We start from the raw sequence: 48,958 nt of genomic DNA, 5'->3' as shown, positions 1-48,958 counted from the left end.
GTAATACATAACTGAAGACTTACCGTAATGCATAACTGAAAAACGATATAATTGAAAAAACGGTAGAAGGAACTAGTAATGTAAGGAAGATTAGTTCGAAATGTAGCAAGATCATTTCGGGAAAAATCCTGGTTTCCCTGAATTCCTGAAAATTAATTCAGGTTCAGATCTATATTTTCAGGGGGTTTATTGAGTGGATATACAAGAATGGGAACAGCGCCACAAGGATGCTTTTTACAATTCCAAAAAGGCCCTTCCTTATCTGGAAGGTATGTTTGTAGCTTACAACAGTAATATAGACGCCATCAAACACCTTACAGATAAAGAACTATCCAGGCTTATAGGGCTTTTTAATGAGGCTGAGATTCAGGAAAGAATTGAGACATATCCAAGAGAAATTAAAGATCCTCTGGATTTCATGGCTCGCCTGATGATTTCCATGCGAGAGGGAAAAGCCGCTGAAATTCCTACCCATACCTCAGATATTCATGAATGGCTGAAAGAGCACCTGGGGTTTGACTATGCACGTATGGGCGGCCAGGCAGGAATAATTTCTAATCTTCTTGCTCGCCTCGGGATAAAAAAAGTGGTGGCGTATATTCCCTGGCTTTCCGAAGAACAGGCAGAGTATTTTGTGGATTCTGACAATCTTCTACATCCTAAGGTAGAAGGCGGAAAGGTCGTGCTTAAGCCCCCGCGAGAAGCCTTTAAATCCGGAACCGAGTCCAAAGTTAACTGGATTTTTGAGTATTCCAAAGGCCTGGAAATAAACTGCGGTGGAAGCAACTTCCAGGTGCCAAGAGATAACCGCCTTATAATCTCCTCCCGCCCGAAATGGATACGCTTGGATATGGACAGGGAAATCTATGAGCATCTAGACTCAATTTTTCCGATTGATGGAGCAATGCTTTCAGGTTACCAGATGATAAAAGAGCAGTACGAGGATGGGTCTACTTATAAGGACTATGTTTCTCACTCAGTGAAAGCTATTGAGAAACTCAAGGCTTTAAATCCTGAACTCCGCATCCATGTAGAGCTAACATCAATTCAGAACCGGGTAATAAGAAAAGCTATCCTGACAGAAATTGTTGCCAAACGTGTTCATTCCCTTGGTCTTGATACTGTGGAAGTGGCAAATGCTCTCAACGTCCTGGGGCATGAAGAACTCTCTTATTCCGTGATAAGAAAAGAAGAAACCGGGATAACTTCACTTTACCAGGGAGCTGTCCAGCTTTTAAAGGATCTGTCTCTTGAAAGAGTCCACGTTCATTCTCTTGGTTTTTACATATGTATCCTTGCCAAAGGCCATCCTCTTACGCTTAAAGAACACAGGGATGCCCTGCTCTTTTCTTCAGCCCTGGCCGGGGCCAAAGCCCTTAAAGGAAAAATTGAGAACCTTGAGGACGCAGAAGCAGGGCTGGAAGTTCCAGTTTCAAGTAAAGGCCTTGAAGACCTTGAGAACTTCAAGCTTTACTGTGTAGGGAAGAAACTCTGTACTTCTGAAGAGTTCGAGTACGGATATCTCTACGGGCCTGATCATGATGCGGTTTTAATCCCTTCCAAGGTGGTAGATAAGCCCAAAGCAACTGTCGGGATAGGCGATGCGATCTCGGCAGGAGCTTTTGCAGCCATGCTTGCAAGAATGAAGCAGAGGCAGGCGGGGAAATAAATTTTATTTCAATTAATCCGAAGCCTCCCATCGCCTCCTATTCCATGGATACAGGAACTGATTAGATGAACATACTTTGCGGATTTAATGTCAATATAGATTCGGTATACCGGATGAGCGGGGCCGAAGTTTCTGAACTACTGGATTCTTTCGGAGAGGCTGAAATCCTTGATAAAATCGAGAACCCACCCGGAGAAATCTTTTTGGAATCTGATTTTGTGGCAGGACTTGCTTATTGTATGAAAAACGGGTGCGGAGCCGAGTGGCTTGTTTTTGAGCAGTCAGTTTTTGAGTTCCTTAAAAACCGCTATTTTGGAAAATCCCTCGTAAGAATGGGCGGAAATGCCGGAATAATGGCAAATGCTCTTTCCCAGCTAGGCGCTTCCAGAGTAATTCCGAACGTTGCAGTACCTTCAAAAACTCAGCTCTCTCTTTTCTCAAAAAAAGCGATATATTTTCCGGAAGCCTCCTCACAGATAACGGAAAACGCAAGGGAAGAGCTTGATGAAAATAAAGGTGCTTTTTCCAGCAGCCAGGAACCTATACATTTCGTATTTGATTTTTCCGAGGGGGAAACATTTTCCCTGTACGGGACAGAGGTAAGGGTTCCGAGGGAAAATCGCTTTATAGCGACCTGTGACAATTTAAATCTTAGGCTCTTTGTCAATCCTGCGTTTGAGAAGTATGCCCTCCAATATGCCTGCGAGATCGATGGCGTACTTATATCGGGTTTTCATCTCCTGCTTGAGAACTATCCCAACGGCCTCACTTATAATACGATTCTTGATAATATTCTCTCCCAGATAAAAAGCTGGAAAACCAGAAACAATAAGCTTCAGATTCATCTGGAATTCGGGCATTTTGCAAGTAAAGAAATTGCGAATTCAGTCTTTGTGGAGTTTGCAAAATTTTCCGATAGCCTTGGGATGAACGAAGACGAGCTTGCAATGTTTTATAATCTACACGGAGTTCCGAGGGAAGGACTTCTGCATATGAAGGCTGATGCTATATCCAATGCAGCTTTCAGGCTGGCATCAAGGCGCGGGCTCAAGAAGCTCCTGATTCACACCAGGGAATTTGTACTGGCTGTCTTTAGAACTGATTTTAAATTTGATCCTAAACCGAATCCTGAACCAGAAACTGGATCTCAACCCAAAACTGAACTAGAAACTGAATCCGAAGTGCAGAGGACAGTTGGAGAAAAGCTTGAAGCCCTGGAGTTCGGAGTCCGGTGTGCAGGCGTGTATGCAGCTTCAGGCAGGCTTGAAGGGCGGGAATTCGTGAAAGAAGAGTCTTCGAAACTTCAGGAAAGCCCATTTGGAAGGAAACAAGTTGAAGTTTTCCTTAAAGCTTTTAATGGGAAAACTTTCGGGCATGGGGCTTATACTTTCATGGAAGGCTATATCATCTGCATGCTGCCCACACTGCTTTCCGGATCTCCTGTAACCACAGTCGGGCTGGGAGATACGTTAACTGCAGGGACTTTCCTAAGGGGGCTTGAGCTGGATGTACAGGCTTAAACCGGAACTTTTTGACCTTAATTATACGCTTGACTGCGGGCAGGTTTTTCGCTGGGAGCGGGAAGGAGACTGGTGGACAGGCGTTGTTGGGAACCAGGTTATACGGCTTTTGCAGGATAATGAACAACTAATTGTCGATTCAAAACTTCCGCCTAGTTTTCTTTCTCATTATTTCCGTTTTGACGACAACCTGCCTTCAATCTATGAAAGCATAAACCGGGACTTATTGATCGACAGGTCAATCCGAAAATACCGCGGCCTGCGGCTGATCCGACAGGATCCCTGGGAGTGTCTTATTTCTTATATGCTCGCAACAGCCTCAAGCATTCCTACAATCCAGAAACGAATTTACCTGCTCAGTCAATTTTTTGGGCAGGAACTCGAACCGGGCTATTTCAGTTTTCCTGATCCTGAAACTCTTGCAAACGCGGATCCAGCCGCGCTTGACAAATGCAAGCTGGGTTTCAGGACCCAGAATATAAAAGCCGCAGCCGAGGAAGTTGCTTCTGGCGAGCTGGATCTTGACGTACTTTTCCGCCTGGAATACAGGTATGCGCGGGAACGCCTTATGAGGCTTCGCGGCATAGGGGAAAAGGTTGCCGACTGCGTGCTACTTTTCGCTTTCGAGAAAATGGAAGCTTTTCCCGTAGATACCCACATCAGGCAGATCATCCAGCATTACCACATAGATGATAGTTACTTTGAAACCTGCAAAAACATGAGTTGTATGGGAGACTGGGGACGGGAATATTTCGGGCATTACTGCGGGTATGCCCAGGAGTATTTGTATTATCAGAAAAGGGTTGAAGGGTTTGTAAGTCTTTATTAAATCTCGCGGAAAAATTCTTCCTCAAGCGTGAAGAGGACAAAATTTCATCTAATTATTTACTCTTTTTAAAACGCAAAACTAAATTCTTTAATTCATCAATCCTGTCAGCCACAAATCTTGGAACATCTGTTTCCAACTCATAAGAGACAAGTAACGGAATTATTGGAATGGCAATTTTCAGTTTTTGAGTTGTACTCAAAGGAGAGTACAATTCGTAAAGCACTTCATCAATCTTCCCTTTCATTTCAGGTATATTGTTTTTAATTTCTTCTAAATTTTTTTGAATAGTATCAAGATATTCATGTGGATTCTGTAGTTCATCTACTGACGCTATTAATCTGTCAACTGAAAGCTGTAGATATTTAAACTCGTTTGAAAGTGAAGTTGTTTTTTCTTTGATCTCTTTGATATCTTGCACTACGTGATTTGGCATTGAGCTAAACATTGGTATTAGTCCAATAAGTCTTGAAACTATTTTGTATTGCTTTACAAGGTCGGTTTCATCTCGTATTCCTTCTATTTCCTCAAAAATATGTTCATAACCTTCTAGGTGTGGCATTCTCAGCCTGAAGATCTGGATTAGATCTTCAATATTTTGTGTCATTTCTCCTTGACTACTAATTTCCCATTTTTGAACTTCTTTATTAACAGCACATGCAATTTCTTCTGTATCAGTATTTTTAGATTCCTTGCACGCGATCTTTGCTTTCTTTTGAATTTCTTCGAGAAGCTCTTTTAGGTTTCTATCAAGGATAGGCAGTCCTTTTCTCATTGCTATTATTGCAAGAGGTGCTGTTTCTTCTGTTTCCATCATAAGTTCTGCTGCACGATCACAGTATTTCCTATAAAGATTAAGTTCACCTTTTTTTGTTTCTAAGTCCAGAATCTCGAGATTCTGGATTTCTTTTATCGCATTTGCAAGATTCTCAACAGTTTCAAAGAGCAATTCTTTGCTTTTTGAACTTCCAACAGCATATTTTGCTTCTGCAAGATATCTATTTACTTCTTTTGCCCCTTGTCCTTTGAAAATTATTGAATAGAATGAGCGGTAAAAAGGAAGGCAAAATCGAGATGGATTAAAATATATAGATTCCTGTGATGCTTTCTCAAAAAATACAATTGCTTTTTCTAATTCCTCTTTATAATCTTCTTCTTTTTCTGCTTGAGAAGCTTTGAATATGGAAACTTTTCCAAGAGAGTGACTTGCATAGACTCTCAACCAACTGTCTTCATCATTGGTTAATTTAATTAAATCATTCCATGCCTGTTGTTTATCTGGCATATAAGAAAATGCAGAACCAAGAGTCGAGACAGCCTTATACCTCACAGAACGGTATTCAACATTGGTTAATTTAATTAAGTCGTTCCACACCTGCTGTTTATCCGGCATGTGGGAAAATGCAGAACCAAGAGCCAAGGCGGCCTTAGATCTCACGTAACTGTTTTCATCATTGGCCAATTTATGTAAGTCATTCCACACTTGTTGTTTATCCGGCATATGGGTAAATGCAGAACTAAGAGATGAAACAGCCTCGTACCTCACAGAACGGTATTCATCATTTGTCAGTCTAAGTAAGTTGTTCCATGCCTGTTGCTTATCGGGCACTTGAGAAAACGCAGAACCAAGAGCTGAAATGGCCTTATACCTAACAGAAAAATCTTCATCATTAGCCAGTCTATTTAAGTCATTCCACACCTGTTGTTTATCGGGCAATGATGAAAAGTTATCTCTTAATTGATTCAATGCCTTGATACGTTTTATTGGATTCTTGCTAAGACATTGCTTATGAATTTCCTCTTGATCTATCAACTGCCCAACACCATAAGTTCCAATAAAACTTAATATTTAAAATGGTTTCTTTTTAATTTTGGAACTAACGATTAATATCCGCTAAAAAAGAATTCTTGTGGAAAAATTCTGCTTTGTGTAATCAACAGCTAATTGAGCATAATTTAGTTCTCATAACATTCTTTACATCCATTTTCTCAAAAAAACCCTGAAATTAGGATCTTTTAACCTGCAAATCCCAGCATTCTCTATAATCTCAAAGCCCTCGTTCACGCTCTGATGCACCTGTTTTCCAAGAGAGCAGCTCATGAGACGGTCTTCGAGAAGCCCTTTTGCCGTCGGGTATTTGCGCCGGATTTCAAAGACGTATTTTCCGTTTTCGATATAGCCACCGAAAACGTCAGCGGCCCCCTGATATTTTTCCTTGAACTTCTCGGCGTGTACTTTTACCCAGACCGGAGGGCCGACATGCTTTTTTACGTTTGGGAGGGTGCCTGAGATAAGTTCCAGCATAACTGCGGTTTCGGTTTTGCCTGACCAGACGCCGGTTTTTATCACTGTAAAATCATATTCTTTCAGAAGGGCAGCTACTGCCTGCTCCATTTTATAAAGTTGCGGGTAGAGTACGTCCTCTACCACATCGGGGGTTTTGAAGACGATTGCAAGCTGGGTGCTTTTTCGGCTTTCAAGCCTTTCCAGGATTTCACTGTCTTCTAGGGGCAGGAGAGAGGCTGGGAAGAAGAATCTAAGCTCTGGACTTTTCAGAAATTCCCGGCAGTGATCTATGAACATGCAGAATTTGTCAAGTGAAAGGGCTGCTGCCACGTTCCGCTTGGGGTCGGTAGGATCGACCACTACGAGAGGTTCTTCGTGCTCGATTTCCGAGTGATGCATTATATCAATTTTCTCGCCTGGCTTCCAGGAACAGGCAGCGCAGATGGTATTTTCAAAAGAACCGTAGTGAATCACCAGAAGTTCGGTCAGGTAGCCTGAAAAGCCCTGGGTTTTCAGTTCCGAGCCATAGACACCGCCCCCCCTCATAAACTGCTTCAAAAGCAGAACTTCATCTTCGTGCCCTTTTATGCGGGGTTTGACAAAATCGTTATGAAAAGGTGTCCTGTCAACTGCAGACTTGATCTGGGAAGCCGAGGCGACCCTAAAGCAGGGGACAAGATCAACATCAAAGCCTTTGTATATAATATTCAGGTAAGGGTGTTCGGCATGGCGATCTTCGGCATGCTCGGCGTGTTTTGCCACTTCTCTTGCAATTGCCATGCCCAGGGTTTCAAGTTCCTTCCTGGGGGTTTCCTCAGGAAAGCTTATAAAAACATCAATATCGTGAGTGCCTGAAAGCCAGGTGCCTCTGGCAGCGGAACCTACCATTTTTACGAGCACGTCAGGAATGCCGAGCTTTTCTGCTGCTGCTTTAACCTGTGAGGTTAGTTCTTCCTGGATTGCAAGGAGTTTTTCTCTTTCATTCTCAGTGGGTTTTATTCTCTTAAGCACTGTAAGCTTTAATTCTTCGGGAATACCTGTATACGTTTCCATGAAGGTGACGGCTCCATATTTTTGCTCGGCAGAGTGAATTTTTATGAATCTTATTATCTTTTCTGCTTATAAGTGTCAGAAATCGTCTCTTCAAACTTATAATTTGTGGATATCACATTAACTCTCAAGGAAAAGGGAGTTTTCGGATTTGTTTTCAAAACTTTATATTAAACCTGAACATAAGCCGCTTCTGAATGAATATGGTTCTAAATAAAAACTGGCTGCGATATAGATATTTCTAAATTACTGGACTTTCATCTGACAGAGTATGCTATGCATTTATTCTGGCATTAAAAAGATGGTTGAAAACAGCTTTACGTTTCAAAGTCTGAAATTCCTTCCTTTCCAATATTTAATTTTCTTAATCCGTAGTTTCTTAAAAATATTTTATCTTATACCCAAAAATTTTTTATTTGATGCATGAGATAATAGAAAACATATATAGTTGAATACCTTTGATATAACTCATGTAAGCGGGGGTATCCTGTTCAGGGTGTATTCCGGATGTTCAGGAAACTGTTTTTCCTATTTTTCCTTTCGGATTCCTGAAAGTTATGCTCCCGGTTAATAAAGTACAGAGGAGGCTTAATTTGGGGATTAAAAGCGATATAAAGATTTTATGTTTATTTCTGGCACTCGGGTTGCTGTGCATAAATGCGGCTGCACAGGCTTCAGATTCGACAGGTAATCGCATCTGGGATGAAAATGCAAATGAGAGCCTTACCTACACATGGACGCCTCAGACCTATTCGGGCTTTTATTATGATCTAGATACCGGAGAGGGTTCTGAGAATCTAACAGTCCAGCTCACTAAGGGCAGCCGGACAATTGGAGAGAAAAACCTGCAGTACGAAACAGTTCCCATACAGACCGATTTTGAGTATGGAAATTGGGGCTCTTATGAGGTCATAGGGTTTATGGCCGAGCGCTACTTTTCAGGGTACACCACAAACTCAAGCTTTGCAAAAGATGAGATTAGTGTTATCTCTGACGGGCAACTTTCAAAAGTCCTGATAGATACCGATGATAGGAAGTCCCTGTATACAGGTTCTTCTCTAGTTCTTGAAGAAGGGTATTCTCTGAATATGGTTGAGGTTGATATTAACGGAAATACTGTCAGGGTACAGCTTGAAAAGGACGGCAAGATAATCGACGAAGCTTTCCTGTCCTCCGATAGCAGCTATGTATATACAGCCGATCTCGGGGATACCAAAGATGTGCCTATAATTGCAGTCCATTTCGCTCAGATCTTCAGCGGCAGAGAAACTAATGCGGTTTTCGTGGAAGGAATTTTCCAGATCTCGGACCAATACTTACAGATCCAGAATGGAGATGAGTTCGGGGAAATGGAAGTCAGTTCCACTTCAAGTTCAGGCATAAAAATGAGAAACAGCGACTCGATCTCGCTTAGCAAGGGCGACACTATTGATGTCATGGGTAAACTGAGTTTTGTTGTGGCTGATGCCGACGATCTTCGTTTTGCCCCGATAGTTGAAACCTCCGAGCCCGGAACTTATGATTTAAGGGGAACCGTACACGATGATAAGTTTGATACTACGGTCTGGACGCCTTTTAACTTTGAAGGTTTCTACTATAATATTGACGAAAATGTCTCCACTGAAAGCCTTGTCATTGAAAAGCTCGATGGCAGGACAATTGGGGATGAAGACCTGGTCTATTCCACAAAGCCTGCAAATGTTGAATTTGAACATGAGGGCTGGGGAAGTTATGAGGTTGTCGGCTTCATGGCAGAGAAGTACTTTGCAGGATATCCTGAAAACACTCTTGGAAAGTCAAAGAGTGTAAGTGTACTTTCGGACAATGTCCTTTCAAAAGTTCTTATTGACGATAATGACAAAAAATCTCTGTTTACCGGCTCTTCTTTGGCTCTGGATAATGGCTATTCCCTTAAGGCAGCCGAGGTCGATGTTAATGGAAAAAGCGTACTCCTCGAGCTTTATAGGGATGGACAGCTCCTTGACTCGGGAATAGTTCCCCAGAATGGGGACTACGTTTACGAAGCCGATATAGGTGGGGCTGAAGATGTCCCGATGATCGCAGTCCATGTAAGTACGGTCTTCCGTTCCACCGAAACAGATGCCGTATTTGTAGAGGGAATCTTCCAGATCTCGGATGATTACCTGGAAATTTCGGAAGGAGATTCTTTCAGGGAAATGAAAATAAGTTCGATTTCCGACTCAGGCATCACAATGAAAAACAAGGACTCAATCTCCCTTTCAAAGGGTGATGTCATTGACCTGATGGGCAATGTCAAGTTCAGAGTTGCCGATTCTTCAGTCCTGCGCTTTTATCCCTTTGTCGAAGTCAAGACAGAGGCAGGAGAGCAGCTGGATATCGAAATGCCTGATGCGCTTGTAGTCGGAAAGCCAACCGAAATCCTGGTAACGGCGAGAAATGTTTCAGTCGGCGGGGTTGAACTCTCTATTGGAAACGAAAGCATAGGCACTACCGGAGACGGCGGGAATCTCACTTTTACTCCAAGTAGGGAAGGTAGATTCACTGTAACTGCGAGCCGGGAAGGTTATGTTCCAGGAACTAAGGATATAGACGTTCTCGCACAGGGAGTCTTGAAACTTTTGGTTTCAGTTTCACCTGAAACTGTCCGGGAAGGAGACCAGATTAGCATAAAGGTCACGGACTCTGTAGAAAACAAGCCTGTTGCCGGAGCAGATGTCTTTTTCGGCGGACAAAAAATTGACGCACAGACAGACGCAAACGGTATCACATCTTACTGGGTTACTGCGCCGGGTACGTATGTGGTAAATGCTACAAAGGCCGGTTATGAAGAAGGAGAAACCCAGATTGAGGTGACTGAGAAAGTCGCACAGTTCACATTTTCAAACCTCACGATACAGCCTACTTCAGTTGAAGCTGGAAATGCGGTAAATATCAGGGTAGATGCCATGAACAATGGAAGCGTTACAGGAGAATCCACAGTGGAATTGCTGGTTAATAACAAATCAGTTGATTCCGAGAACATAACTCTCAGTCCGGGTGAGAGCAAAGCACTCGAATTCTCGCACACTGAAAACGAGCCAGGGACATATACCGTTGAAGTAGGAGGCCTGAGCGAAAGTTATGAGGTGACAAAAAAAGCTCCTTTCTTCAGCGGGATGGCTACACTTGGAATACTCGCCACAGCCTTTGTTATCCTGCGGAAGAGAAGAAACTAATTAACGCGTCTGGCTTGTATTAAAGCTGTATGGGTTTTATTCTAAAAGTGAATATGGCTTTAATATAGTTTTAATGCCTGCGCTTCGGCAGAAGCTGGGAATAAGATTCAGGATTTCCGGCCTTCTGCTTTTTATTTTCACTTCTTTTCTCTATTTTTGTTCTATTTTTGTTCTATTTGGACTTCCTTTTGCTTTGATGAGAAACTCTTAGTTGGAAGCAGAAACGCTACAGAATAATGGTTGATTTTACAATGCTTTATTAAGACCCTATTCGGGAACATAAAAATGCTAAATTAAAAGAAAGAAGGATTAAGAAAATCCCTCATTCTTGAGAATTTATCTGTTCTTCCTGATAATGTAGGCGACTAACAGCAGTCCGAAGATTGCTGTGGCAATCTCAAAGCCAGGAGTTTTTTTCTCTGTTGCAGTGGTGTTTGCAGCAGCCGGAGTTTTTGTAACTGAGGTCTCCGTAGGAGTGCTCGCGTTTACACTTGGAGTTTCAGTAATGTTCGCAACCGGAGCTGGAGTAACACTTGTGTTATTGGTGCTTGTTGCGTTACTCGGAATGGTTGTTTCGTTACCGATTATCTGCTGAACGTATGGATAGTATCTGAGCTCATCGGAGTCGGCGACCTTGAAGTACATTCCCTGTCCTATTTCCTGATCAGAGTCTCTAGTCAGACTGAATGTATTTTTGTTATCGATGGTAATGGTAGGGCCGTTGATGGCTACATCATCAAGTTTGCCGAATTTATCACTAGTATTGATCTTCATGGCGTTTGCATAGTCAATGAGCCAGAGACCTTTAATCTGTGCAATGCTGTCGACTGTGCCCTGGAAGACCTGGTTGACATGGACCTTCAAGACAGGAACATTGTCTTCGCCCTGCACGTTGTCAACTTCGCAAGTCCAAGTATGATTTCCAGTATCAGTTGAGACGATCTGGTCATCCACATACTGTCCGTCCTTATCGAATTCAAGCCAGACCTTCTTACCATCAACATCTACCTGCTTAGCCTGGAGACTGTACCCACTGCCGAGGTCAAGGGTTTCGCCGGTTCTCATAGTGTACTTGTCGTCACTGTCAAGAACGAGCTTGGCAATCTTACTGGCGTCGTTGGGTTTCAGCGGGACATACTTCTGCGCAAAGAAGCCGAGAACTGGGTACGTTCCATTGAAAGCATCACTGGCTTCATAATCAACACTCTTTATAGTGGTGCTGTAGTTGAGGCCATTTTCAGGAATAGTTCTTCCGCTAATGCCAGAAACGCTCAAAGTTTCGGTTCCAACGTTCTTATTCAGATCGTAGAAGAAGCCAGCAAAGTTGTCTGAAGTCCAGGTGTAAGGCTGTGTGCCGGAAACAACGGTTCCTCTTATATCATAGGTTCCAGGAGTTGCTTGCTGCTTAAAGGCATAGAACCTGAGCGCATCGGAGTCAGCAACCCTGAAGTACAGCCCCTGTCCTATTTCCTTATCGGAGTCTCTAGTCAGACTGAATGTATTTTTGTTTTTGATGGTAATGGTGGGCCCATTGATGGCTACATCATCGAGTTTGCCGAATTTATCGCTAGTATTGATCTTTATGGCGTTTGCATAGTCAATGAGCCAGAGAGCATCAATCTGTGCAATGCTGTCGACTGTGCCCTGGAAGACCTGGTTGACATGGACCTTCAAGACAGGAACATTGTCTTCACCCTGCACGTTGTCAACTTCGCAGGTCCAGGTATGATTTCCAGTGTCAGTTGAGACGATCTGGTCATCCACATACTGTCCGTCCTTATCGAATTCAAGCCAGACCTTCTTACCATCAACATCTACCTGCTTAGCCTGGAGACTGTACCCACTGCCGAGGTCAAGGGTTTCGCCGGTTCTGAGGGTATATTTGGTATCACTGTCAAGAACGAGCTTGGCAAGCTTGCTGGCGTCGTTGGGTTTCAGCGGAATATACTTGTCTGCAAAGAAGCCAATCACGCTGTAATTGCCCCAGCCGACATCTTTATTCTTATATTCGCTCTGTCCGATTGTTGTTGTATATATTAAACCGTCCTCTCCTATAGTCCTGCCAGAAGTACCAACAACGTTCTTAATGGAAAGAGACTCGGTTGTCACATTGTCATCAATGTCGTAATAGAATGCTGCAAATTTGTTAGCATCCATTGTAATAGTTGTACCGTTACCATATGCAGTATTTGTAAGGATGTCGGTTAAACTTGTGCCATTGTACACAGGGCCGCGGATCTCAACTGTACTCACTACTGAGGTTGTATTATTCTCAGCCATTGCGGCGGATGCAAATACAGTCAGAAGCATGAGAGCTGCCAGTGCACTTGCTGCAAATCTCTTCATTTTATTGTTTCCCCCATATTTGTTAGATCTATCATTTGTAAGAAGAATTATCAGAATCAATAATGAAGGGATTTCACTATTCTTCATCAACCAAATTTTAGATTACGTCAATTGACGAAGATGGATTCACTTCTCCCCATCCCGAAAATTGGTTCACAGATTTTTATAAAATAGTGTCTTATATATCTTTTTTGGTCGTTAATTTATGTAATCTAAGGGAGCGTGGTGAATTTTCGATAATTATCGACGTAATCTGTAGATTATACCGTCAACTATACAGAACCTTAATTATTCGAATATTGCACTAATATTCGACAATTGTACTAATTTTCGAATAATGTACCAGAATAATTATTATATTTAGTGAGGAATAAAAAATGAAGGTTATTGCGGTGATAAATCGGGATCAACACCGCAAAATATCTTAGGCCTTCGTCATATGAGGATGTGGCGGGTTTTTCCAAGTTTCTTCCATGTTTCCCGCCACAATAAATAATTTAAACTTTTGTTCATTAAGCATAACAATTTTCGTCCATTTTTATCCGGTTGAATTTTAATGAAGTAGGACTTAGGGAACGAGACTAACCCATAACTTTGATCATTTAGCAGTACCTGATTGATGTTTTCCTTACGTTACCTACAACATCGCTTGTGGTTCGGTTTAAATGCCATACTGAAGGTCTCTTAAAGAAGTGTTAAGTTTACCGGAAAAGAATAGAAAAGCTATATTTCGATCACATTGAAATAATATCAACCAAGTGATGGATGACTAAACTACTTAGAGTTCTTGAATTCCCACGTCTCTATAAAACTATCAACCAGAGTATCGAGAAAACTTTCTTTATAGCATATAAGGAGTTCAACAACTGCGGTAGGATCAATGATTGTAAAGTTACTTATCCTTCCGGTTTTTTTTCTTTCAATTACTCCAGCTTCAACAAGTTTGTTCAGATTCCAGGAAATGGTTGAGGGTGAGAGACCAACAGCTAGAGAGAGATCTTTATTATTAAGGTCAGGATTATTGAGTAGTTGGATGAGAATGTGCCTGCAGCTGGATCTTCTTAACAAAGACAGTATTTTTCTCTCTTTTTCGTTTAAGTTCTTATCTATTACAAAATAGCGAAGGTAATCATCGTCATTTGAAGCTACTATCAGTTTTTTCTTTTCCAAATAATGAAGGTGATACTGCAAGCTGCCTACTACCAATTTCAGCCTTCGCTCGAGTTCTCTAAAGTGGACTCCAGGAGATTTGTTTATTTGTTCGTAAATTTTCCTTCTAGTCTCAAGATCTAGTTCCATTACTATCTTACCTTTTTGTGATCATAAAAAGGAAAAATAAAGCAGGCGCCGCGAATTTAGTAAACTTCCCCAAACCTCGGGTATTCACCCGCTTGAGGAAAAAATACTTGTTGCATCCAAGATCGATATGAAAATAATCTGCATTCAGTGTAGTAGAAAAATAAGTTAGGAATAAAGGTAACTGAACAATTACGATTTATTACAAAACAACGGCTGGTTCGTTATAAAATAATGGTTAATTTGGTGTCTGAAACGACAGCTTCAAATACTGAATTACGATTGTTGAATAGAATGTTTGAAGCTTTGAGCTCCTTTATTGCCGATTACGGTTACCTGAATCTCTTTGTCCTGAGCTTTCTGGCTTCCACAATTTTGCCATTAGGATCGGAAGCGCTGGTGGTAGCTCTCATTTATCAGGGATTTAATCCTTTTGCTGTTGTTCTAGTAGCGACTTCAGGTAATTATCTCGGATCATGCACAACGTACTATCTCGGGCTAAAAGGGCGTCCGGTACTTGAGAAATACCTTTCTCCTTCTCCTGAGAAGCTTGAGAAAAGTGAAAGGCTCTTTAAAAAATATGGCATCTACACCCTTCTTTTCACCTGGGTGCCAGGTATTGGAGACGCGATTACTATGGTTGCCGGGCTTATGCAGCTTCCTTTCCGATACTTCTCTATCCTTGTCTTCCTTGGAAAATTCGGGCGTTATTTTGCAATCGCTTATTTGACAGTCTTTTTTAGCAAGTGATTTGCGATTTCGAGATATATTTATTAATTCTTTCTTGAGTCTAATTTATTTAAATAATCTTTTTCCTGAACCTTATTCATTTAAGTAAACTTCTTCGTAAATTTTAATTTCATCCATCTTCTTATTTCCAGGTATATCTTCCAAAAATCCTTCTTTATACGGAGCAAATAGATATATTTATGTAATACGAAATACAATATTTAATTGTTAAAGCAAATTTAATTGATTTTATTGCTTTGATTTATTTTTATTGCCTGTCTTCCAGGTCTTTAAAAACGGGCTCAATGTCTAACTATAACCTCCATTTTTTATTTTTTGATCTTTTCTTTTTCTTTTCTTTTTTCTCATTTTGTACTCAATTTAACTTTACATTTCACAAAACACGATTACTTCAATAAATTTCCTTACTTTTGTCTTTCGGCATTGTACTGGATTTATATATTGTACTGAGTTTATCACGTGACCCACAATTTGCTTCTTTTAATCAGTGTTCTGATAATCAATGGGGTTTTCATTGTGATAATACTCTGAAACTCTGATGACTGCAGAGTAAAATGGATTATGGGGTATATTATGAACCAAAAAATTATTCTGAATCAAAAAAGGTAAGTGATAAGATTTCCATTGGTTTAAGTTTATTTTTTCCTTACTGCGGGATATCTGGAGGTTTGCTCGAGAGTATCTCCCTCGAGCGATATTTGGCAAGGTATTATACGGTTTTTGCGTGATTTTTTGGAGGTTTGCCTATTTGTATGTTTTAGAGATCTGCTCCAGTGTATCTGTTCTCGATTGATATTTGATAGATTCGAAAACCGGATTATAATTATTAAATTTTATTTTTAATTGTTATATTTTATTCTTCATCTATTGCACTGACATAACTGGGAAACAGGAGCATGTAATTTTCCTGATAAGATTTTCCATCCTCATTGATATCAAGACTCCATATAATCTCAGGTTTTCTTGTTATTGATCTTGTTTGAATCATCTAATTCCTCCGAATTCTATCTCATTCAAGAGTTTGCTCTTTTTCTATATAGGTGCACGTTTCCCGGGATTGAACATTCCCGGGATGAACACTAGCTTATTGCATGTCTGTTTGCTCTTGGATAGGGGATTGAGTTCCTACCCAATTTAACTAAACTCGAAAACTAAGTAAGGATATGGATTTGGGTAACGGATCTTAGCTTCAGGGGTAATGTAAATTTAGAAGTAGGGAGTATCATTTAGAGGTAAGAGGTAAAACTTATTAAAGAAAAGCGTGCTGTTTTGGCAGAAATGGATAGGATATAAAGCTTCCTGTTCTGGAGAGGAAAAAGCCAAGTTTTGTGAAAACTGACGTATAAATATAACTTAAGTTCTGAACTTAAGTTCTGTCCTCAATTTGCACTTCAATTTTTCCTCTTTTCCTGCAGTTGTTTTTCACATTTACTCATATGCTAGGATAGATTCATCCTTTTTTATTTTCATTTTCAGGACTATTTTTCTAAATTCCTCATAATTTTATATTATGTTATAAGGCTTTGTAATAATAAAATTTTAAAACTTATTAAATATTCTAATTTCATCCTGTCACTGAAAACTGGGTATTTATGAATTATTCCGTCCGTACAAAAAATCAACATCACAGTCGGGTATCACTCCTGGAAACAGTTTCAACACTGATTTTTAGTAATAAATCTCCAGTTTTTTGTTTCTTACAGGAAAACTGAATATAAACCGCCTGAGAGAAAAAGTCCCTTCCTATGGCATTTCTCCAAAAAAACGTATGAATCCCTGCATAAATAATTATTTTCTAAAGATAACTACTTATTTATAAAAGCGCCGCCAAGTTTGCTTGATGAGCTTATCCCGTAAATCAAAATTTGCTCTTTGAATTTAGTCTCTGGGTGACTGATCGAGCTTCTTATCGTGAAAGATCATCCTTATCAATCCCGAAAATCTTTGATTATCAGGAGCGAGATGGGGTTTGGGATCGGCTCGAAATAGAATACTATAAGGTGTCAGTATGTCCGAAAAGCATTCTAATTCTCATCCTCAGGAAAAGGAGGGCAGTTCCGAACAGCTCCATGAGAATATTCGAAAAAACAGACTTTTCACTTTCCTCTCTCGTTTTCACGCCCATTCTCATGATCACTCCTATACTCATTCCCACGGGCACAGCCACACTCATGGGACTGTGGACCCTTCCATACTTGCTACTAACAAAGGGCTCTGGGCAGTAAAATGGTCGTTTATCGGGCTGATGATCACAGCAGTTCTGCAAATTTTCATTGTTTCTATCTCGGGAAGTGTTGCCCTTCTTGCCGATACCATCCATAACTTCGGGGATGCATCAACTGCAATTCCTCTTGCAATAGCTTTTTCCCTGGCCAGAAGAAAACCAAGCAAACGTTTTTCCTACGGATACGGCAGGGTAGAGGACCTTGCAGGTATAATCATTGTTCTCCTTATCCTTTTCAGTGCCGCGGTTGCGGGTTATGAGTCTGTTAACCGCTTCTTGAATCCTCAGCCTGTTGAACATTTGCAGGCTGTAGTTGCTGCCGCAATTATAGGCTGTATTGGAAACGAGGTTGTGGCCCAGTTCAGGATGAAAGTCGGAAAGGAAATAGGGAGTGCAGCCCTTATTGCAGACGGATACCATGCCCGAGTGGACGGCTTTACCAGCCTTGCAGTCCTCATAGGAGCCATCGGAATCTGGTTGGGATATCCGATCATTGACCCTGTCATTGGAATGTTAATCACGATAAGCATCCTCAAAATCGTCTTTGATTCAAGCAAGCTAGTATTTACCCGTCTTCTTGACGGCGTTGAGCCCGAAGTCATCGATAAAGTAAAAAATATTACTGAAAGTGTAGAAGGAGTCTGTGAAGTCACGGACCTTAGAGTCCGCTGGATAGGACATCGGCTCCATGCGGAGATTAATGCTTCCGTTGCTCCTTCTCTTTCGGTTGGGGAGGGGCATGAAATCGCCAATGCAATAAGAGAAAAACTTCTTGAAAACTTTTCTTACCTTTCCGGCACCACTATCCATGTGGATCCTCTTACAGCTTCAGGGGAATGCTGTCACTGTGAGCCTGAGAATCGGGAAGTACTGCATGGAAAACAAAAACATGTTTTAAAGGCTTATTCCCAATGAGATCTTAAAAAAATTGTAGTTTTAGTTGGCTTTTTACTGTAAGAATCTTATCTTTCTAAAAACTTGTCTTAATTTCTTCTTCAGGTTCCGGTGAAATTGCCGGAACCTTCAGGCTATTTTCAAGTAAAAAATGCAATAATTTCCTCAAAATATTTTATTTTGCCCTTTATCTCAATTGATTGGGTAGTGTAGCGAAAGTTCTGAAAAATCATAAATCTCGAAAAGTTACTATACCAAATTGTGAGATCGTATCCAGAAATTCAACTTTGAATTTGTAGAAAATTGGTCTACTGTCGGTAAGTCTGATTACTAACTTATAGAAAAAAAGTAGTCAATCATTAACACTCAAAGAAAATCGATTCGTATATATTTATCTATTAAATTTTTATAAAGATTGCTATTGATGCTGTTTTATCTACTCTGAATAATTATTTTTATTTTTGAAGAATAAATCCCCCACTCTTTTTAGATTTAAACTTCAATTTTTCAATTTAAGGGTTTATTTTTTTCAGAGAATAACCCCGGTCTTGTATTTGTTGTCACTTTTATGAAATTTGTCTTCGTTACAGTATTGCTACCTGCCACATTGGTCACTGTAAGTGTAACCTTATAGTTTCCTTCCTGTAAATACTGATGTTTTGGACTCTGTTCTGATGAAGATGCTCCGTCTCCAAAACTCCATTTCCATGAAGTAGGTATTCCTGTGCTTTTGTCAGCAAAGGCAACCATTAATGGTGCTTTTCCTGAGGTAGGTTTCGCAGAAAATGAAGCAACTGGTTTTGTTACTGCTTTTATATAGTTTGTTTTTGTTACCGTGTTACTGTCTTTACCATTTGCTGCTGTAAGTTTAACAGTATAACTCCCTACTTTGGAATACTTATGCGTTGGATTCTGCTGGGTTGAAGATGTCCCGTCTCCAAAACTCCATTTCCATGAAGTCGGCGATCCTGTGCTCTTGTCAGTAAACTTGACTGTCAATGGGGCTTTTCCTGAAGTTGGAGATGCAGAAAATTCAGCAACCGGGGAGGTTGAAGTGGTAAAACTAAAGTCATCAATGACATAGTAATTGGCAGCACCATTAATGACTATACTTGAGATTCCTGACTTATTGCTTATGTTAAGATTATACATTATTGGGCCGTGGTTATAACCATCAGTGTCTGGGATGCCGGTTTTAGTCTCGATTAATGTACCATTTGCGTCATATGCATCAAGGTATAAGTTGTCTTTTGACCAGTAATAAACTTCAACGTCAGAAACCGGATTGGTAAAATTGGCCTGAATTCTACCATCAGTAAAACTACCTGCAACATTTATTCCTGATCGTGGTGGATATCCTTCAACGTTTAAACTCTGACCAGCTGTTAAAATTTGCGGATCCCCTGAAAAAATCACACCTAGGTCTATGTACTGATCGGAAATAACCGTCCACTCTGATAAATTTTCAAAATCAATTGTAGCAATGTCAGAGAAGAATATTGGATCCGATGAAAACTTCACACCTTGATCTTCGTGCTGATTACTAGCAAGTTCACTAGATAATAATGCCGCAGAATCACTTGCAGTATCTGTAGATGCCATAACCGGAAGAACTGATACTAACAAGAGAATGAGAACTGTTAGTAAAACCAATATTGGCGAATTTTTATTCATATTATACCCCTAAATATTATATGTTGTAATTTTTATTCTTATGAAGTTTTTGTGATAAACATAAATTTGCTTTATTTGTAATTCAGTTAAGTAATTTGTTAACCTAAAATGGCTATTCAAATCAACAGAAGACATCGATTTCCAAAGTTTGGGTTTACATAAATCACTACAAAAATAACACATTATTTACATTTTGTATATTGGAAAATCGATGTATTCTGTTTTCACCGAATACAGAAGAAAGCACGTTTTATTCTTATCCCCGTTTTTGCAGTACATTATGACACATATAAATATATAACATTTTGTAAATATATATTCTATACCTAAATATGTTTAATATGTTATATGGTCGTTCATAAATATTTATATAAAAGGTTCTTTTGCAAAAACTTCTGAATAAGCATGTAAATCGGGTTCTGTTGCAAAAATAATATTTTCTCAGTTTGATATTATTATAATTCTTATCTTTATGTGTCGTTTTCGCTTGAATGAATATGTTTAACTTTCCGGATTGTGGTAGTTTTTAATGATTTTGTGAAAAAGCCAGATTTTTTGCACCACGACCGGAAATACCATATTTAATTTGTTAATCAACATCATACTTAATTTGTCAATAAACATAATGGAATTGTTTAAATAATTACTATAAGAATTTGTAGCTGCTATAATTCGTTGTTGTATTACTTTGTTGGTTTGTCTACTCATTTCACAACATATCTTTAAGGGATCTAAAAAAATGAAAATGTTTTCCGCTATTATTCTATTTATGTTACTGTCACCTGAAATGGCTGGAGCAGCAAACCAAAATGATATCAACCAAGAGCTTCAGCAGGGAGGTAGAATTCACCTTCCTGCTGGAACTTATATTTTGACAGACTTAATAATTCTTCAATCTAACACCATTCTAGAAGGTGAACCTGGAACTGTAATCACAATTCCAGATCACGCTGGGTGGCCTGCATGGAAACCATTAATCTCAGGAAATCGTGTTCAAAATGTCACAATTCGAAATTTAGAGATTAATGCAAACAGCAACGGCAATTCAGAAACTCCACATGGTGCAGGGTTTTATAACTGCATCTATATGATCGATTGCGATAATGTGCAGGTTTATAACTGCACTTTTCACAATAGTTTGGGAGATGGCCTGAGAACCAAAAGATGTGAAAACATTAAATTTTATAATAATCTTGTTTACAGACTCGGGCATGAAGGCTTCTATGGTATTGATAGTCAATATATTGAATGCTTCAGTAATCGAATAACTACAAGAACAAACAGTGGCCTCAGGATCTGGAACTCTGCAAATGTCAGATTCCATGACAATGTTATAGATGCGCAATTGGATGCCGGTGGTGGCGATCCTGGCATCCAGATAGAAGATTCAAAAGGCACTGTAAGTAACGTGGAGATCTATAATAATGTCCTTAATAGAACATGGGGAAAAGGTGTTTGGTTAGTTGCCTATGATGCAGGAGTCTCAAACACTCAGGGGGTTCTGATTCATCACAATTTATTCTATGAAATCGGACAGAGTTATAATATTCCATCTACAGGAGGGATAGTCAACGATGGATTCCAGGACACTCAGATTTATAACAATATTTTTGATGGGGTGAAAAATAATGCTTTTAGAAATCAAGCCGGAGGACAAGGTACAATAATAAAAGATAATGTTTTTACAAATACAGCTCAACATACTGCAATTTCTCAGACGGGAACAGGGTATGCGATTGCTGATCTTGTAGGAGCAAACCTTTCTGTAGTTAACAACTGTTTTTACAATAATGAAAAGGGGGATGTATATCAAACAAGTTTTTCTAATTCCGATTTTAGAGATCCTAAAACTAATCAGATTTCTTCAGGTTGGATCTGGACAGGCTCAACATGGACATGTAATTATGTAAAACCAATGGGATTAGGCTCTGTTCCACTTACTACAACCATTAGGTTACAACTAATGGCAATAATATACAGCATATTGTATTGTACAACATTTGTACACCATTTTTAAATTTTTTTAAACTTAACGCAATATAAAGTATGTGATATTACTAATTTTTGCAGCACTAAAGTCCTTTAAAATTACTTCTTATACGATTTCTTATAATAAAGTCCTTTAAAATGCGATTTCTTATAAAAACGTGCTCGGTATAGACTCCGCGATATTTTCTGAAACGCAATATTTTTCCTGTAAAACTATTGAATTATCTGGCTGCCTGGAAACTTGCCGTTTTCAAGTTAGATAATCGTTATCTTGTTTCATATCTTATTACAGTTTATCACATTAGAAACATAATTTATTTATTACATTAGCTAAATATATCAAATGAGGTCAATCAATGATAGGCTCAAGTGAAATTATAATGATCTTTGGAGTACTCATACTTTGGATTCCTATAATTGTACTAGCTTTTCTGTCAATTAAATATCTCATTAACCGAAGCAAGACACACGTGTGTGAAGGAAAGTCTGCACTGGATACAGCAAAAGAAAGATATGCTAAAGGTGAAATTACAAAAGAGGAATTTGAAGAGATAAAAAATACTCTGATTTCAAAGTAGTAACCTTAAAAGTCTTTTATCTTTTGCGTTTGACTGGGGAGCGATTGTTAGATGAAGTTACTTTACGTATGATCTTACTGCAATTGAGAATATCTCCTGGGAAGGGTTGTATCCTTTTTCTTTATATTCAAATTTTTTGTCATATTCTTCTGCATCATTTTCATTAATTTCTAATACTGGACTATATTTATACTTCCAGTTATGCCCTTTAACAACTCCTTCTTTTAATTCTAAAGCAAGCATGCTGTAAGGGTATTCACCATTCATATCGCTAATATTGAAATCTTTGCTGCTTTTAAAACCGTGCTTGCAATAGTTACAGGGGTCACCGAATATAACAATTACATTTATTCCATCGTTTTTAGCAATATCAATTGTGTGGCGAATTAATGCAGTGCCTACGCCTTTCCGCTGATATTTTGGTAATACACTTATGGGACCAAAACTCGCAATTTCTATCTTAATTCCATCTTCCGAATACAACCAGGCTTTGGTGTACATAATGTTACCAATTATTTCACCATTATATTCTGCAACAAAATCAAGTTTCTTAATAAAATCAGGATGATTTCTCATAATATGTACTAAATAATGTTCATTACAGCCAGGTACATAGAGATTCCAAAATGCTTCTCTCGTTAAGTTTTCTACTTGATTAAAGTCCTCTATTTTTTCATTGCGAATTGTAATATCCATGATTAATTCCTTTTTATTGTTTTATTCGGCATAAATATCTGATTTATATTAATTACACAATTCAATGATATTAAATATTAGTATATTGGACTGTATAACGTTTAAATACAGCAGTTTTTGCCTAAGATTACTGCATTTTTCCTTTTGTCTCAATAAATAGCCTTCAATTATAACTCTATTCGAGAAAAAATACATGATTTTATGAAAACAACTGTATACTAAGTAATATAACTCCTGTGCAGCTACACATGATGACCAGATCACATAGCTTAATGAAGTTACATAGAAACAGGCTGTTTATATCAGAGCTTATTCAAGAAAACGGAAAGTTAAATACAAAGATTTTGCCTGAGACAACTGAGAAAAAACCACAATGGAAATTTTGGAAAACATAGGATAACTAATGGATTAGTTTAAGCAATCCACATTTTCATTTTTTACATAAGTCCCACATATATTTACATACGGACATGTCGGTTGATCTTCTTTTTCGAACCATTCTCTAGATAGACATCTTCCACTGTTAAAATCTATTGCTTCATATGGTGACACAAGTCTCAGATAAGCACGACCGTTAAAAATTCCACATACTTGTGTGGTTTCTTCATCTTTCAAGGTTTGGTTTAATGCATAATAAACAGACCCAAGAAACAGATTTACTTTTACTTCGTAATCAGAAAGCGTTTTAAATATATCCTCAGCTACAAGTATATTCCCTTCTTTATCTGCAAGACTACGATGGAAATAAGATATTTTTGGTTCAAGCTCTCCTTTTTTTCTTCTTTCAAGGTCACTGCAATATCCAATACTCGAATGATTTATTGCATCTCTGATGTTTTTCAATTTTGGGAACCAATCATTGTGTCCATCTGCTAATGCTTTTCTTATTTCAATTGGCACTCTTTCATCCATATGGACTAACTTTTTAACTTGGTTCCCACTAAGTTTTCCGACAGCGGCATATTTAAACAGTCTTGAAGTTGAGTCCGAGGGTACACATCGATAATTCCCATATACAGCTGCAATAACAGTCCGAGTACAATCCACCGAAGAATAAAGTTCACAAAACATACTATCAACAATAGCTGCTAATTCTTTATAACAAATAGCAGTGGAGTATCCTTTTTTAATCAACTCTTCATAATCTTTATCCAAGCCATGGACTAATCTTTTAGAAAGATTCATTAAAGTAATATACCGATCAAAATGCTCATATGTACCAGAAATAGCTGACTCCACGTCTTGGCTAAATGAATATGTTGAGCTATGAAAAAGCTTAAACTTCCAAATTTGTCCCCACAAATGAGGAACAAAACTAATGGGCGGTTTTAAACCAATTAAGTCATCTTTTTTATTCTCTTCTACCATAAACTTACATATAACATTTTTTTATTTATGTATATTGATTTTTATCAGCGGACAGATAAAGTAGATGAAGGAAACTTACATAGTCAAAATAAAATGAAAAATGAAAACCGTTTAATTTTTTCAATTTTGTTGCTTGTATGCTTTTCTAGACTCAGTTATTCTGCAACATATAAGATACAACACTTATGGCCGATTACCACCCAGTTAAATGTCTAAAACGAGAAAATAAGCACAAAAGCGAAGCGTTTCTATACTGGGAAAATATGGGTGAGCTTCTTATAACCAAATACAGGGGCTTAGAATCAGCCGTCTTTTACTCTCAAGTTAAGCCAGGATATACTCATGGATGTTTTGAAATCTTAGACGGTTTTTTCCTTTTTTACATGTATGTTCTTTTATGTTCGGTTTACACTTTTTTTAGCAGTTCTCTTGCTACACATTTTCCTGCATACAGCAATATAATTAAGCATGTCATAAAGAATCGGTGGTCTGGTCCTGGGAATGATATAAGTGGAAATGATATCGTGAGAACAATAAGTCCTAATGCAAACCACATAATTACTTTAGTTATCCAGTTTGATGAATCATTAGAATAAGCGCGTGTTATTTTATAGCGTGTCCACGTTCCTAGAAGAATAGATACCATAAAGGAAAATGCGGCTAGAAATAATATTGCTTTTATTAATGAACCGTTGTCAAATAATGTATCATTTTCATATTCATTAAAATTGATTGTTTCGATCGCATATACTAAGAGCCATAGTAGTAATGCAGAGAACCCGATAATTTGGATTATTCTATCTTTTGTAGAATATATAGATGGTTCGATTTTATTATAAGTCCGAAGACTTTCAGTACCCAATCAATCACCTTTCTCAAAACTTAACGATTAACCTTAGGCACGTCTTCCTAAATTTATCTTTCTATTTTTAAACAAATTTTTACTGAAGCTCTTCTGAACTCGATAATTCCATAGATAAGAGGAATATGTAATTTTTCACCAATTACCACCCAGTTAAATGTCTAAAACGAGAAAATAAGCACAAAAGCGAAGCGTTTCTGAACTGGATGGAATTATGGGGGAGCTTCTTATTATTAAATACAGGGCTTAGAATCAGCCGTCTTTTACTCTCAAGTTAAGCCAGGATTTACTCACAGCTTTTTTGAGATCTTTTCCATTACGTATTTTCCTAAATACGTCAATGCAATTAAGTATATACCAAAGAACCGGTCGGATTCTGGAAAAAATATAAGTGGAATTGGCATCGTAAGAAAAAATATTCCTAATGCAATCCATTTAACTGAATTAATTATCCATTTTGACTGGTCATTAGAATAAGAATTTATTTTATAGTATGCCCATATTCCTAGAAGAATAGATACCATAAAGGAAAACGTGGCTAAATATAATATTAATTTTATTGAATCGTCTTCGTATTGGTTAAAATTGATTGTTTTGATCTCGTATACTACGAGCCATATTAGTAATGCAGAGAACCCGATAATTTGGATTATTCTATCTTTTGTAGAAAATGATGATGGTTCAATTTTATTATAAGTCCGAAGACTTTTAGTACCCAATTAATCACCTTTCTCAAAAATTAACGATTAACCTTAGGCACGCCTTCCTAAATTTATCTTTCTATTTTCAAACAATTTTTTACTGAAGCTTTTCTGAACTCGATCATTTTTTACTCATGGATGTTTTGAAATCTTGGATGGCTTTTTCCTTTTTTACATGTATGTTATTTCGTGTTCAATTACCATTTTTTTAACATTTCTTCTCTTACGTATTTTCCTGCATACGTCAATGCAATTAAGTATGTCGTAAAGAATCTGTTGGATTCTGGGACTAATATGTATAAAATTGACAGCATGAAAACTAAAAGTCCGAATGTAAACCACTTAACTAATTTAATTGCCCAATTTGATGGATCATTGGAATAAACACGTTTTATTTTATAGCATGTCCACGTTCCTAGAAGAATAGACACCGTAAAGGTAAATGCGGCTAGAAATAATAATGCTTTTATTAATGAACCGTCGTTAAGTAAATAACCGTCTTCGTATTGGTTAAAATTGATTGCTTGGGCCGTGTATACTACTAGCCATAGTAGTAGTGCAGAGAACCCGATAATTTGGATTATTCTATCTTTTGTAGAAAATGAAGATGGTTCGATTTTATTATAAGTCCGAAGACTTTCAGTACCCAATTAATCACCTTTCTCAACACTTAACGATTAACCTTAGACATGTCTTCCTAAATTTATCTTTTTATTTATGCGTGCTAACTTTCTCTGTGGTGGTTTGCTCATTTTGACAAAAAACCTGCTTTGTTTGCTAAAATCTGCTTAAATTTGCTATCTAAGGACATCCAAAAAACCACTTTTCAGCTTAGGTAATTACAAGAGTTAATTAAAATCGACTATTATTCGTTTAACCATTGGAAATGTAATTTTAAATTACAGTAGTTGATGTACTTTATTTTGTACTTCATGTGCGTTAGTCTGCACCCAACAGAGCTTGACAGGATAAATCGAAAGAAGTAGAGCCATTTTCCAAGTCTATGTATCTATTAATTCAACTTATCTTGTTCTTCTCTAAATTTCTATCACCTTTGAAACATTCTTACATTAAAATTAATTTTGTAAGCTCTCACGCGCCTGCTTCTTCGTCACCGTAACCTTTATGTAAGGAATAACGCAATTTAACTTGTCTTAAACTCAGTAACGTTTACTTGAGTAGCTTGCTAGTTTGCTTGCGTGGTTCATTAGTTTACTTGAGTAGCTCATCATTTTGCCTGAGTAACTCCTTCATCTTTACCTGATATCCCGATGGTGATCCCATGCATATAATGGAAGGCTTTTTACCCACACCCTGGTGGCAGATCTGGTTTGCAGTATCCATTCCAGTGATACTGTTCGGAATTCATAAGTTGAATAGACTGGTAAATGAAAAACGTGAGATTTTACCTCTACTGGCTGTTGCAGGTGCGTTTATTTTCGTGCTGTCCTCCCTGAAATTACCTTCTATAAACGGGAGCTGCTCGCACCCCACAGGAACCGGGATTGCAGCAATCATGTTCGGGCCGGCAATCTCTGCAGTGCTTGGGATAATTGTTCTTATCTACCAGGCGCTTTTCCTTGCGCATGGGGGACTTATGCCTCTTGGAGCAAATGTTTTCTCAATGGGAATAGCAGGGCCTGTGGTTGCATATCTGATATACAGGGCGGGAATGAAAGCGAATCTTAACTTCTACGCCGTGGTTTTCCTTGCTACAGCCTTTGGGGATTGGGCAACCTATGTAACTACCTCTGTACAACTTGCTCTTGCATACCCTGCTGGAGATGTGCTTACCCTTGCAGGTTTTATGAGTTCATTCGGCAAATTTGCTGCAATCTTTGCAGTGACTCAGGTGCCCCTTGCAATCATGGAAGGTGCTGTCAGTGCCCTGCTCTTTAAATACGTCGTAAACGTCAAGAGCGATATTCTTGTGGAAATGAAAGTCATTGAAGACAAAGTTGTGAAAAAGTTGAAGGGGATTTCCGCATGAGCAGGAAACTGGAATTTATTGTACTTGCAATTCTCCTGATCTTTGCAGCTCAGTTCATCTACATGTCTTCAACTACTGACGCTGAGTACGGAGGAGCTGACGGAGAAGCTGAAAAAGTGATAAATGATATTACTGGCGGGACCTACGAACCAGCTGCAAAACCTTTCTGGGAACCACCAAGCGGAGAAATTGAAAGCTTGCTTTTCGGCCTTCAAGCAGCCATTGGGGCAGGAGTTCTCGGATACTTCTTTGGCTATTACAGGGCCAAGAAAAACTATGAAAACAAGCTTGGGTACAAAGAAAATGGTAAATCCGAGGGTGACAGGCACTCTTTATAATTTCTTCTTCCGCCATGTTTGTTTCCTCCTTTAAAGGGAGGAAAGTTTTTATCTTTTGCCTTTTATTTTTAACATTCATTTTTAGTCTTATCCACCATCCTTGGGGTTCCCTATGACCAACATTCTTGATGATTATGCCCTTATGAGCCCTCTCAGGCAACAAAATAACTGGTTGAAACTGGCAATAGTTCTTTTCGGGCTGCTTGTCGGAATCTCTTCCACATCCCCAGTCCCTTCTCTTTTCATAGCTCTCTGTATGAGCTTTACAACAATTGCTCTCGGGAAGGCTCCCTTAAAATTATACCTGAAACTTTTGCTCGCACCGGTAGGTTTTGCAGTCGTAGGTATCCTTATAATTGCCTTCTTCTCAGGTTCGGGGCAGGAATTGCTCTCCTTTAAATTTCTAGGGTATCCTCTATCAGTAAGGAAAGACGGGCTTGAGCTTGCCCTGCTAGTACTTGCAAGATCAATAAGCGGGATGTGCTGCCTTTACTTCCTGGCGCTGACAACACCAATGATCGAACTTTTTGCATTGCTTAAAGCTTCCAGGCTTCCTGAATCTTTTATAGAACTCTCCATGTTGATTTATCGATATATCTTCGTCTTTCTTGACATGGCTCTCTCCATCAGGTATGCTCAGACTGTAAGGCTAGGGTATTCAAGTTTCAGTCGGTCTCTCCATTCTCTGGGCATGCTTGGAAGTACGCTTTTTATCCGTTCCTGGGAACAGGGAGACAAGCTCTTCCTTGCTATGAATTCAAGATGTTATGATGGAAAAATGACGCTTTTCGAAGTGCACAGGCCTGTAGGAACTCCTGAATTACTTCTTACTTCAGCCTATTTTTTCCTGACTCTTGCACTTCTTTATCTAACAAAAAACGCATCTATTGTCTGAGGTAGAAGATTATGATTATCCTTGAGGCCAGGGGCCTTAAATATGCTTACCCTGACGGAACAGTGGCTGTTCAGGATCTGAATCTTGAAATTAAAAAAGGAAAAAAGATTTCTTTTGTAGGGCAGAACGGCTCAGGTAAATCTACACTTTTCCTGCTTCTAAACGGAACACTTAAACCAGCCGAGGGCGAAGTTCTTTTCCACGGCGTTCCATTCAAGTATGATTCAAAGTCGCTAAGGGATATCAGGAAATCCATAGGAATAGTTTTTCAGAATTCCGATGACCAGATTTTTGCTCCCACTGTATACCAGGATGTAGCCTTCGGGCCGGCAAATCTGGGCTACTCAAAAGAAAAGGTTGATGCCTGCGTTCAGCAGGCGCTTGAGTATGTGGGTCTCTCTCGTTTAAAAGATAAGCCGCCTCATCACCTAAGTGGAGGGCAGAAGAAACGCGTTGCAATTGCCGGGATTATGGCAATGGAACCAGAAGTGATCATCCTTGACGAACCTCTCTCTAATCTTGATCCTGTAGGCGCGGATGAAATTATAGAATTACTTAACGAATTTAATCACTTCGGAAGCACTATTATTATTTCAACGCATGATGTGGACCTGGCATATCGCTGGTCAGATTATGTATTCCTCCTATCAAACAGCAAAATCATAGGGCAGGGCACACCGTCAGATGTTTTCAAAGAGCCCGAACTCCTCAAAAAGGCCGGGCTCCGCCAGCCCACTACCCTTGAGATCTATCACGAAATCGAAAGGAGAGGGCTTGCATATGGTAGGAACTCCCCTAAAACCATACCTGAACTTGTCAATACCTTAAAACCTCTGGACCTTATGTGGGTTGATGTTCCTCCAAGAGTCCGGGAAGGAGACAGCCTGAACATTGGAGTTATGTATGGAGAATATGCGACCCAATCCCCTTATGAGGCTATTAACGCTACAGTTCTGCACATCCATCCTAATGGTAGGGCTATTGTTGAGTTAAAGCGCAAAGGGATCAAAGCCGGCGGAGTCCTGATTTACGATACTGATAATTATTCCCTACCAGAAATAAAACAAATTCTTAAGGAAGGAGAAATCGCCTTTGTTGGAGCAATGGGCAAGAAAAGTAAAACCCTAGCCGAGAAGGATGGAATCAGGCTGGATGTTTCCTCAGGGGTAATAGACAAATCTATCTTGATGGCGCTCTGTGGAAAACGCTGTCTTATCCTTACGGCTGGCGGTATGGTTGATCATGCCTCCAAAAGAATAAAGGAATATGTGGAAACAAGCGGGATAGAATTTACTGTTGGAGTGGTTAACAGAGAAGAAGGCTGTGCGTGGCTTGAGGAGACCGAGGGCAGCACTGAAATGCTAAAGATGTAATTTCTCCTCCTTCTTCTCTTCTCTTCTCTTCTCTCCTCTTTCTGGATTTTCTAGGTTTCACTAATTTCACTAATTTCACTATAACCGCTTGAATATATTGTAATTGATGGATAATCTAAAAATTCATTTTAAAGTTCATTTCTTTTTACACCGGATAGCCAGGTTAAGGAATAGATTCATAATATCTTAGCTCCAACACTATTTACAAGAGCAAATAATCGGATCATTCCAAAGCCTGGAGTTTTCCAGTCAGAAAAAAATGATCTGTCCCTTGTGAATGCTCTATTTGAACGGGGAGGTTTGATAGTATGCATAAAATGAATAAACTATCTATAGATAATTTGTACATTCCATCCAAGCTGCTAATTATAATAGGCGCTCTTAACTGGGGTCTTGTAGGGCTCCTTAACTTTGACCTTGTAGCGGCTATATTTGGAAAGAAATCTTTTGTCTCGCGGCTAATCTACACTCTTGTGGGCCTGGCTGGAGTCTGCATGATAATGAAATACAAGGCACAATGTTTAGTTAAGGGGCAGCCAAAGGGCGAGCGCAAATATAGCGGTAAGCAATACAGTTGGAGCGGGATTCAATAATATGGAAATTGCCTCTTCAATCGGATTTGCTTAGAATGTGTCTTTAAATGTTATCTAAATAATATGTGCTTGCAGCACCAAGTACATATTAATCTCTTTTACCTTAATCTCTTTTACCTGTAAGTTTTTTAAATTAAGTTCAGCAAAATAAAGCTCTGGCTCCCATGTCAAAGCATATTCGGAGTCTAATCCTAACTGGGTCTAAAACTAGCTTGTAATATCAGAGCTATCTGCTGGGTAGGTTTTCTTTCTATAAAATATTGTTAGAGAAATGTTTTAAGAAAAAGCAATTCATTATAATAATATTATTGCATTATAATTAGTCTTCAAGTGGGGTATCACGGCTATTAGTTCCAACGATCTTTAAATTTTTTCAATTATATTTATTGAAAGGGCGCATAGCTGTGATCATTTTCCAAGGTTGAAAAGGAAACTTTAGAAAAGGGGGATAACATGAGCACTCAGAGCCAGGTGGAAAGCAGGTCTCGCAAAATAAAAGGTAAAGCCAGAAAGACTACAGGAAAGGCTTGGTATGCAGTAAGAAGTATCGTGAAGATCCAGGAGGATGGACCATGAAGGGTATCGCAAGTCTTCCAGAACATCATGTAAGGGGTATTGCGAAAACACCATCAGCTCGCTCAAAAGGTCTCGGAGATATTGGAGAAGCTCTTGAGGAGGCTGTAGGCGGTCTCGCTAGTAATTTACAGGGAGCCGTAAGCAATCTAACAGAAGAGACTACTGGGACTGGAGGTGGCCTAGGAGGAGTCATCACCAATACCCTTGTAGGCGAGCTTACCAAAAATACAGGGGGTCTTATAGATAAGCTCACAAAAAGTGCCGAAGGCTTTGTAGATGAGCTCACCAAGACCCTTACAGATAAGCTCATCAAAGCCCTTACGGATGAACTCACCAAAATTACAGGAGGCCTTACAGATGAGTTCACCAAAACTGTAGGAAGTTTTATAGATGAGCTTACCGACATAATTTTGGAGATCGCTTATGGAATCTCCAAGATATTGGAAAACTTACTGAAAAGGCTAGGTGTGGTCTCATAAACAATCTGTTGGCGTGCCAGAAATCGTACCGAGAAGTCTAAAGCTATTTTACTCAAATGGGAAAAATCTCTATTTTAAGAGAACTGTAAAAACTTTATTTTTTTATAGCTGTGTATAGTAACTAGAAAAAGAAAAGGGAGGTAAGCCTTTGGAAATTGATTTTTCTCAAAGCTGTGTTATGAGGGTAAGTATGTCCTGAACGGATTGCGTAACTGAATTCTTGTTATATCTCATAGTAAATTTGGCTCTGTAGAAAACCTATCTAAATCATCTACAATAGGCTGAAAACAAGGAAGTAAAAACAGGTTAAGCTATTCAGTTCTAATTAATGAAAATTCTTTATTTCAGAGGACTTCTACAGAACCGTAAATTTCCCTTAACATGAGTGCGTCTTCTTCTAGGATAGGGCTTTCAAGTATCACTCTTCCTCTGATTTTAAATTCTTTTAAGGCTTTCATAAGTTCGGGGTAATTGAGATCTGATTCTTTCAGGTTAAGATGCCGCTTTTCCCCATTCATGCCGTATTCTACTCCTGCGATATGCATGTGCATATTCAAAAGACCTTCCTTTCCAAGGCTTTCCTCGACCATGGAGAGAATTTCTGTAAACTCAGAATAAGAATTTTCCTTCCCTTCTCTTGCATGCAGATGGCAAAAATCAAGGCAAGGCAGGACTCTTTCGATTTCCGCGCTTAGCGAAAGCACTTCTTCAAGCGTTCCAAACTGCGTACGTTTGCCCATAGTTTCAGGGCGCAGGATTGCAGGGATTCCTTCGTTTCGGAGTTGTCCAGCAAGCTCTGAAAGAGCTTTTGACACGTTCTCAAAAGTATGTTTTTTGCTGCTTTTCTGATAAAATCCTGCATGAAGTACGACTGATTCGGCTCCGCAGAGGCTGCCTATTCTTGCGGCCTGGTAAATTCTTTCTATGCTCGCTTTTAATTTATCTTCTTCATAAGAATTTAGGTTGATATAATACGGGGCATGGACACTTAGGGCTACTTCTTCTTTCTTTGCAGTTTCCAGGACGTTTTTCGCCCCTTTTTCACTCATGCGCACTCCCTGGACAAACTCAAGCTCCATACAGTCAAGACCAAGTTCTCTTATCCGTTTGATTCCTGAAACACTGCTTGTTCCTTTTGTACTTCTCGGGATTCCTCCGGTTCCGAAAAGCAGGTGTTTTGAGGGCATTTTTAAGTATCCTTTCAGAAAATTCCCACGAAATCCTTTAGCTGCTTTGCCTTCTCAGGAGACAGCTTTTCGTCAATTACTGCAACCAGCTCTTCAAGGTCTTCCTCTACCAGAGATTGGACATCCTCCTTTCCTTCCAGGGCAAGCCCTACAAGGTAATCAAGTTCCTCAGGGTTCAGCCTCTCTAGCCTTTTCCTGAAGTCTTCAGGTGATTCGGCAAATTTGTGTGAAACCGGACGCAGGATAAAAGGAAACTGGTGACCTGCCTCCCTGGAGGTCAATCTTCCTCCGGCTTCAGGAGCAAGCTTGTTAAAAATCTCAATATCCTTCTGTGTAAACTCTCTGGGCATACTATCACTTTATGTTTCTATCCTAATTTATATCTATTTTAATATAAATGTAATTGAGTCTAACTCTTAGTGTTAGTTAAACTGTTTATTTCTAGTTAGACTGTGAAGTGCTCAATGCTTAATGTTCTCTTTCAGTCTGCCGTGCCTGTCAATTTCACCTTTTGCAATCCTTGTCGAGGAAATTGGGATTCCGTCTTCAGCCATTACATATTCAACGTATACGATTTCAAGGGGCTTCTTTCCTTTTTCTTCCCTGATTCTATTCATTTTAAGGGCGACTGGATACGTCTCAGGAGAGACAATTATATAATCGAAATTCTCTTCGAGAGCAGGGCCGTAGGGGTCATTCAGCTTTGTAATCTCATATTTGTCATCTGGAATTCCCATTTCTCTTATGTATTGCAGCAGCCAGTTTCTCCTTTTTTCATAATTATCAACGCTGTGGCTTTTACTTAGCATCTCGTCCGAGGTAAGCCCTATGTGGACTTTTCCATCCTTTGCTATCTCAAATGCTTTTTTAATCAGTTTGGCGTGGCCGTCATGAAAATATTGAAACGTACCGCCGACTGCGACCTTTGGCATGATGGGTGATAATCTACTAAGTAAAAAGAATTTTTGGTTTTTTCCGGTTTTTTAGATATTTTCACTTATTTTCTCTCTTTTTCCTCTTATTCTTCTCTTTTCCCTCTCTTTTCTCTCTTCCTTATTTTTTCTGGGCTTTTAAATGTGAGTGCCAGAAAAAGCTCTCTTATTTTTCCTCTATTTGTCAGGTTCCCCAACAATATAACCGTGATTTAGAGGCGCTTTAAAACACTTTCACCCCGCTTACTCTAGTTATTTATACATGCAAAACTATTGTGGAGCAACTGTTATGCACCTTATACAAACATGTGCATCTTAGGAGAATTGTAATGAGCGAAATAGCACTCGAAGAGCTGCCCGGAGTTGGCCCTGCAACAGCAGAAAAACTCAAAGAAGCCGGATTTAATACTGTTGAAGCGGTGGCTGTAGCCTCTCCTTCTGAACTTGCAACTACAGCTGAAATCGGAGAATCTACGGCTGCAAAAATCATCAATGCTGCAAGACAAGCTGCTGATATTGGAGGTTTTGAGACCGGAGACGTCGTGCTTGAAAGGCGGAAAATGGTAGGCAAGCTGACGACCGGTTGTACGGAATTTGATGAAATGATGGGCGGGGGCATAGAAACCCAGGCAATTACCGAACTGTACGGAGAGTTCGGTTCCGGGAAAACCCAGCTGGCCCACCAGCTTGCAGTTAATGTCCAGATGGACAGGGAGCACGGAGGGCTTAACGGTTCGGTTATTATCATAGACACTGAAAATACTTTCAGACCTGAAAGAATTGCCCAGATGGTAAAAGGGCTTTCCGAGAAATACGGCATGGAGCTTGACCCAGAAGAGTTCCTCCAGAATATCCATGTCGCAAGAGCATACAATTCCAATCACCAGATCCTTCTTGTGGATTCTGCAACAGATCTGGCAAACGAGCTCCGGGATATGGGAAAACCCGTTCGCTTGCTGATTGTTGACTCTCTTATGGCTCATTTCAGGGCTGAATATGTAGGAAGGGGAACCCTTGCCGACCGGCAGCAGAAACTTAATAAGCACATGCACGGCCTTCTCCGCTTCGGGGACTTATTTAATGCCTGCGTGGTTGTAACAAATCAGGTCATGGCAAAACCCGATGCCTTTTTCGGTGATCCCACAAGGCCTGTCGGAGGACACGTAGTCGGACACACAGCAACCTTCAGGCTTTACCTGCGGAAATCCAAAGGAGATAAAAGGATTATACGTCTTGTGGATTCTCCTAACCTGCCCGAAGGAGAAGCGGTTATCGCAGTTACTACAGCCGGACTCACAGACCAGTGAAAGTAAGAATCAAGCCGGGTAAGGAAACATTTTATCTATCCTTACCCAATCTTTTTTATGAGATTCAAAGCCATTGTTGCCGATATTGACGGTACAATCACCTGCGAGAAAAGGGAACTTCATCTGGGGGCCATGAAAAAAATCCGTTCTCTTAAAGTCCCGGTCATGCTTGCCACAGGAAATACTCTGTGTTATGCAAGGACAGCCTCAAGGCTTATTGGCCTCGATGGTGCAGTAATTGCAGAAAACGGAGGGGCTATTACTATTCGCTTCGATTTGCAGGGCACTTTTGAGGAAAGCCTTGAGGAATGCGAGAAGGCCTATTCTTTTCTTTCTGAATATTTCAAGCTAACCAAACTTGATCCTTTATACCGAAAAACCGAGATTGCCCTCCGGAGAGATTTTGATCTCGAAAAAGCCAGAACTCTTCTCAAAACCCAGAATCTGGACGTCGAAATGGTTGATACTAAATATGCCATCCATATCAAGAGCACGAAAATCAATAAAGGGGTCGGCCTCATGAAACTTGCAAGCATAATGGGGTTGAAATCCGAAGATTTCGTAGCCATAGGAGATTCAGAAAACGACGTGGAGATGTTTGAAGTCTCAGGTTTTGGGATTGCCGTCGGAAACGGGGACGAAATTATAAAGGAAGCTGCGGATTATGTGACAGAAGCTTCATTTGGGGACGGGACCGTAGAAGCTCTTGAATTTCTCGAATCAAAAGGCTGGATTTAAAAAGCGTCGCTATTTCTACTTCCCCTGAAGCTCTCTGAGGATCCCCTCTGAAGCCCTCTATATCAATTTTTATATTTTAAACAACTCTTTCAGCCCTAGATCCCACTGAATCCATAATTCTTTCATGTTATTACTTTTCTTTAATAATTCAATAACAGTCGGATTGGGCTCTGTGAAGATTCCGGGATGGTCTTCTTCCCCAAGCTCTTTACTAACGGGCTTGGAAAGCTTTTCTTCGTATATGGAAAACTGAGCGTCACGGCCTGGCTTGTTACCTCTTGCATCTAACCGTATCCATTTATCCAGATCTTTTAAATATACTGCATTTAGACCATGCAAGAATTTTATGTTAACATCACGACTTGAGGAAAGTTTTTGATAACAGAATCCAGCTGGCACCCCGAAATATCTCAGCATGGCTGCAAACAGATGGGCTTTGGCACAGCAGATCCCATGGCCAGCTTCCAGAACCTCTGATGCCTTGCAGGTAACCTCCTGTGTACCTATATCCCCTGAATGATGAACATCGTCCCTAACAAACTCGTAAATTTTCTTAATTAAGCTGATTTCATCATTGGTGCCTTCTTTTAATTCAAGGCATTTATCAACGATTAGCTTATGATCATAGTCTATGACGTCGCTTTTTTTGAGGTAATCCTGAATATTATTACTTTCAGTGTGCATCTTACCTACCTATCAATAGCTACTTCAATAATTCTTCGATATAAATTTGAATCTTACAGGGATCTATTCTTTTATTTGTATAAATATATAAATAATCAAAATATCATTTCAAAAGGATTTACCAAACAAAAATAAACAGTATTGAAGGGCACATTGTTTGATAAACGTTCTTTCTGAATTCTCTTTTCAGGATGCATTAGCCGAATCAAGCTAAAGGAGATCCAAAAATTGAGAGTGGGGTAACGATATGTTAGAGGATGAAACTTTAGGGGATAAAAAGGTAGAGGATGAAGTCCAAACTATGCAAAGAAATGTCGAAAAAGATTTATTCTATGAACAATCCAAAATTCTGGATAGATATTATTCACTGATAACCCTGATAATTACAACATTTGGTTTCATTATTACGGCTCTTACTTTTTTTTTAGGCAGATTGACCCCTAACATCAGTGAAGCTCTCCGTTCTTATCATGTCTTTTTTTCTTTTTTGTGTTTATTTATGGCTTTTTTGATCTCAATAATTAATGTGCTGGCAATATTTCATCACAGAAAGCTAGTAAGAAGGGGTAATACGGTAGTATATAGAGAATCTGATGAATTGGTAAATAATAATTTGAGATTATATCTCGATATCTCAAGGCAAAAAAATTACTATGTAATTGCAGTTACTCTTATTGGACTTGCACTCACATCCCTCTTTAACCATTTTTCTCAGCATCGTGTTATAGCCATTGTGCTTACAGCCGGATTTGTTTTGATTGTATTGTTGATAATACGTAATTCTCGCAGGTATCTTTGCTAATTTACGGCAAAGACGGCTTGATGTAACATATTGGAAAATGATAAGCGGATGAATTAAGAAAAAGAGGAGAATTTAAACTGTTGGCGCGAAATTAAATGCCAATCTCCATATACTCTTTTTTTCTCTTTCTTATAACCCCTCCCTGATCAAATTGATCAAATAAGCTCTTTTATCATCTTTCTCTTTTTGTTAAGATCCTGCCGAACGAAAAGAACATCTAAATTTGCGATCAAAAAGCTTACAGATCCGTTTCCGGATAGTAACGGAAATAAAAAAGAACTCACATGAACCCGAACTGTTACATACCGGCAGAGTTGGAGACTATCGGGTATTTTATCAAATTGGGTCGTCCCTGGCCACTAACACAAATCATGTACTCATCAAATTTATGAGTATGTTTCTTCGAAACCCTGTCCGAATAACAGGTTTAGAAAGCCATCTGGCTGCTGTTTGCCCCTTCGTAAAAAAAGCCGTCAATATGCTCAGTATTTTGCTCTTTACTGCTGATATGGTTCCTTTTGTTTTTCATAAATTCCGAAAAATTTTCATGTCTGAGCCTTCCAGATTAAAGTAATTTCCACCCTCAGCTTCCATCTTTTTTAACAAGTGAAGCAAAATGCTTTACCAGATAATCTTCTTCAACCCCAAAAATTACCTTGGGCATCCTTCGTTTTAGTTAAATTAGAAAAGACTATTTGGTTCTCGCCATGAGCGGTTCAAGAGGAAAAATAAAACTTAAAATTGTCCGCTTGAGAGTTAAAAAAGCAATTTTGCCCCTAATCCAGCCCTCTTGAGCGAATGAAGTGAGCGAAAAAGGCCCCGTCCTCCCGAAACGGAACTCGGGGAGCGAAAAGAGTCCCATGCTCCCAAAGCGGAACTCGGGAGCCACAACTCAACTCTTAAAGAGGGGCCGTTCTCCCAAGAAGGGATTCGGGCGAAAAGGAACCGAGAAACCGACTCGGGCTATTTAGTTTAGCTTTGCTTTCATTTTGTCTATTATTATATAGTCTTTAATGGCACTTACGGAATCGAAAGGAATGAGGATAAAGTTATCCGCTCTCCTGTACCTGGAAGTATCTAAATTGACATTCGGGGCGACCACCATGTCAATAATATTTCCCCCTTTAATCTCGACTACAACGTTGCTCAACGTTCCGATCTCTGTTCCGTCGGTAGCCATTACCTGCTTGTTAAAGAGGTTCCTTGCAAATTCCTTCGACATTTTTATCATATCTCCGTTCGCAGTGTATTATCGGTTTGGGTAAAGCTGGCTTTTAACTTTGAATATTTTATTTCATTTGAAACCAGGTTCTTTAAAACTTTTTCCTTTTAAAACTACTCACCTAAAGAGTTACTGGCTTAAATTCTTACCTGTTATTTTTACCAGTAACCCTTGCATGTAATTGCCTGTAATCTTTACCTGTAACCGATATAGCCAGCTGTTTCTGTGAGTCTTTGACCTCCTTTGAACTGTGCCTCGATCTTTTCGTAGAACTGAGCGATATTCTCCGTAATTGTGGGTTTTACCTTCTTCAGAGCTTCCCTGAAGTGTCTCATTTCTACATATTCTGTATCGAAGTTCTCCCTTAGAGCAATCATTACGGCTTCCCTGCACACAGACTCGATATCGGCACCAACGTAACCCTCAGTTACATCGGCAAGGTTTTCAAGGTCCACATCTTCAGCAAGGGGCGTATCCTTTGTATGGATCCTGAAGATTTTGAGCCTGCCTTTCCGGTCAGGAGAGCCTATGTAGACCAACCTGTCAAAACGGCCCGGGCGCAGGATTGCTGGGTCCAGCAGGTTAGGTCGATTGGTTGCGGCAATGACCACCACATCTCTAAGGGACTCAAGCCCATCCATCTCGGTCAGGAGCTGGTTAAGTACTCTCTCTGAAGTGCGGCTGTCCGTGGATTCCATCCCTGGCATAGAAGCAACCGAGTCGATCTCGTCAAAGAAAATCACACAGGGAGCGACCTGACGAGCTTTTCTGAAGGTTTCGCGGATAGCTTTTTCCGATTCTCCAAGCCACTTCGAGAACATCTCAGGCCCTTTGACACTAATGAAGTTCGCATTTGACTCCTTGGAAACGGCCTGGGCTATCAGAGTCTTTCCAGTTCCTGGCGGGCCGTAAAGCAGGATTCCTCTTGGAGCCTTTATGCCCATCCGAGCGAACTTTTCCGGATTTTTAATGGGCCATTCCACAGCCTCAATAATGGACTGCTTTGCTTCCTCGAGCCCTCCAACATCATCCCAGCCAACTGTGGGCATTTCCACATAAATTTCTCTAAGAGCCGAGGGCTCAGCCTCCATCAGGGCGTCTTCAAAGTTTTTCTTGGTTACTACGATTTTTTCCAGCCTTTCAGGCGGAATTGCTTCATTTTCCAGGTCAAGGTCAGGCAGATTTTCCCTAAGGCAGCGCATGGCAGCTTCCTGCACAAGAGCCAGCAGATCAGCACCTACAAAACCCTGCGTCCTTTCAGCTAGATACATCAAGTATTTATCTGTCTTTTCTTTCCTTTCCCTCTCAAGGGCAGCTTCATCAAGTTCGGTTTCGACTTTTCCGCTCTCCTCGTTTTCTCCATTTCTTTCTATAGGCATGCCTCTTGTATGAATCTGCAGGATCTCGTACCTATCCTTAGTATCAGGCACGCCGATATGGATTTCTCTGTCAAAGCGGCCTGGTCTCCGGAGTGCGGGGTCGATTGCATCAACACGGTTTGTGGCTCCTATAACCACAACCTGTCCTCTCTCTACCATCCCATCGAGCAGGGTCAAGAGCTGGGCGACCACACGCCTTTCCACTTCCCCAGTTACGTTTTCCCTTTTTGGAGCAATGGAATCTATTTCGTCAATGAAAATGACCGATGGCGCGTCCTGAGTTGCTTCTTCGAAGATCTTCCTGAGCCTTTCTTCACTTTCTCCATAGAATTTACCTACAATCTCAGGGCCGGCAATATAATGGAAACTTGCTCCGGATTCATTGGCTACGGCTTTTGCAATTAGGGTTTTTCCGGTTCCGGGTGGACCATAGAGAATGACTCCTTTAGGAGGCTCAATATTCAGGTGACCGAAAAGTTCGGGATGCTTCATTGGCAGCTCTATCATTTCCCGGACACGCATAATCTCATCCCCGAGGCCTCCTATGTCTTCATAGGTGGTTACGCCTCGGGTTGCTTTTTCGTATCCCTGTACCGGCTTTTTGCGAAGTTCGATAAGCGTTGCTTCCGTAATAAGGACAATTGTGTTTGAAGGATCAGTCTCAACAGCAACCAGGGGAATTACCTGGCTTGTAGTAAGGGATTCTGTCATTGGCTGAGACATCGAATTTATTATCGGAATGATGTCCCCCCTGAAAACCGGCCTTTTGAGAATGTGCCGCTTTATGATTTCATTTGCGTGTTCCCCAAACTGAAGTTCAGGTCCCCCCTGTGTCATGCTTTCCGGAAGCGCCAGGATAAGCTTTTTTGCTTCAGGGGCTTCAACCTTTTTGATCGTTACCTTTTCTCCTATGGAAACGCCTGCATTTTGCCGGATGAAGTTGTCAATTCTCACGAGCCCCTGGTCCCAGTCCTGCCTGTCCGCCCTCCAAACCTTTGCCGTGGTCTTTTTCTTACCCCTTATTTCCACGATGTCGCCTGGCGAGAGCTGAAGTTTCAGCAAAGTTGTAGGATCAAGTCGGATAATTCCTCTTCCAAGGTCGATAGGATATGCCTTTTCAACCTTCAACTGTATTTCTTCCATAGATCATCCCGAAAATAGTTGTCTTTTTGATTGTAACTTTTATTTAATAATCGCGTAAAATGAAACTGATACCGGAATTTTAATCTTTTTCCGGCTGTACATTATGGAACTACCTGTTTCCTATATTGGATGTCTTTTTATTTCAATGCCTTTGATCTGAGAGTTTTTTTATCCCGGAGGGTTTATAATGGAACATACTATACCTTGAGTTTTCGGTTCAGTCCTCCTATCCGCAAAAACCCCCTTTAGTCTGTACCCTGTCCGGATAATAATTTGTATTTGTCTGTTAGAGGTACATTTGATAATCAGTTATTTATAGTATACCCGGGATATAATGCTCCCTATGTATTCCATTTATTAAATAAGTTTACCCTATCTCTTTTTTTTCTGAGGTTTTATATGCCTGGAACTTCTGTGTATAAAATTGTTTAACACTCAAAGTAGTCATTTAATTTTAAATTAATCATTTAAACTTGAATAGCCGTTTAAATCTGGCTTCTTTAGAGTGTACTACCATCAGGATCTTGAACCATCAGGATCTTGAATTCTCAGGATTTTAATGTCATTTTTAACTATACTCCTGACGAACACCCAGGAATTGACAGCATGAACCTTGAAATTGACAGCATGAACCTTGAAATCGCGCAGAACAAGATTATTGATTTTATCCGGAATGAAACCCGTAAAGCAGGTGTAGACGGAGCTGTTATAGGCATCAGTGGCGGAATAGACTCAGCCCTTGCCGCAACGCTTACCGTAAAAGCTCTGGGAAAAGATAAAGTGCTAGGAATCCACATGCCTGAATTCGGCCTTACCCCTGCTGAAGACAGCAGAGATGCAAAAATCCTTGCAGACTGGCTGGGAATCGAGTTTAAAACTGTTGATATTTCCGGAATTATTTCAGCCTTCATGGCTGTAGTCCCTGATAGTGAATCTGCAGACCGACTATGTAAGGGCAACCTGAAAGCAAGAACCAGAATGTCCCTCCTTTACTTCCATGCAAACCACATGAACCGTATGGTCATGGGAACTGGAAATAAAACCGAGATTCTTCTTGGTTATTTCACGAAATACGGAGATGGAGGCGTTGATCTCGAACCCATAGGCGGACTTTATAAAACCGAGGTCTGGGAGCTCTCTCGCAGGCTGGGAATCCCTGACCCTCTTATCACGAAAAAACCTTCAGCTGGGCTCTGGGCAGGCCAGACCGACGAAGCCGATCTAGGGATTTCCTACGTAAAAGTGGATGAGGTGCTCAAAAGGCTTGAGATGAATGAAACTCCTGAAACCATTATGAATACACTTGAGATCTCCACAGAGCAGTTGAACTCGGTCATGAAACGTATAGAGAGAAGCGAACATAAAAGAAAAACTCCTCCTGTGCCGCCCTCCAATTAAGCTCCCTGAGTTCCCTCGGGAGGACTGTACTTTTTTAAAAGGCCTGATTCATGTGACTCGAACTTCCTGAGCGAGCTTTCTTGCCCGCCTATTTTTTTAGCGGGCAGGATTAATATCTATATCGGATCTGTGTTCCCTGACAAGGGGCTTTGCAAGGTGTCGGCGGGCGCAGGGTGGGACTTCGTATAATCCTGCTGTAAGGTCCCTTTTTACTTCACACATGATTTTTGAGGTGGCCTGAGTCCCGCATTTTTTGCAGCGGAAGCCTTGGGACTGACCTGACGATTTCATGTGTTTTCCGCAGGTCAGACATATTGGGTTTTCTTCTCTATAAAGAGAGGCGAGATTTTTTATCTCTATTTTTTCGATGTTGAGTGTTCCAGAACTGACACTTCCGGACATTGCAACCCTGTCTCCTGGCCTTAGCTTCCTTATAAGTAACCGGAAGTTTTTTGTGGGTTCAAAGGCTGCGCAGTCAATTTCGTTTTCTTTCTCATCCCGGATAGTAAAAATAACGTGTCCGCCGTGAATTGTTTTCGGAACTGACGAAACCGTGCCTTTGAGCCTGTAAGAGTGCATGTCCTGAATTTCAGTGAGCTTTTCTACGGAAAGCAGGTGCATATCAGTACCCTGGTTTGTTCTGTATACGGCAAAACGCTCGACGGGTTCAGCCCTGATAAGGGAGGCAGCCTCAGTAACTATGGCCGGATTTTCTCCTCTGATTCCGAAAAGCACTGGATCGCCAGAATGAGGTACACAGACAACAAGTCTGTTTTTAAGATCCACAGTGTCCCAGGTTTCAGGATAGGTCTTCCTGTCGGCTTCAAAGAAACTTTCCTTTTCAATTTCTCGGGGGGTTCCCCATTTTTCATTTTGCCTATATGCCAAGTACTCGAAAGTGTGGTCCCATTCCTCGAGGTTCAGCATAGCTCCGCAGGCTGCAAGGGCGCCTATCAGCCCTCTTCCGTTTTTGAAACCTTTTGAAGGAATTCCGGATTCTGAGACCAGGCTTTTTGCCTCCTCAATTTCGATAACATCCCTTACAGCTTTCTTCAGAAATCTCCTGAGGATAGGCTTGAGCCTATCGTAATCTTTTTCCAGGACAAAAACTGTTCCCGGATTAGTTTTTTCGCATTCCATGCGTGCAAGTTCTTCTATTCTGGACACAACATGGGCAATTACCTTTTCCGGGCAGTCAGTATTGAGTTTCAGTGCTACTGCAGCGTTTCCTCTCGTTTTGTAAGGGATAGTCGGGTTCAGGCGTATAAGAAGCGGAAGAGTTTCCACAGTTCCGTAGGCCTGAAGTTCGTCCAGCAGCAGAGCTCCCAGATACGTTGTGCACATTCCTTCGTTTGAGTCAGTATCATCAATTCCGATAATCATTTTTTTCTGTTCCAGTTTTTGCCTTTTTGTTTCCCATATACGTTTCGGATAATTACTGTTTTCGTTACTCTCCGACGTTTTTTCCCACTGTGGGTATTGTCAAAAGTAAAGAAAAATATATATAGATGTTCAAACAGAGATTGATACTGGAATGACAAAAGAAGTTCTCATACATCAAATTATTGATGTATTAGCACATGCAGGTTTTGCACTCTCTGATCGCTGCAATATTCGCCCGAGGAGCTTTGATGTTGCCGCGCGGAAGGATGAAACACTATTACTTTGCAAGGTTTTATTTAATATTGACGGCCTGAATGAAGAAACTGCCAGGGAGATGAAGTACCTGGCCGAATACCTTGGAGGTTCTGCTATTGTAGTGGGGGCAAAGACTAGAGACCAGATGCTAGAAGATAGCGTTGTGTATATGCGCTACGACATCCTCGCCCTGAATGTGCAGACTCTCTATGACTACTTTATTGAGAATGTTCCTCCTCTGGTTTCAGCAGCTCCGGGCGGTCTATATGTCTCCATAGAAGGAGATATCCTTAAAAAAGCCAGGATGGATCAGTCAATGTCTCTTGGGACTCTTGCTGCCATGGTGGGGGTTTCAAGGAGAACTATCAGCAAGTACGAAGAAGAAGGCATGGATGCATCGATAGACGTCGTGCTCCAGCTGGAGGATATCTTTGGGGTTGAACTTGCAAGGCCTATAAATATCCTGAAATCCTGTGGGAGCAGGAAGCCCAGGAAAAAGGCAGAATCCAGAACTGAAGCTCAAGAAAAGCCCTGCACTCTTTTGCCGGAAGATTTGATCCTGAATACCATTTCTATGCTTGGCTATGATGTCCTTCCTACCGCCCAGGCTCCTTTCAAGGCCATTTCACGGGATAAATCTTCAGTTATCCTTACAGGAGTCAGCGAATTCAATACGACCGTGGTCAAAAGGGCTCATCTAATGAGCAGTATTTCCTGCGTCACGGAGACACAATCCGTATTTATTATCAACGGACGCTCAAAAATAAAATCCGTAGAAAACACAGTTCTTATAGAGAAAAAAGAACTTGACAGGATCTCTGATTCCCAGGAGCTTCTTAATTTCATAGAGGAACGTAGAGAAACCCATGATGAGAATTAAAAGCTGAGTTTCCGCCGCCCGAGTTAAACAAACCTTTTGAAAAACAAGCCTTTTGAAAAAAGGCTTGAGCGAAAACCCCGAGCAACGGCATGATAAACCGGCGCAACGATTGTTCCAAGACCTTTTTCAAAAAAGGCTTCCCGAAAAGGTTCAGCATTTGAATTTGATAACCTTATCCCCGAACCCTATCGGCGTGATAAACCGGCGCAACGGTTTTGATCCAACCGGCGCAACGGTTGTTCCAAAACCCTAATATAGCACTGTTTCAATCTAAAAGCTTTGATGACTGTAAAGATTGCAGTGCTGGTTTCTGGAAGGGGTTCGAATCTCCAGGCGATTATGGACAGCATTGAAAAGGGTTACATAAAGAATGCGGCAATTAATGTGGTTATTTCCAATAAGGCAGACGCGTATGCGCTCGAACGTGCAAGGAATCATGGAATAAATGCGGTATTTCTTGATCCGAGTGAGTATGGCCGGGATGAATATGATCGGGCAATCCTGAACGTTCTGAGCCAATATGATACTGATCTTCTTTTGCTTGCAGGCTACTTCCGGATTTTAGGAAATGAAATAATTAAGGTCTACAGGAATAGAATTATGAACATTCATCCTTCTCTTCTTCCTGCCTTCAAAGGACTTCACGCACAGAAGCAGGCTTTCGAATACGGGGTAAAAGTTGCAGGCTGCACAGTGCATTTTGTTGATGAAGGGTTAGACTCAGGGCCAATAATCCTCCAGAAATGTGTGCCTGTGCTTAGTGGGGATACGGAAGAAACCCTTACTGCCAGAATTCTGGAGCAGGAACACATTATCTACCCTGAAGCAGTCAGGCTTTTTACCGAGGGTAAACTTAAAATTGAGGATAGAAATGTAGTAACCGGGATTTGAGCAAATGCTTAGATCACATAAAACCGGAATAGATTTTACCAATTAATAACTTCATTAATCCCTGATAGTTATAAATATTCCAACCTTATAGGTATTCCACGAAATCTATAAGCCATAAGGGCTTTTTAGATTTCCAAATTTCCTATCTTCAAGAGATTCAGGAGCTTTTTGCCGGAAGTTTTGAAACTTCAGAATAAAAATCCCCAATCAGGAAGGTTAAAGCCTGTTTAATTACACTCACGCTTATCCGGCGGTTCTATCGCTGAACGCCAACCTCTTGAGTAACTTTCCAGTCTGTCAGCTAGCTCCTGGATATATTCGCATGTTATCATTAATCAACCCAAGCCATAAAAATTTTTGATTTTGAACAATTTTAAATGAACAGGTTACAGGTGACAGTAATGTCTTATATTGAAAAAATTGATCCGGAATTGGCCGAGGCTATCAAGAAAGAAGCCGAGCGCCAGGAATATAAATTAAATCTTATCGCATCTGAAAATTATGCGAGCAAAGCCGTTATGGAAGCTCAGGGATCGATTCTGACCAATAAATATGCCGAAGGATATTCAGGCAAGCGATACTATGGTGGCTGCGATTTCGTAGATGTTGCTGAGGATCTTGCGATTGTCAGGGCAAAGAAAATCTTTAACGCAAATTATGTAAATGTCCAGCCTCACTCGGGTTCTGGAGCGAATATGGCTGTCTATTTCTCGGTTTTGCATCCCGGAGATACCATCATGTCCATGGATCTCTCGCACGGCGGGCATCTTTCTCACGGCAGCCCTGTGAGTTTTTCCGGAAAGCTCTTTAATATTGTGCCTTACGGGGTAAGTAAAAAGACTGAGACGCTGGATTATTCCGAACTTATGGGAAAAGCAAAGGAATGCAAGCCGCAAATGATTGTTTGCGGGGCTTCAGCTTATCCTCGTGAAATCGATTTCAAGCAGTTCCGAGAAATTGCTGACGAGGTCGGAGCCTATTTGCTTGCGGATATTGCTCACATTGCAGGGCTTGTAGTTGCAGGTGTGCACCCTAGTCCTGTGCCTTACGCGGATTTCGTTACCAGCACAACCCACAAAACCCTCCGGGGCCCAAGGGGCGGAATGATTATTTCCAAAACAGAAGAACTTGCGACAGGAATTAACAAAGCGGTTTTCCCCGGCCTTCAGGGCGGACCTCTCATGCACATCATAGCTGGAAAGGCAGTCGCTTTTAAAGAGGCCATGAGTGAGAAGTTCAAACAGGATCAGATTCAGACTGTAAGGAATGCAAAAACTCTCTGTAAATGCCTGAAAGAAAAGGGCTTTGATATCGTCTCTGGCGGCACGGACAATCATCTTATGCTTGTCAACCTCAATAATATGAACATAACAGGCAAGGATGCAGAAGCTGCTATGAGCAAAGCCGGGATTATTGCAAATAAAAATACCGTGCCCTTCGAGACCCGCAGTCCCTTTATCACAAGCGGTGTAAGGCTCGGAACCCCTGCCTGTACCACGAGAGGTATGAAGGAAACGGAAATGGAATTAATTGCCGACTATATAGAGATTGCAATTACGAACTCAGAAAACGATAGGCTCCTGTCGGAAACAAGTGGCAAGGTCAGGGAACTTTGTTCAAGATTCCCAGTTTATTGTTAATCAAAGAAGTGGATGTTTTATCAATGTCATATGAAGGGTACGAATCACGAATTATAGATGGGAAAGTTCTTGCAAAGCAGATTGAAGATGAAGTAGAGGCTGGAGTTGAGGCTCTGGAAAGTGGCCGGGGAGTTACACCGGGACTTGCTACCATCCTTGTTGGCGACGACCCTGCTTCCAAAATGTACGTCCGTCTTAAACACAAAGCCTGCGAACGTGTAGGCATTCGGGCAGAAGACCACTTTCTTCCGACAGAAACCACTCAGGAGGAACTTCTCTCCCTGATCGATACCCTTAACAAAGATAAGAATGTGCATGGAATTCTGCTTCAGCTCCCGCTCCCGAATCATCTTTTCCCTCAGGAAGCAATGGAAGCCATAGCCCCTGAGAAAGATGCGGATGGCTTTCACCCCTACAATATGGGAAAGCTAATGATAGGGGATGAAGGACTTGTTCCCTGTACTCCACATGGGATTATCCGGGCGCTTGAAGAGTATGATGTGCCTATTAAGGGCAAAAATGTGGTTATTGTCGGGCACAGCAACGTTGTTGGAAAACCAATGGCAGCAATGTTCCTTAACCGCAATGCAACCGTTTCGATCTGTCACGTGTTCACAGATGACCTTAAGAGATACACTCTTGAGGCAGACATCCTGGTGGTAGCGACTGGAGTCAAACACCTTATCAAAGCCGATATGGTAAAGGAAGGTGCAGTAATTTTTGACGTAGGCATTACCCAGGAAAAAGATGGCGTATTCGGAGACGTAGACTTCGAAAATGTAATCAAGAAGGCATCCCTAATCACCCCTGTTCCTGGCGGTGTAGGACCTCTGACAGTTGCCATGCTTATAAAGCATGTAATTAGATGCGCAGAAACAAATTTTTAAACTTCGTTACTGAGGTCTTTTAACAGGCCTTTTAATTTTTATTTTTGAATTTTATTTTT

40 protein-coding genes are annotated in these 48,958 nt (G+C 40.4%); 24 read left to right on the top strand and 16 right to left on the bottom strand.

Annotated features, from left to right (window positions below):
• Positions 1–193: 193 nt before the first annotated feature.
• The 3 genes from pfkC (at position 194) to BP861_RS10540 (ending at position 4,018) form a co-directional block, all read left to right on the top strand.
• On the top strand, positions 194–1,669 hold the full coding sequence (gene pfkC, locus BP861_RS10550; protein WP_292375232.1) for an ADP-specific phosphofructokinase: 1,476 nt from the start codon (positions 194–196) through the stop codon (positions 1,667–1,669).
• Between the two features lie 65 nt (positions 1,670–1,734).
• Positions 1,735–3,189 carry an ADP-dependent glucokinase/phosphofructokinase gene (locus BP861_RS10545; RefSeq protein WP_292375229.1) on the top strand — a complete coding sequence of 485 codons (1,455 nt, stop codon included), beginning with the start codon at positions 1,735–1,737 and terminating at the stop codon, positions 3,187–3,189.
• The gene (locus BP861_RS10540) at positions 3,176–4,018 is read left to right on the top strand and encodes a DNA-3-methyladenine glycosylase family protein (RefSeq protein ID WP_292375226.1); all 843 of its coding nucleotides are present in this window, start codon (positions 3,176–3,178) and stop codon (positions 4,016–4,018) included. The genes BP861_RS10545 and BP861_RS10540 overlap by 14 nt, the downstream gene beginning before the upstream one ends.
• 52 nt (positions 4,019–4,070) lie before the next feature.
• On the opposite strand, the gene BP861_RS10535 is transcribed toward BP861_RS10540, so the two are convergent.
• Both BP861_RS10535 and cca read right to left on the bottom strand, forming a co-directional pair.
• Positions 4,071–5,828: a HEAT repeat domain-containing protein gene (locus BP861_RS10535; protein WP_292375224.1), complete on the bottom strand. Its 1,758-nt coding sequence runs from the start codon at positions 5,826–5,828 to the stop codon at positions 4,071–4,073.
• Positions 5,829–5,990: 162 nt separating this feature from the next.
• A complete protein-coding gene (gene cca, locus BP861_RS10530) occupies positions 5,991–7,355 on the bottom strand; it encodes a CCA tRNA nucleotidyltransferase (RefSeq protein WP_292375221.1) in 1,365 nt (454 codons plus the stop codon).
• Between the two features lie 590 nt (positions 7,356–7,945).
• Between cca and BP861_RS10525 the strand changes: the two genes are divergently transcribed.
• Positions 7,946–10,549 (top strand): S-layer protein domain-containing protein, encoded by a 2,604-nt coding sequence (locus BP861_RS10525; RefSeq protein ID WP_292375219.1) that lies wholly within the window; start codon positions 7,946–7,948, stop codon positions 10,547–10,549.
• Between the two features lie 336 nt (positions 10,550–10,885).
• On the opposite strand, the gene BP861_RS10520 is transcribed toward BP861_RS10525, so the two are convergent.
• Positions 10,886–12,895: an S-layer protein domain-containing protein gene (locus BP861_RS10520; RefSeq protein WP_292375216.1), complete on the bottom strand. Its 2,010-nt coding sequence runs from the start codon at positions 12,893–12,895 to the stop codon at positions 10,886–10,888.
• 774 nt (positions 12,896–13,669) lie between these two features.
• Positions 13,670–14,194 (bottom strand): winged helix-turn-helix transcriptional regulator, encoded by a 525-nt coding sequence (locus BP861_RS10515; RefSeq protein ID WP_422656682.1) that lies wholly within the window; start codon positions 14,192–14,194, stop codon positions 13,670–13,672.
• A 291-nt stretch (positions 14,195–14,485) separates the two neighbouring features.
• Between BP861_RS10515 and BP861_RS10510 the strand changes: the two genes are divergently transcribed.
• Positions 14,486–14,941: a YqaA family protein gene (locus tag BP861_RS10510; RefSeq protein ID WP_292375210.1), complete on the top strand. Its 456-nt coding sequence runs from the start codon at positions 14,486–14,488 to the stop codon at positions 14,939–14,941.
• 853 nt (positions 14,942–15,794) lie between these two features.
• Here the strand turns inward: BP861_RS10510 and BP861_RS10505 are convergent.
• The gene (locus tag BP861_RS10505; protein ID WP_292375208.1) at positions 15,795–15,929 is read right to left on the bottom strand and encodes a hypothetical protein; all 135 of its coding nucleotides are present in this window, start codon (positions 15,927–15,929) and stop codon (positions 15,795–15,797) included.
• A gap of 1,020 nt (positions 15,930–16,949) precedes the next feature.
• Between BP861_RS10505 and BP861_RS10500 the strand changes: the two genes are divergently transcribed.
• Positions 16,950–18,080: a cation diffusion facilitator family transporter gene (locus BP861_RS10500; RefSeq protein ID WP_292375206.1), complete on the top strand. Its 1,131-nt coding sequence runs from the start codon at positions 16,950–16,952 to the stop codon at positions 18,078–18,080.
• A gap of 486 nt (positions 18,081–18,566) precedes the next feature.
• Here the strand turns inward: BP861_RS10500 and BP861_RS16125 are convergent, their stop codons facing one another.
• Positions 18,567–19,733, bottom strand: a complete 1,167-nt coding sequence (locus tag BP861_RS16125) for a PKD domain-containing protein (RefSeq protein WP_394339175.1) — start codon at positions 19,731–19,733, stop codon at positions 18,567–18,569.
• Between the two features lie 769 nt (positions 19,734–20,502).
• Here BP861_RS16125 and BP861_RS10490 point away from each other — a divergent pair.
• Positions 20,503–21,750, top strand: coding sequence for a right-handed parallel beta-helix repeat-containing protein (locus BP861_RS10490; protein WP_292375205.1), 1,248 nt, complete (start codon positions 20,503–20,505; stop codon positions 21,748–21,750).
• A 328-nt stretch (positions 21,751–22,078) separates the two neighbouring features.
• Positions 22,079–22,300, top strand: a complete 222-nt coding sequence (locus BP861_RS10485) for an SHOCT domain-containing protein (protein WP_292375202.1) — start codon at positions 22,079–22,081, stop codon at positions 22,298–22,300.
• A gap of 57 nt (positions 22,301–22,357) precedes the next feature.
• Here the strand turns inward: BP861_RS10485 and BP861_RS10480 are convergent, their stop codons facing one another.
• Both BP861_RS10480 and BP861_RS10475 read right to left on the bottom strand, forming a co-directional pair.
• Positions 22,358–22,996, bottom strand: coding sequence for a GNAT family N-acetyltransferase (locus BP861_RS10480; protein WP_292375200.1), 639 nt, complete (start codon positions 22,994–22,996; stop codon positions 22,358–22,360).
• 408 nt (positions 22,997–23,404) lie between these two features.
• Positions 23,405–24,364 (bottom strand): hypothetical protein, encoded by a 960-nt coding sequence (locus BP861_RS10475; protein WP_292375198.1) that lies wholly within the window; start codon positions 24,362–24,364, stop codon positions 23,405–23,407.
• Positions 24,365–24,549: 185 nt separating this feature from the next.
• On the opposite strand from BP861_RS10475, the gene BP861_RS10470 reads away from it, so the two are divergent.
• A complete protein-coding gene (locus tag BP861_RS10470) occupies positions 24,550–24,960 on the top strand; it encodes a hypothetical protein (RefSeq protein WP_292375196.1) in 411 nt (136 codons plus the stop codon).
• A gap of 1,164 nt (positions 24,961–26,124) precedes the next feature.
• On the opposite strand, the gene BP861_RS10465 is transcribed toward BP861_RS10470, so the two are convergent.
• Positions 26,125–26,577 (bottom strand): hypothetical protein, encoded by a 453-nt coding sequence (locus tag BP861_RS10465; RefSeq protein ID WP_292375194.1) that lies wholly within the window; start codon positions 26,575–26,577, stop codon positions 26,125–26,127.
• Between the two features lie 632 nt (positions 26,578–27,209).
• Here BP861_RS10465 and BP861_RS10460 point away from each other — a divergent pair.
• The 7 genes from BP861_RS10460 (at position 27,210) to BP861_RS10430 (ending at position 32,171) form a co-directional block, all read left to right on the top strand.
• Positions 27,210–27,917 (top strand): energy-coupling factor ABC transporter permease, encoded by a 708-nt coding sequence (locus BP861_RS10460; RefSeq protein ID WP_292375192.1) that lies wholly within the window; start codon positions 27,210–27,212, stop codon positions 27,915–27,917.
• Positions 27,914–28,255, top strand: coding sequence for an energy-coupling factor ABC transporter substrate-binding protein (locus BP861_RS10455; protein ID WP_292375190.1), 342 nt, complete (start codon positions 27,914–27,916; stop codon positions 28,253–28,255). Before BP861_RS10460 ends, BP861_RS10455 begins: the two co-directional genes overlap by 4 nt.
• A 112-nt stretch (positions 28,256–28,367) precedes the next feature.
• Entirely contained in the window at positions 28,368–29,150 is a 783-nt protein-coding gene (cbiQ, locus tag BP861_RS10450; RefSeq protein ID WP_292375187.1) for a cobalt ECF transporter T component CbiQ, read from the top strand.
• Positions 29,151–29,161: 11 nt separating this feature from the next.
• Entirely contained in the window at positions 29,162–30,523 is a 1,362-nt protein-coding gene (locus tag BP861_RS10445) for an energy-coupling factor ABC transporter ATP-binding protein (protein WP_292375186.1), read from the top strand.
• Positions 30,524–30,831: 308 nt separating this feature from the next.
• Complete coding sequence (locus tag BP861_RS10440; protein WP_292375181.1) at positions 30,832–31,116, top strand: DUF378 domain-containing protein; 285 nt, start codon at positions 30,832–30,834, stop codon at positions 31,114–31,116.
• Between the two features lie 453 nt (positions 31,117–31,569).
• A complete protein-coding gene (locus tag BP861_RS10435) occupies positions 31,570–31,692 on the top strand; it encodes a hypothetical protein (protein ID WP_292375180.1) in 123 nt (40 codons plus the stop codon).
• Entirely contained in the window at positions 31,689–32,171 is a 483-nt protein-coding gene (locus BP861_RS10430) for a collagen-like triple helix repeat-containing protein (RefSeq protein ID WP_292375177.1), read from the top strand. Before BP861_RS10435 ends, BP861_RS10430 begins: the two co-directional genes overlap by 4 nt.
• Before the next feature lie 344 nt (positions 32,172–32,515).
• On the opposite strand, the gene BP861_RS10425 is transcribed toward BP861_RS10430, so the two are convergent.
• The 3 genes from BP861_RS10425 to BP861_RS10415 form a co-directional block, all read right to left on the bottom strand.
• Positions 32,516–33,358, bottom strand: coding sequence for a TIM barrel protein (locus BP861_RS10425; RefSeq protein WP_292375174.1), 843 nt, complete (start codon positions 33,356–33,358; stop codon positions 32,516–32,518).
• 14 nt (positions 33,359–33,372) lie between these two features.
• Positions 33,373–33,708 carry a hypothetical protein gene (locus tag BP861_RS10420; protein ID WP_292375171.1) on the bottom strand — a complete coding sequence of 112 codons (336 nt, stop codon included), beginning with the start codon at positions 33,706–33,708 and terminating at the stop codon, positions 33,373–33,375.
• Between the two features lie 111 nt (positions 33,709–33,819).
• On the bottom strand, positions 33,820–34,290 hold the full coding sequence (locus tag BP861_RS10415; RefSeq protein ID WP_292375168.1) for a phosphopantetheine adenylyltransferase: 471 nt from the start codon (positions 34,288–34,290) through the stop codon (positions 33,820–33,822).
• Between the two features lie 329 nt (positions 34,291–34,619).
• Between BP861_RS10415 and radA the strand changes: the two genes are divergently transcribed.
• Together radA and BP861_RS10405 are read left to right on the top strand one after the other, a co-directional pair.
• Complete coding sequence (gene radA / locus BP861_RS10410; protein WP_292375165.1) at positions 34,620–35,597, top strand: DNA repair and recombination protein RadA; 978 nt, start codon at positions 34,620–34,622, stop codon at positions 35,595–35,597.
• 57 nt (positions 35,598–35,654) lie between these two features.
• A complete protein-coding gene (locus tag BP861_RS10405) occupies positions 35,655–36,335 on the top strand; it encodes a phosphoglycolate phosphatase (protein ID WP_292375162.1) in 681 nt (226 codons plus the stop codon).
• 69 nt (positions 36,336–36,404) lie between these two features.
• Here the strand turns inward: BP861_RS10405 and BP861_RS10400 are convergent, their stop codons facing one another.
• Positions 36,405–37,019, bottom strand: coding sequence for a transglutaminase-like domain-containing protein (locus tag BP861_RS10400; RefSeq protein WP_292375159.1), 615 nt, complete (start codon positions 37,017–37,019; stop codon positions 36,405–36,407).
• A 247-nt stretch (positions 37,020–37,266) separates the two neighbouring features.
• On the opposite strand from BP861_RS10400, the gene BP861_RS10395 reads away from it, so the two are divergent.
• Positions 37,267–37,821 (top strand): hypothetical protein, encoded by a 555-nt coding sequence (locus tag BP861_RS10395; protein WP_292375156.1) that lies wholly within the window; start codon positions 37,267–37,269, stop codon positions 37,819–37,821.
• A 967-nt stretch (positions 37,822–38,788) separates the two neighbouring features.
• Here BP861_RS10395 and BP861_RS10390 read toward each other — a convergent pair.
• Both BP861_RS10390 and BP861_RS10385 read right to left on the bottom strand, forming a co-directional pair.
• The gene (locus tag BP861_RS10390; RefSeq protein WP_292375153.1) at positions 38,789–39,043 is read right to left on the bottom strand and encodes a PRC-barrel domain-containing protein; all 255 of its coding nucleotides are present in this window, start codon (positions 39,041–39,043) and stop codon (positions 38,789–38,791) included.
• A 194-nt stretch (positions 39,044–39,237) separates the two neighbouring features.
• A complete protein-coding gene (locus BP861_RS10385; RefSeq protein ID WP_292375150.1) occupies positions 39,238–41,565 on the bottom strand; it encodes a CDC48 family AAA ATPase in 2,328 nt (775 codons plus the stop codon).
• A 606-nt stretch (positions 41,566–42,171) separates the two neighbouring features.
• On the opposite strand from BP861_RS10385, the gene BP861_RS10380 reads away from it, so the two are divergent.
• Positions 42,172–42,963: an NAD+ synthase gene (locus BP861_RS10380; RefSeq protein ID WP_292375477.1), complete on the top strand. Its 792-nt coding sequence runs from the start codon at positions 42,172–42,174 to the stop codon at positions 42,961–42,963.
• A 96-nt stretch (positions 42,964–43,059) separates the two neighbouring features.
• Here BP861_RS10380 and BP861_RS10375 read toward each other — a convergent pair whose 3' ends face one another.
• Positions 43,060–44,346, bottom strand: a complete 1,287-nt coding sequence (locus BP861_RS10375; RefSeq protein ID WP_292375147.1) for a tRNA(Ile)(2)-agmatinylcytidine synthase — start codon at positions 44,344–44,346, stop codon at positions 43,060–43,062.
• Positions 44,347–44,497: 151 nt separating this feature from the next.
• Here BP861_RS10375 and BP861_RS10370 point away from each other — a divergent pair, with 151 nt between their 5' ends.
• From BP861_RS10370 to folD, 4 genes are all read left to right on the top strand, one after another.
• Positions 44,498–45,481, top strand: coding sequence for a transcriptional regulator (locus BP861_RS10370; RefSeq protein ID WP_292375145.1), 984 nt, complete (start codon positions 44,498–44,500; stop codon positions 45,479–45,481).
• A 282-nt stretch (positions 45,482–45,763) separates the two neighbouring features.
• Positions 45,764–46,372 (top strand): phosphoribosylglycinamide formyltransferase, encoded by a 609-nt coding sequence (gene purN / locus BP861_RS10365; protein ID WP_292375142.1) that lies wholly within the window; start codon positions 45,764–45,766, stop codon positions 46,370–46,372.
• A gap of 401 nt (positions 46,373–46,773) precedes the next feature.
• A complete protein-coding gene (gene glyA / locus BP861_RS10360; protein WP_292375475.1) occupies positions 46,774–48,012 on the top strand; it encodes a bifunctional serine hydroxymethyltransferase/L-allo-threonine aldolase in 1,239 nt (412 codons plus the stop codon).
• A gap of 23 nt (positions 48,013–48,035) precedes the next feature.
• Complete coding sequence (gene folD / locus BP861_RS10355) at positions 48,036–48,899, top strand: bifunctional methylenetetrahydrofolate dehydrogenase/methenyltetrahydrofolate cyclohydrolase FolD (protein WP_292375139.1); 864 nt, start codon at positions 48,036–48,038, stop codon at positions 48,897–48,899.
• The last annotated feature ends 59 nt before the right edge of the window (positions 48,900–48,958 follow it).

The sequence above is a fragment of the Methanosarcina sp. UBA411 genome, assembly GCF_002495725.1.
Lineage (GTDB): Archaea > Halobacteriota > Methanosarcinia > Methanosarcinales > Methanosarcinaceae > Methanosarcina.
The sequence above is the reverse complement of the archived record's forward strand: the minus strand, read 5'-3'. Positions and strand labels throughout refer to the sequence as shown.

Excerpts from the sequence above, each read along its gene's own strand:
- BP861_RS10390 (WP_292375153.1), bottom strand. The coding sequence starts at position 39,043 with ATGTCGAAGGAATTTGCAAGGAACCTCTTTAACAAGCAGGTAATGGCT.
- BP861_RS16125 (WP_394339175.1), bottom strand. The coding sequence starts at position 19,733 with ATGAATAAAAATTCGCCAATATTGGTTTTACTAACAGTTCTCATTCTC.
- BP861_RS10440 (WP_292375181.1), top strand. The coding sequence starts at position 30,832 with ATGCATAAAATGAATAAACTATCTATAGATAATTTGTACATTCCATCC.
- BP861_RS10445 (WP_292375186.1), top strand. The coding sequence starts at position 29,162 with ATGATTATCCTTGAGGCCAGGGGCCTTAAATATGCTTACCCTGACGGA.
- BP861_RS10545 (WP_292375229.1), top strand. The coding sequence starts at position 1,735 with ATGAACATACTTTGCGGATTTAATGTCAATATAGATTCGGTATACCGG.
- BP861_RS10500 (WP_292375206.1), top strand. The coding sequence starts at position 16,950 with ATGTCCGAAAAGCATTCTAATTCTCATCCTCAGGAAAAGGAGGGCAGT.
- BP861_RS10510 (WP_292375210.1), top strand. The coding sequence starts at position 14,486 with ATGTTTGAAGCTTTGAGCTCCTTTATTGCCGATTACGGTTACCTGAAT.
- BP861_RS10505 (WP_292375208.1), bottom strand. The coding sequence starts at position 15,929 with ATGATTCAAACAAGATCAATAACAAGAAAACCTGAGATTATATGGAGT.
- BP861_RS10460 (WP_292375192.1), top strand. The coding sequence starts at position 27,210 with ATGCATATAATGGAAGGCTTTTTACCCACACCCTGGTGGCAGATCTGG.
- BP861_RS10490 (WP_292375205.1), top strand. The coding sequence starts at position 20,503 with ATGTTACTGTCACCTGAAATGGCTGGAGCAGCAAACCAAAATGATATC.
- BP861_RS10540 (WP_292375226.1), top strand. The coding sequence starts at position 3,176 with ATGTACAGGCTTAAACCGGAACTTTTTGACCTTAATTATACGCTTGAC.
- BP861_RS10370 (WP_292375145.1), top strand. The coding sequence starts at position 44,498 with ATGACAAAAGAAGTTCTCATACATCAAATTATTGATGTATTAGCACAT.
- BP861_RS10380 (WP_292375477.1), top strand. The coding sequence starts at position 42,172 with ATGAACCTTGAAATTGACAGCATGAACCTTGAAATCGCGCAGAACAAG.
- BP861_RS10375 (WP_292375147.1), bottom strand. The coding sequence starts at position 44,346 with ATGATTATCGGAATTGATGATACTGACTCAAACGAAGGAATGTGCACA.
- BP861_RS10405 (WP_292375162.1), top strand. The coding sequence starts at position 35,655 with ATGAGATTCAAAGCCATTGTTGCCGATATTGACGGTACAATCACCTGC.
- BP861_RS10395 (WP_292375156.1), top strand. The coding sequence starts at position 37,267 with ATGTTAGAGGATGAAACTTTAGGGGATAAAAAGGTAGAGGATGAAGTC.
- BP861_RS10425 (WP_292375174.1), bottom strand. The coding sequence starts at position 33,358 with ATGCCCTCAAAACACCTGCTTTTCGGAACCGGAGGAATCCCGAGAAGT.
- BP861_RS10415 (WP_292375168.1), bottom strand. The coding sequence starts at position 34,290 with ATGCCAAAGGTCGCAGTCGGCGGTACGTTTCAATATTTTCATGACGGC.
- BP861_RS10475 (WP_292375198.1), bottom strand. The coding sequence starts at position 24,364 with ATGGTAGAAGAGAATAAAAAAGATGACTTAATTGGTTTAAAACCGCCC.
- BP861_RS10485 (WP_292375202.1), top strand. The coding sequence starts at position 22,079 with ATGATAGGCTCAAGTGAAATTATAATGATCTTTGGAGTACTCATACTT.
- BP861_RS10515 (WP_422656682.1), bottom strand. The coding sequence starts at position 14,194 with ATGGAACTAGATCTTGAGACTAGAAGGAAAATTTACGAACAAATAAAC.
- purN (WP_292375142.1), top strand. The coding sequence starts at position 45,764 with ATGACTGTAAAGATTGCAGTGCTGGTTTCTGGAAGGGGTTCGAATCTC.
- BP861_RS10420 (WP_292375171.1), bottom strand. The coding sequence starts at position 33,708 with ATGCCCAGAGAGTTTACACAGAAGGATATTGAGATTTTTAACAAGCTT.
- BP861_RS10470 (WP_292375196.1), top strand. The coding sequence starts at position 24,550 with ATGGCCGATTACCACCCAGTTAAATGTCTAAAACGAGAAAATAAGCAC.
- radA (WP_292375165.1), top strand. The coding sequence starts at position 34,620 with ATGAGCGAAATAGCACTCGAAGAGCTGCCCGGAGTTGGCCCTGCAACA.
- BP861_RS10385 (WP_292375150.1), bottom strand. The coding sequence starts at position 41,565 with ATGGAAGAAATACAGTTGAAGGTTGAAAAGGCATATCCTATCGACCTT.
- BP861_RS10430 (WP_292375177.1), top strand. The coding sequence starts at position 31,689 with ATGAAGGGTATCGCAAGTCTTCCAGAACATCATGTAAGGGGTATTGCG.
- BP861_RS10400 (WP_292375159.1), bottom strand. The coding sequence starts at position 37,019 with ATGCACACTGAAAGTAATAATATTCAGGATTACCTCAAAAAAAGCGAC.
- BP861_RS10455 (WP_292375190.1), top strand. The coding sequence starts at position 27,914 with ATGAGCAGGAAACTGGAATTTATTGTACTTGCAATTCTCCTGATCTTT.
- BP861_RS10520 (WP_292375216.1), bottom strand. The coding sequence starts at position 12,895 with ATGAAGAGATTTGCAGCAAGTGCACTGGCAGCTCTCATGCTTCTGACT.
- cca (WP_292375221.1), bottom strand. The coding sequence starts at position 7,355 with ATGGAAACGTATACAGGTATTCCCGAAGAATTAAAGCTTACAGTGCTT.
- BP861_RS10480 (WP_292375200.1), bottom strand. The coding sequence starts at position 22,996 with ATGGATATTACAATTCGCAATGAAAAAATAGAGGACTTTAATCAAGTA.
- glyA (WP_292375475.1), top strand. The coding sequence starts at position 46,774 with ATGTCTTATATTGAAAAAATTGATCCGGAATTGGCCGAGGCTATCAAG.
- cbiQ (WP_292375187.1), top strand. The coding sequence starts at position 28,368 with ATGACCAACATTCTTGATGATTATGCCCTTATGAGCCCTCTCAGGCAA.
- folD (WP_292375139.1), top strand. The coding sequence starts at position 48,036 with ATGTCATATGAAGGGTACGAATCACGAATTATAGATGGGAAAGTTCTT.
- BP861_RS10435 (WP_292375180.1), top strand. The coding sequence starts at position 31,570 with ATGAGCACTCAGAGCCAGGTGGAAAGCAGGTCTCGCAAAATAAAAGGT.